This window comes from Elusimicrobiota bacterium (assembly GCA_016706425.1).
Lineage (GTDB): Bacteria > Elusimicrobiota > Elusimicrobia > FEN-1173 > FEN-1173 > JADJJR01.
In genome coordinates this window covers 1,440,108-1,497,778 of sequence record JADJJR010000001.1, presented here as the reverse complement: position 1 = coordinate 1,497,778, position 57,671 = coordinate 1,440,108, and the positions used below count along the sequence as shown (strand labels likewise).

51 protein-coding genes, 2 tRNA genes and 5 pseudogenes (2 of these 58 cut by a window edge) are annotated in these 57,671 nt (G+C 62.1%); 23 read left to right on the top strand and 35 right to left on the bottom strand.

Annotated elements, in window-relative coordinates:
- Both IPI56_06100 and IPI56_06095 read left to right on the top strand, forming a co-directional pair.
- Positions 1-526 carry the 3' portion of a hypothetical protein gene (locus tag IPI56_06100; protein ID MBK7545300.1) on the top strand. 140 nt of this gene lie to the left of the window's left edge, so the window shows 526 of its 666 coding nt (coding positions 141-666); its start codon lies off the left edge, out of view; the stop codon is at positions 524-526.
- A gap of 91 nt (positions 527-617) precedes the next feature.
- Positions 618-1,016, top strand: a complete 399-nt coding sequence (locus IPI56_06095; protein MBK7545299.1) for a DUF2721 domain-containing protein — start codon at positions 618-620, stop codon at positions 1,014-1,016.
- A 133-nt stretch (positions 1,017-1,149) separates the two neighbouring features.
- On the opposite strand, the gene IPI56_06090 is transcribed toward IPI56_06095, so the two are convergent.
- The 11 genes and pseudogenes from IPI56_06090 to IPI56_06040 all read right to left on the bottom strand — a co-directional run bounded on the left by IPI56_06090 (position 1,150) and on the right by IPI56_06040 (position 13,262).
- The gene (locus tag IPI56_06090) at positions 1,150-1,947 is read right to left on the bottom strand and encodes a hypothetical protein (GenBank protein ID MBK7545298.1); all 798 of its coding nucleotides are present in this window, start codon (positions 1,945-1,947) and stop codon (positions 1,150-1,152) included.
- 78 nt (positions 1,948-2,025) lie between these two features.
- Entirely contained in the window at positions 2,026-2,442 is a 417-nt protein-coding gene (locus IPI56_06085; protein MBK7545297.1) for a rhodanese-like domain-containing protein, read from the bottom strand.
- Entirely contained in the window at positions 2,439-4,031 is a 1,593-nt protein-coding gene (locus IPI56_06080; protein ID MBK7545296.1) for a hypothetical protein, read from the bottom strand. Before IPI56_06080 ends, IPI56_06085 begins: the two co-directional genes overlap by 4 nt.
- On the bottom strand, positions 4,028-4,471 hold the full coding sequence (locus IPI56_06075) for an NAD(P)/FAD-dependent oxidoreductase (protein ID MBK7545295.1): 444 nt from the start codon (positions 4,469-4,471) through the stop codon (positions 4,028-4,030). Before IPI56_06075 ends, IPI56_06080 begins: the two co-directional genes overlap by 4 nt.
- 153 nt (positions 4,472-4,624) lie before the next feature.
- On the bottom strand, positions 4,625-5,269 hold the full coding sequence (locus tag IPI56_06070) for an NAD(P)/FAD-dependent oxidoreductase (GenBank protein ID MBK7545294.1): 645 nt from the start codon (positions 5,267-5,269) through the stop codon (positions 4,625-4,627).
- Positions 5,270-5,818: 549 nt separating this feature from the next.
- On the bottom strand, positions 5,819-6,436 hold the full coding sequence (locus IPI56_06065; protein MBK7545293.1) for a hypothetical protein: 618 nt from the start codon (positions 6,434-6,436) through the stop codon (positions 5,819-5,821).
- Positions 6,433-7,828: pseudogene (locus IPI56_06060) on the bottom strand (radical SAM protein). The gene IPI56_06065 and the pseudogene IPI56_06060 overlap by 4 nt, the downstream one beginning before the upstream one ends.
- A pseudogene (locus IPI56_06055) lies at positions 7,821-8,539 on the bottom strand (prolipoprotein diacylglyceryl transferase). The pseudogenes IPI56_06060 and IPI56_06055 overlap by 8 nt, the downstream one beginning before the upstream one ends.
- A 677-nt stretch (positions 8,540-9,216) precedes the next feature.
- Positions 9,217-9,588, bottom strand: coding sequence for a hypothetical protein (locus IPI56_06050; protein MBK7545292.1), 372 nt, complete (start codon positions 9,586-9,588; stop codon positions 9,217-9,219).
- An 18-nt stretch (positions 9,589-9,606) separates the two neighbouring features.
- The gene (locus tag IPI56_06045) at positions 9,607-10,101 is read right to left on the bottom strand and encodes a MarC family protein (GenBank protein MBK7545291.1); all 495 of its coding nucleotides are present in this window, start codon (positions 10,099-10,101) and stop codon (positions 9,607-9,609) included.
- Between the two features lie 440 nt (positions 10,102-10,541).
- Positions 10,542-13,262, bottom strand: a pseudogene (locus IPI56_06040) (cation-translocating P-type ATPase).
- A gap of 410 nt (positions 13,263-13,672) precedes the next feature.
- Here IPI56_06040 and IPI56_06035 point away from each other — a divergent pair.
- Complete coding sequence (locus tag IPI56_06035) at positions 13,673-13,912, top strand: hypothetical protein (GenBank protein MBK7545290.1); 240 nt, start codon at positions 13,673-13,675, stop codon at positions 13,910-13,912.
- The gene (locus IPI56_06030) at positions 13,878-14,672 is read left to right on the top strand and encodes a metallophosphoesterase (GenBank protein MBK7545289.1); all 795 of its coding nucleotides are present in this window, start codon (positions 13,878-13,880) and stop codon (positions 14,670-14,672) included. Before IPI56_06035 ends, IPI56_06030 begins: the two co-directional genes overlap by 35 nt.
- A gap of 388 nt (positions 14,673-15,060) precedes the next feature.
- Here the strand turns inward: IPI56_06030 and IPI56_06025 are convergent, their stop codons facing one another.
- The 5 genes from IPI56_06025 to IPI56_06005 form a co-directional block, all read right to left on the bottom strand.
- Positions 15,061-15,510, bottom strand: a complete 450-nt coding sequence (locus tag IPI56_06025) for a GGDEF domain-containing protein (protein ID MBK7545288.1) — start codon at positions 15,508-15,510, stop codon at positions 15,061-15,063.
- The gene (locus tag IPI56_06020; GenBank protein ID MBK7545287.1) at positions 15,456-16,583 is read right to left on the bottom strand and encodes a hypothetical protein; all 1,128 of its coding nucleotides are present in this window, start codon (positions 16,581-16,583) and stop codon (positions 15,456-15,458) included. The genes IPI56_06025 and IPI56_06020 overlap by 55 nt, the downstream gene beginning before the upstream one ends.
- Before the next feature lie 147 nt (positions 16,584-16,730).
- Positions 16,731-17,000: a hypothetical protein gene (locus tag IPI56_06015; protein ID MBK7545286.1), complete on the bottom strand. Its 270-nt coding sequence runs from the start codon at positions 16,998-17,000 to the stop codon at positions 16,731-16,733.
- A 44-nt stretch (positions 17,001-17,044) separates the two neighbouring features.
- Positions 17,045-17,389 (bottom strand): hypothetical protein, encoded by a 345-nt coding sequence (locus tag IPI56_06010; GenBank protein MBK7545285.1) that lies wholly within the window; start codon positions 17,387-17,389, stop codon positions 17,045-17,047.
- Between the two features lie 90 nt (positions 17,390-17,479).
- Positions 17,480-18,214: a response regulator gene (locus tag IPI56_06005; GenBank protein MBK7545284.1), complete on the bottom strand. Its 735-nt coding sequence runs from the start codon at positions 18,212-18,214 to the stop codon at positions 17,480-17,482.
- 444 nt (positions 18,215-18,658) lie between these two features.
- Here IPI56_06005 and IPI56_06000 point away from each other — a divergent pair.
- Positions 18,659-19,626, top strand: a pseudogene (locus IPI56_06000) (L-lactate dehydrogenase).
- A 39-nt stretch (positions 19,627-19,665) separates the two neighbouring features.
- Positions 19,666-20,022: a 4a-hydroxytetrahydrobiopterin dehydratase gene (locus IPI56_05995; GenBank protein MBK7545283.1), complete on the top strand. Its 357-nt coding sequence runs from the start codon at positions 19,666-19,668 to the stop codon at positions 20,020-20,022.
- 135 nt (positions 20,023-20,157) lie between these two features.
- Here the strand turns inward: IPI56_05995 and rho are convergent.
- From rho to IPI56_05980, 3 genes and pseudogenes are all read right to left on the bottom strand, one after another.
- A pseudogene (gene rho / locus IPI56_05990) lies at positions 20,158-21,044 on the bottom strand (transcription termination factor Rho).
- A 127-nt stretch (positions 21,045-21,171) separates the two neighbouring features.
- Positions 21,172-21,249: transfer RNA gene (locus IPI56_05985), tRNA-Asp, on the bottom strand.
- 84 nt (positions 21,250-21,333) lie between these two features.
- A complete protein-coding gene (locus IPI56_05980) occupies positions 21,334-22,899 on the bottom strand; it encodes a hypothetical protein (GenBank protein ID MBK7545282.1) in 1,566 nt (521 codons plus the stop codon).
- Positions 22,900-22,929: 30 nt separating this feature from the next.
- Here IPI56_05980 and IPI56_05975 point away from each other — a divergent pair, with 30 nt between their 5' ends.
- Positions 22,930-23,628, top strand: a complete 699-nt coding sequence (locus tag IPI56_05975; protein MBK7545281.1) for a hypothetical protein — start codon at positions 22,930-22,932, stop codon at positions 23,626-23,628.
- On the opposite strand, the gene IPI56_05970 is transcribed toward IPI56_05975, so the two are convergent.
- The 5 genes from IPI56_05970 to crtI (IPI56_05950) are packed head-to-tail and all read right to left on the bottom strand — an operon-like array spanning position 23,620 to position 29,706.
- On the bottom strand, positions 23,620-24,102 hold the full coding sequence (locus IPI56_05970) for a hypothetical protein (protein MBK7545280.1): 483 nt from the start codon (positions 24,100-24,102) through the stop codon (positions 23,620-23,622). The genes IPI56_05975 and IPI56_05970 overlap by 9 nt on opposite strands.
- Positions 24,099-25,178 (bottom strand): glycosyltransferase, encoded by a 1,080-nt coding sequence (locus tag IPI56_05965; GenBank protein ID MBK7545279.1) that lies wholly within the window; start codon positions 25,176-25,178, stop codon positions 24,099-24,101. Before IPI56_05965 ends, IPI56_05970 begins: the two co-directional genes overlap by 4 nt.
- Before the next feature lie 3 nt (positions 25,179-25,181).
- A complete protein-coding gene (crtI, locus tag IPI56_05960; GenBank protein ID MBK7545278.1) occupies positions 25,182-26,672 on the bottom strand; it encodes a phytoene desaturase in 1,491 nt (496 codons plus the stop codon).
- On the bottom strand, positions 26,662-28,173 hold the full coding sequence (locus IPI56_05955; protein ID MBK7545277.1) for an aldehyde dehydrogenase family protein: 1,512 nt from the start codon (positions 28,171-28,173) through the stop codon (positions 26,662-26,664). Before IPI56_05955 ends, crtI (IPI56_05960) begins: the two co-directional genes overlap by 11 nt.
- Positions 28,174-29,706 carry a phytoene desaturase gene (gene crtI / locus IPI56_05950; protein MBK7545276.1) on the bottom strand — a complete coding sequence of 511 codons (1,533 nt, stop codon included), beginning with the start codon at positions 29,704-29,706 and terminating at the stop codon, positions 28,174-28,176.
- Between the two features lie 79 nt (positions 29,707-29,785).
- On the opposite strand from crtI (IPI56_05950), the gene IPI56_05945 reads away from it, so the two are divergent.
- The gene (locus IPI56_05945) at positions 29,786-30,028 is read left to right on the top strand and encodes a CDGSH iron-sulfur domain-containing protein (GenBank protein MBK7545275.1); all 243 of its coding nucleotides are present in this window, start codon (positions 29,786-29,788) and stop codon (positions 30,026-30,028) included.
- Between the two features lie 73 nt (positions 30,029-30,101).
- Positions 30,102-30,290, top strand: a complete 189-nt coding sequence (locus tag IPI56_05940) for a hypothetical protein (GenBank protein ID MBK7545274.1) — start codon at positions 30,102-30,104, stop codon at positions 30,288-30,290.
- A 536-nt stretch (positions 30,291-30,826) separates the two neighbouring features.
- On the opposite strand, the gene IPI56_05935 is transcribed toward IPI56_05940, so the two are convergent.
- From IPI56_05935 to IPI56_05925, 3 genes are all read right to left on the bottom strand, one after another.
- Positions 30,827-31,486: a hypothetical protein gene (locus tag IPI56_05935; protein ID MBK7545273.1), complete on the bottom strand. Its 660-nt coding sequence runs from the start codon at positions 31,484-31,486 to the stop codon at positions 30,827-30,829.
- 183 nt (positions 31,487-31,669) lie between these two features.
- A complete protein-coding gene (locus tag IPI56_05930; GenBank protein MBK7545272.1) occupies positions 31,670-32,371 on the bottom strand; it encodes an NAD(P)H-hydrate epimerase in 702 nt (233 codons plus the stop codon).
- A 64-nt stretch (positions 32,372-32,435) separates the two neighbouring features.
- Complete coding sequence (locus tag IPI56_05925) at positions 32,436-32,843, bottom strand: hypothetical protein (protein MBK7545271.1); 408 nt, start codon at positions 32,841-32,843, stop codon at positions 32,436-32,438.
- A gap of 121 nt (positions 32,844-32,964) precedes the next feature.
- Between IPI56_05925 and IPI56_05920 the strand changes: the two genes are divergently transcribed.
- Positions 32,965-34,026: a hypothetical protein gene (locus tag IPI56_05920; protein ID MBK7545270.1), complete on the top strand. Its 1,062-nt coding sequence runs from the start codon at positions 32,965-32,967 to the stop codon at positions 34,024-34,026.
- Here the strand turns inward: IPI56_05920 and IPI56_05915 are convergent.
- The 6 genes from IPI56_05915 to IPI56_05890 all read right to left on the bottom strand — a co-directional run bounded on the left by IPI56_05915 (position 34,023) and on the right by IPI56_05890 (position 38,345).
- Complete coding sequence (locus IPI56_05915) at positions 34,023-35,822, bottom strand: hypothetical protein (GenBank protein MBK7545269.1); 1,800 nt, start codon at positions 35,820-35,822, stop codon at positions 34,023-34,025. The genes IPI56_05920 and IPI56_05915 overlap by 4 nt on opposite strands.
- A complete protein-coding gene (locus IPI56_05910; protein MBK7545268.1) occupies positions 35,819-36,049 on the bottom strand; it encodes a hypothetical protein in 231 nt (76 codons plus the stop codon). Before IPI56_05910 ends, IPI56_05915 begins: the two co-directional genes overlap by 4 nt.
- Before the next feature lies 1 nt (position 36,050).
- Positions 36,051-36,215 carry a hypothetical protein gene (locus IPI56_05905; GenBank protein ID MBK7545267.1) on the bottom strand — a complete coding sequence of 55 codons (165 nt, stop codon included), beginning with the start codon at positions 36,213-36,215 and terminating at the stop codon, positions 36,051-36,053.
- A 148-nt stretch (positions 36,216-36,363) separates the two neighbouring features.
- Positions 36,364-36,435, bottom strand: a tRNA-Val gene (locus IPI56_05900).
- A 614-nt stretch (positions 36,436-37,049) separates the two neighbouring features.
- A complete protein-coding gene (locus IPI56_05895) occupies positions 37,050-37,718 on the bottom strand; it encodes an MBL fold metallo-hydrolase (GenBank protein MBK7545266.1) in 669 nt (222 codons plus the stop codon).
- Positions 37,719-37,730: 12 nt separating this feature from the next.
- Positions 37,731-38,345, bottom strand: a complete 615-nt coding sequence (locus tag IPI56_05890) for a hypothetical protein (GenBank protein MBK7545265.1) — start codon at positions 38,343-38,345, stop codon at positions 37,731-37,733.
- Positions 38,346-38,385: 40 nt separating this feature from the next.
- Between IPI56_05890 and IPI56_05885 the strand changes: the two genes are divergently transcribed.
- From IPI56_05885 to IPI56_05875, 3 genes are read left to right on the top strand one after another with little or no spacing between them, the layout of a single operon-like run.
- Complete coding sequence (locus IPI56_05885) at positions 38,386-39,270, top strand: UbiA family prenyltransferase (protein ID MBK7545264.1); 885 nt, start codon at positions 38,386-38,388, stop codon at positions 39,268-39,270.
- A gap of 9 nt (positions 39,271-39,279) precedes the next feature.
- Positions 39,280-39,834, top strand: coding sequence for a UbiX family flavin prenyltransferase (locus IPI56_05880; GenBank protein MBK7545263.1), 555 nt, complete (start codon positions 39,280-39,282; stop codon positions 39,832-39,834).
- 11 nt (positions 39,835-39,845) lie between these two features.
- Positions 39,846-41,630, top strand: a complete 1,785-nt coding sequence (locus IPI56_05875; GenBank protein MBK7545262.1) for a menaquinone biosynthesis decarboxylase — start codon at positions 39,846-39,848, stop codon at positions 41,628-41,630.
- Here IPI56_05875 and IPI56_05870 read toward each other — a convergent pair.
- A complete protein-coding gene (locus IPI56_05870; protein ID MBK7545261.1) occupies positions 41,627-46,402 on the bottom strand; it encodes a hypothetical protein in 4,776 nt (1,591 codons plus the stop codon). The genes IPI56_05875 and IPI56_05870 overlap by 4 nt on opposite strands.
- 111 nt (positions 46,403-46,513) lie before the next feature.
- Positions 46,514-47,833 (bottom strand): hypothetical protein, encoded by a 1,320-nt coding sequence (locus IPI56_05865; protein ID MBK7545260.1) that lies wholly within the window; start codon positions 47,831-47,833, stop codon positions 46,514-46,516.
- Positions 47,834-48,044: 211 nt separating this feature from the next.
- Between IPI56_05865 and mqnE the strand changes: the two genes are divergently transcribed.
- The 10 genes in view from mqnE to IPI56_05815 are tightly spaced (at most 60 nt apart) and all read left to right on the top strand, a layout consistent with a single transcriptional unit that may run on beyond the window.
- Positions 48,045-49,142 (top strand): aminofutalosine synthase MqnE, encoded by a 1,098-nt coding sequence (mqnE, locus tag IPI56_05860; protein MBK7545259.1) that lies wholly within the window; start codon positions 48,045-48,047, stop codon positions 49,140-49,142.
- A complete protein-coding gene (locus tag IPI56_05855; GenBank protein ID MBK7545258.1) occupies positions 49,139-49,915 on the top strand; it encodes a hypothetical protein in 777 nt (258 codons plus the stop codon). The genes mqnE and IPI56_05855 overlap by 4 nt, the downstream gene beginning before the upstream one ends.
- Positions 49,912-50,994: a dehypoxanthine futalosine cyclase gene (mqnC, locus tag IPI56_05850; protein MBK7545257.1), complete on the top strand. Its 1,083-nt coding sequence runs from the start codon at positions 49,912-49,914 to the stop codon at positions 50,992-50,994. Before IPI56_05855 ends, mqnC begins: the two co-directional genes overlap by 4 nt.
- Positions 50,991-51,311, top strand: a complete 321-nt coding sequence (locus IPI56_05845) for a (2Fe-2S) ferredoxin domain-containing protein (GenBank protein ID MBK7545256.1) — start codon at positions 50,991-50,993, stop codon at positions 51,309-51,311. The genes mqnC and IPI56_05845 overlap by 4 nt, the downstream gene beginning before the upstream one ends.
- Positions 51,312-51,348: 37 nt before the next feature.
- On the top strand, positions 51,349-52,338 hold the full coding sequence (locus IPI56_05840) for an AAA family ATPase (GenBank protein MBK7545255.1): 990 nt from the start codon (positions 51,349-51,351) through the stop codon (positions 52,336-52,338).
- A 17-nt stretch (positions 52,339-52,355) separates the two neighbouring features.
- The gene (locus tag IPI56_05835; GenBank protein MBK7545254.1) at positions 52,356-53,210 is read left to right on the top strand and encodes a DUF58 domain-containing protein; all 855 of its coding nucleotides are present in this window, start codon (positions 52,356-52,358) and stop codon (positions 53,208-53,210) included.
- A complete protein-coding gene (locus IPI56_05830) occupies positions 53,210-54,154 on the top strand; it encodes a hypothetical protein (protein MBK7545253.1) in 945 nt (314 codons plus the stop codon). The genes IPI56_05835 and IPI56_05830 overlap by 1 nt, the downstream gene beginning before the upstream one ends.
- Positions 54,151-55,140 carry a VWA domain-containing protein gene (locus tag IPI56_05825; GenBank protein MBK7545252.1) on the top strand — a complete coding sequence of 330 codons (990 nt, stop codon included), beginning with the start codon at positions 54,151-54,153 and terminating at the stop codon, positions 55,138-55,140. Before IPI56_05830 ends, IPI56_05825 begins: the two co-directional genes overlap by 4 nt.
- Entirely contained in the window at positions 55,137-56,720 is a 1,584-nt protein-coding gene (locus tag IPI56_05820; protein MBK7545251.1) for a VWA domain-containing protein, read from the top strand. Before IPI56_05825 ends, IPI56_05820 begins: the two co-directional genes overlap by 4 nt.
- Positions 56,721-56,780: 60 nt before the next feature.
- Positions 56,781-57,671 carry the beginning of a protein BatD gene (locus IPI56_05815; protein MBK7545250.1) on the top strand. It continues 903 nt past the right edge of the window, so the window shows 891 of its 1,794 coding nt (coding positions 1-891); the start codon lies at positions 56,781-56,783; the stop codon falls past the right edge of the window.

Below are 57,671 nucleotides of genomic sequence, written 5' to 3'. Positions count from 1 at the left end.
CAAAGTGCTGGAGATCATCGCGCGGGTGCCCTATCAAGCCTGGGAGCATGTGGCCTACATCGCCATGACCCACACCCACTCCCAACCCCACTTCGCCCGGCGGATTTTCGATTTTGTTCAAGAAAGCCGCCATCAACAGGACAACGAACAGTGGCATCTCCTGTTGTTGGAGGAATTGGTCCAGCGAAAGGGGATCCGGGAGTCGTATTTATTCGCGCGCGTCCTTCCCCAGTTCATGGCCTTCGCCTACTACCACATCAGTTGGCTTTTGTATGTGCTCCGGCCTTCCTGGAGCTACGCGCTCAACGCCGATTTCGAAGACCACGCGGAGCACGAATACATGGAATTCGTCCGTGAAAATCCGTCCCTGGAAACCGAGCCCTTCGTCAGCGATTTCACCGCCGATTATGGGAACTTCGCGAACCTGGCCGACCTGTTCCGCCAAATCGGCCTGGACGAACGGTTGCACAAAGAACAGAGCCTCGCCCGCATCGACAACCCGCGATTCCCCGGGCCGATGGCGTGAATTCCCCGCGCGAACAATCCCGATCCATTCCCTGTGGTTGCCCATCGGGTTTCTTCATGAACCCAGCGGCCTCAAGGAGGACCGCGTGGCGATGACGCTCAACGTTCCGGCCTTGTTGTTCCCGGCCGTTTCGCTGTTGATGCTGGCCTACACCAACAAATTCCTGGGCCTGGCGGCCGTTATACGGCGTTTGCACGCCGATTATCGCGCCGATCCGAAGCCCATTCATTTGGCGCAGATCAACCATTTGCGCCGCCGGATTCAACTGGTTCGCGCCATGCAGTTCCTTGGCATCGCCAGCCTTCTTTTCTGCACGCTCTGCATGTTCTTTCTTTTCAAGGGCCTCCAGGTCGCCGGTCAGTTTGTCTTTGCCCTGGCCCTGATTTTAATGATTGGCTCTCTGGTGATTTCCCTCATCGAAGTGTTTATCTCGGTCGGGACTCTGGACATGCTGTTGGAAGACATCGAGAAGGAAAATAGAAGCAAGTAGCGAAAAAAAGCTTTTAACCCGAATTCCCCCGTTGCGTCGAGGGAGTCGACGGAAAACCCGGGCGGCGGTTCGCGAGACGAATAAAAAAGGCCCGGCCGCGTTGGCGCGGCCGGGCCCCGGAAAACGGTTTCGCTTACGGCAGTTCTTTGTTGAGCGTGTCGCGGAAGTCCTCGGCCGATTTGCCGATGGCCTGCTTGTAAGACTGCCGCGCCGCCGGGCTGTCGGTGATGTTATCCAGCGTCATGCTCACCGGGGTCGGCGAGTCGAGCTTCGGCCCCATGGCCGCCACGGCCACGTTGCCGTCCTGGGTGACGATGGTGAGCGTCGTCGAAGCCACGGGGATCACGTTCCCCGCCGCGCCCGCCGTCGCGAAGGTCGAGCGTTGCGACAGCTCCAAGTTCACGATCGCCACCGAGTCCACCCCCAGCTTGCCGCACAGGTCGGACAGTTGGGCCAGTTTCTTTTTGTCCTTGTTGTTCAAGAACAGGTAGGCCACCATGCCCTCGGGTGTCGAGCGGAACTTCCCCGTCATTTCCAGCCCCTTGGGCCCGACTTCTTTTTTGTATTCCTCCACGAAGGCCTGATATTCCGCCGAGCCGACCACGGTCGCGGGGTCCTTCACGGTCCACCCCTTCACCTGGCCCAGTTCCTTGGCGAAGCTCTCCAAGGCGTGCTGCACCAAATCCTTGCCGCCGAAATGCCCGGCGTCGGGGTTGTTCTTCTCGTCTTTTTTCTTTTTCAAAAAGCCCAGCGCGGCCACCGCGCCGCCGGCGCGGGAGTCCGATTTAATGATCTCGGCGTTGCTGTACACGCTGATGAGGGCCAGGTTTTTCACCTTGCCCACGTGGTCTTTCTTGACGCCCACGTTCAAACCAAACGCCATCGCGGGCAATACGGCCACGACGGCCGCCACACGGATCGCTCTGTTCATGGAATATCCCCCAGGGTTCACATTCAAAAGGCCCCGCCGCTCCGGCGGCCGGGCCTTTCGCAAAAGCTTTCGTGGCCCTTATTTTACCACAGGCGAGGCCGTTTCCCGCGGGCCGCTTTCGATGGGCAGGCCGGCCTTTTGCCACCCGATCATCCCCCCCGCCAGGTTGTGGAGGTTCGTGCGACCGTGTTTGGCCAAGATCCGCGCGGCGGCCGCCGAGCGGTTGCCCGAGCGGCAATAGATCAACACCGGCCGGGTTTTGTCCTTGGGCAACAGGTTCAGCTGTTGTTCCAGCGTCTGCACGGGGGCCAGGGTGTCGCCGGCGATGCGCGCGGTCGCGTTCTCCGGCGGGGTGCGCACGTCCAAAAGGAACACGGCCGGGTCTTTCAACAGGGCCGCCGCCTCCGCCGGGCCCACGTCTTGAAACGGCTCCTGGGCTTTGGCGCAGCCCGTCAGCAGCGTGGCCAGCAAAACAGCAAGGCATGTTTTTTTCATTGGGCCTCCGATCCGACAGTAACCACTAAAGCTTCCGCGGCCCGCAGGCCGTCCACGGCCGAGGACATGATCCCGCCGGCGTGCCCGGCGCCCTCCCCGGCGGGGTAAAGGCCGCGAACGTTGGTTTGAAAGGTTTCGTCCCGGGGAATGCGCACCGGCGAGGAACTGCGCGTCTCCACCCCCGTCAACAGCGCGTCCGGGTGGGCGAAATCGCGGATCCGCCGTTGGAACTCCGCCAGGCCCTCGCGGATCCCTTCGCAGATGAATTCTGGCAGGGTGTCCCACAGGTTGGCCGGTGTCGCCCCCGGGAGGTACGACGGGACCACTTGGCCCCATTTCTTGGAGGGGCGCCTGGCCAAAAAGTCCTCCACCCTCTGCACGGGGGCGCGGTAGCCGCCGCCCGCCACGGCGTAGGCCCGTTCTTCCCACTTGCGTTGAAAGAGCATCCCCGCCAGGGGCCCCTCGAAGCCGAAATCCTTGGCCGCCACCCCGACCATGAGCGCGCTGTTGCTGTTGGTCATGTCCCGGGCGAATTCGCTCATGCCGTTGGTCACCACGCCGCCCTCTTCCGACGCGCCGGGCACCACGGCGCCGCCGGGGCACATGCAAAACGTGTAGGCGCTGTAACCGTCCCGCCCGTGGTGGGCCATTTTGTAATCGGCCGCGCCGAGGCGCGGGTTGCCCGCGTGGGGGCCGTAGAGGCAGCGGTCCATCATCGCCCGGGTGTGTTCGATGCGCGCGCCGATGGAAAAGGGTTTCGCCTCCAGGCGCACCCCCGCGCGGTGCAGCATTTCAAAGGTGTCCCGCGCCGCGTTCCCCACGGCCAGGACCGCCGACGAAGCGTCCAGGGTTTCCCCGCCGTTGACCTCCAGGCCCGTTAGGCGGCCGTCTTTCACCACCAGCCCCGTGACTTTCGTGCCGAAGCGGAATTCCGCGCCGTGGTCCAGGAGCGCGCGCCGCATTTTTTTGACGGTTTCGCGCACGCGGTCCGTGCCCACGTGGGGTTTGGCTTTGATCAAAATTTCTTCCGGCGCTCCGAACTCCACCAATTGTTCAAGGACCCACCGGCAACGGGGATCGCTGATGGAGGTGTTGAGCTTCCCGTCGGAAAAGGTGCCCGCGCCGCCCTCGCCGAACTGGATGTTGGATTCCGGGTTGAGACGCCCCGTGGTTTCGAGTGTTTTCACGTCCTGTTCGCGTTTCTCGATGGGCTGGCCCCGCTCCAAAAACAAGGGCCGCGCCCCGGCCCGCGCCAGGAGCCACCCGGCGAAAAGCCCCGCCGGGCCCGTGCCCACGATCACCGGCCGCTGGGGCCAGGAACGCTTTTCCGCGACGACGGTGTAGGGCACGTCCGCCGCCCGGGCCACGTTGGGGCGGGGTTTGGCGAGGGCGGCCTCTTCGTCGCGCACTTCGACGTCGACCGAATAGACGAACGTGAGACGGCGGGGGTGCCGCGCGTCGACGCCCTGGCGGTGAATCCGCACGGAGAGGATGTCCTTCCCCGGAAGGCCCAGGGCGGTCGCCACGGCGCGGCGCAGGTCGGCCTCGCTGTGGTTGACGGACAGACGGATTTGCTGGACGCGGATCACTTGGCTGAAGCGCGGCCCGCCAGGGCGCCCGAGGACCAAGCCCATTGCAGGTTGTAGCCGCCGCAGTCGCCGTCCACGTCCACGATCTCGCCGATCAAATAGAGGCCGGGCACGCGTTTTGATTCCATCGTCGCGGGGTTGATTTCCGAGGCGTCGACCCCGCCCGCCGTGACGTGGGCGCGGGTCCAGTCCTGGGTTCCGGTGATGGGAAACGCCCATTTGTGCAGGAGCGCTGCCAGGGCCCGGGCTTGGGGTTCGGGGGCCTGGCGACAGGGAATGTGCTGGTTTTTGAACCCCGCCGCCTTGATGAGCGGCGGGATCAGCTTCATGTGGACGATGCCCGTCAGGGCCCGTTCCAGGGTTTCGTCGGGTCGGCTGGCCAGGCGGTGGCGCACGTCCTCCCCAATCTGTGGGGCCGTCCGCCGAGGCAAAAGGCGCATTTCCAACTTGGCCTCGCGTTTGAAATAGACGCATTCCCCGCCGCGCGGCTCAGGTCCAGGGCGGGAATGCCCGAAATGCCGTAATCGGTGATTTGAATTTCTCCGCTTTCTTCCCGCATCACCTTGCCCTGGCAGATCACCGACGCCGACCCTTCAAACCGCACGCCGTCCATTTCTTTCAAATAGGGCGAATCCAAATTGATCATCACCAGCACGGGATAGACGGGGGTTGATGGTGTGCCCCAGCGCGCGCACCATCTCCAGGCCCGTGCCGATGGACCCGTACTGGGGCCCGGCTTTCCCCCCCGCGGCCATGATCACGCGGTCGGCCTCGTAAGTCGGGCCGTCTTTGGTCTCCACGGCGAAGCCCGCGCCCTTTTTCACGAGGCGCACGGCGTCCGCCCCGCACATCACGCGCACGTTGCGGCGGTCCATTTCGTACCGGAGCGCCGCCAGCACGGTGGCGGCCTGGCCGCTGGTGGGATAGACCCGACCCATTTCTTCTTCGACGCAGGGGAGCCCGATGGAATCAAAAAACGCGAGGGTTTGTTGAACGGTGAACGCCCGAAGGATCGCGTCGGTGAAAGCGGCCGGCGCGCCGTGGAAGCGGGCGGGGTCCTGGCTCATGTTGGTGATGTTGCAACGGCCGTTGCCGCAGACCAGGATTTTCTTGCCGGGTTTCTCCATGCGCTCCAGGAGGGTGACGGCGGCGCCGGATTCGGCGGCGATCAAAGCGGCCATGATCCCCGCCCCGCCCCCGCCCACCACGACCACGTTCATTTTTTTATGGTTGTTCATTGGCGGAATTTAATTGCCGCAGGGATTGGATGGAAACGAAGTTGGAGGAATAGCCTGTGGTTGTACTTCAAGAAATGAAAATTACCGCCATAACAGCGCCGCATGCGAGAAAAAAGAGAAGGTATAACAGAACAGGAACCGCAATCGCGATCAACAACCCCTTAAAAACGCCTAACCACAAACCCCGGGGCTTTTTCAGGGTATCGGCCGGCGTGGGCGATTTGTAAAAAATAAAGAGGTTTCCAATGACAGTAATAGGAGTAACAATGGCGAGGTATCCCAACATCCAAAACACAAATTGGTGGATCGATAACAAGTAACGTGAAAAAACGGCAGTCATCCAAAGGGCGATAAAAAGCGCCCCCGATGGGAATGGATGCCCAAAAATAGAAGGAGATGTCTTTCGCCGAACGCGTGTGGTCGAGATTTGAAATGGTTATGGTTTGGGAGCGCGACGGGGACTTTTCGGTTTCGAAGGATTGATAACACACCCAGCAATAGAGGCTGGACTCGTGGCGAGGTTCGCCGCAACGCGCGCAGGCGCTTTGATCAGACATTGGAAGATCCCGTTTGGGATTTTTTCATCAAATCCATCACACGACCGATTCCGTGAGAGAGGATCGCCCCTTGGAAAAGCAGACACAGTACCGTGATGGTGGCCCGCACGCTCAGTGGGGCGATATCCCCAATGGGTCGCGGGGAGGATCCCAAAACAGCAAGGTACCCCCACACGCACAAGCCGGTGGACACCAACACAAATTTTGGGTTTAAGCGAAGCGCCGATAGAGCCACGATTAAGAAGTAGACGCCCACAAGAGAGCTCCCGAGCCCCCCGCCCGCGAGAATCAATCGGGTGAGGAGGAACACATCACAGGCCACCATCAGCACCGAGCCGCTCCTGGGCAACCAGTGGTTTTTTAAAGCCATTTGATGCGCGACGGCGGCCCCGAACCAGATCGCGACCAGCAACAGGCTGGATCGATGAAAAGAAGCCGACACGCCCTTTAGGAAATAAAAGATGAACATCTCGTTCACGCCAAAAACAAAAAGGGCGCTCACTCGGATGAGATTCGCCTTCAGATCTCCGGCCCAGGTTTCTCGCCGCTGGAGCCAGACAAGCGGTTCCGATACGGGCTTCAGGCCCAGTGCCGATAGGATCCAATTCATGCGCGTGCCTCTTGAAGTTTTTTTAGTTTCATCTCGTTGTCGTCCCGGTAGAATATATTATACGTGTCAAAGGGGATGATGCGCCCGTCCGGGTGGACGATGTGCACACAGGATTTTTTCACGGACCGCACGTCGAGACTGTGGGCGTCCATGAATTGCATCACGATGACGCGAAAAACGTTGTCGTAAGTGATTTCCCCGGGGACGTCCACCTGGGGCAGACAGCAAAGCAACGTTTTGAGCGATTCGGCCGCGGAGGCGGGCGAATGCGCTGTTGAAAACAGGGAGAAAAATTTCCTCTGGAGGGCCGCGTCTTTTTCAAACACGATGGTGTTCGATGTCCCCTCCAGCAGATCGTTGGGGTCGACCCAGCGGGTCAGCGGGATGGGACCTTTGGCCGTTTTCAGGGCGTACGCCATCGCCAGCGACTCCGGGTGGCACGGAACGGGGATAACATCCTCCGCCGTGAAAAGGGACGATTGATCAATGATTCGCTGGCGAACTTCGGAAAGCGTCAATCGATTGTGCTCGTGGTTGTATCCTCTAAACGTCCGGCTTCTTGAATGGGTTGAAAAGTCACGCCCCGAACGCAGGGTTGCTCCAGCGCGTAGCGCAAAAGGTCCCCTATTTCATTGTCGTTGACTCCTTTTTTAGGGTGACGACCAAGGTGGTGGAGATGTTGTGTTTGTTGAGTTGCGCCAACGCCTTCTCGCGAACGTCCCTTAATTCTTTCCCGCGCAGACTCACCAGGGCGTCGGCTTTTCGGCTGTCGAACTGCAGGTATATTTCAAATCCGGGGGCATAGGTCTTAAGTTTTTTTGCGAAATCCGGGTCGTTGGCAATTCGGACGCCGTTGGTGTTCACCATGAGATGCCGGATCGGGCGCTTTTTGGCGGCGTCCAAAATGTCAAAAAATTGCGGGTGCAGCGTTGGTTCCCCCCCGCTGATTTGCACGATGTCCGGCTCTTTTTCATTGGCGACCACCGCGTCGAGCATACGACAAATCTGTTCAAGAGATCGGTGCGGTCCCCGGTCCGGTGAGGACGCGGCGTAACAGGTGGGGCACGTGAGGTTGCATTGGTCGGTGATCTCCAGGATTGTTAAACAGCTGTGCTGTTCGTGGTCCGGGCAGAGACCGCAATCGTAGGGGCACCCGTAGCGAATGGGCGTGTTCCAGCGGTGGGGCATTTCGGCCTGTTTGATGTACCGTCGGGTTTTTGCGTAATATTCGGGGTCGGTGGAAATCAACACGCGCTCCATCCCGTGGTCCCCGCACCGTTTTTGCAGGAAGACGTTGTCGTTTTCCAAAAGAACCTTCGCTTCGACCTTCTTAAGGCAAATGGAGCAAACGCTGTTGGTGAGTTCCAAAAAGAGATAGGGCCGGTTAGGCATGGGACGCCCTTGTCTTCCCCGCCAAACGCCGAACGTCTCCCGCGTAATAATAGAGTCCGGCCAGCGCGGCCAATTGCAGAGCTCCCAACCCCAAAAACGGTCGCGGGTAGGGTTTCAAAAGTCGATAAAAAGACGGAACACCAGATACGCAATCATGAATATCTTGAACAGATCGCCCGGCTCCCGGGGGATTCGTTTACTTCGAAAGAGGAACCCGCCTATGGCGATAAGAAAAGCGATTTCATAAATCGCCGTGGGATGGCGGGGAACACCGTCGCCGAGGTCAACACCCCAGGGCAACCCCGTGGCAATCCCGGTCGTGTTGTCCGCCAACCCCGATAAAAAACACCCCAAGCGACCCACCACCATGCCCGCTAAAAGCGGAAAAACAAACGTGTCGCCCGTTGATCGCCGATAGCGGACGGCTTTTTTAGTCAGTTCCACGCCCGCCACGCCACCCAACAAACCGCCAACAATGGTTTTTCCCAATTTCCAATGAAAAGGATCCATCAGCACGGCCAAAAGCACCGCTCCCAAAGCGGCCCCCGCCAAGGCCCCTCCCGCGATGGCCCAGCTTTGGCTTTTCGTCATGTCGGTTTTTGGGCGCATCCAAAAGTAGAGTCTTGCCCCGAGTGTGTAGGCGAGAAAATCAAAAAAGACATGGGGATGGACATGGGCAAATCCCAGGGGAACATAAACGGGTGTATCAATAACCATATAGGGGGATTCTACAATTTCCACCTGTCCGCACGATGGACACATGGAATCGAAAAAGACGACGTTGTCTCTGGCGGCAAAAACGATGGGTGGAAAGTTATGGTTTGTCCGCCGGGTTGCGGCGAAGGAGCCGACCCACCGCGATCCCCGCCCAGCCGCAGGCGAACATGACCACGAAACCCAGGAACCCCCGGCGACAAAAAAAGGCTTTCCCCCGCCCGGGCCCACCTTGGCCATCACGCGCATCAGGCTCATAAACACGATGACATACCCCACAAGCAACTTAACCACGGAGAAATTCCCGCGTTTGTCGTGGGCGTAAATAAAAATACCGCAGGACACCAGCGACGGAAAGATCGCCTGGGCATATCCCATCCCGGAGAACAGCCCCCAGAACACGGGAATACAAACGAGCCCGCCCAAGACCGAGACCCCAAGAACGAACGGGAAATAATCGCGTTCCTCAAACATTCCCTTCGCGGCCGCCTCCCCCGAAGGTTGGGGGACAGCCGGCGTGCTAAGAGCGGGTAAGCCGACGGGAGCCGATGCCCCCGCGTTCGGACGCCAACCAAAAAAAGCAACCATGAGGGTGATCGTGGACCCTAAACTCAATACGTATATCAGAGGGACCCACGGGGTCAGGCCCACCAAGCGATGAGCGAAAACAGTATTCACAAGGAGCACGGCCACCGACACACCCCCACCAGGCGGCGCGGCCATCGGGCCAGGTCGCCGGTATTTTCACGGCCGCGGAGGGCGCCGACGGCCAAGGCGGCGAAAGTTAGATAAAAAACGGCCATCCGAAAATAACCCCAGACCTTTAAATACGAACGCCAATCACCCGTCCCAAGACCGTGTTTAGAAGCCGAAATCACCGCGGCCACTTCGACCAGGCCGACGATGGATAAAGCAATCAATACGCCGTAACAAACGGCTCCCCAAAGAGCCAGTTCCCGGCTCATGTTTTTCCTTCGAAGAGTCAGGGCAACCCCGACCGAATAGAGGAGCAGGAACGGTAACCTTTGAAGGAGGAGGGGCATCATGGGGAGGGTTCGTTGGGATTATCGCGGAATTCCGGCCAGGCCCATAATCCCAAGGCGGATCATCATCACGCCGATGGCCGCCAGGAAAATGTGGACCACTTTGGATAGCGCTTTGAGTCCCCCCGGGCTCGCCCACCGCGTTAGCGGCGTGGCGTAGGTGAAGGCGAGCCAAACGATCAGAAGGTTCACCCCCAACGAAAGCATCGTCCAAAGCGTGCCGAAATGGTCCGAGAGCATCAAGATCGTCGTCAAGGCCGCGGGGCCGATGATGAGCGGCGTTCCCAGGGGCACCACCCCGGCGGTTTCGCTGCGGTCCCGCTGGGTCTTCTGGGAAAAAAGCAGGTCGGCGATGGCCAACACGAGCAGCACCAGCCCGCCCCCGATGCGGAAATCATCGGCCGTGATGCCCAAGAGACGGAAAATCGAATGCCCGGCCAATAAGAACAAGGCGGAAATGCCCATGGCCGTGAGCAGGGCCCGGAAGGTGACCTTCGCCCGGCGGGACTTTTCCATGCCCCCATCATGCTCAAGTAAATGAGCACCGCGCCGAACACGTCGATCGCCACGAACAGCGGAATGAAAACACCCCAAAAGGTCCCCATGGGTGTATGGTATCAAAATGTCTTTAATCCGGATTCCCCAGTTGATCGCGAGGACCGAGATGGAAAAGACCGCCCTTTTTTACGAACAAAAAAGCGCAGGTCGCAGCAGGGACCACGGACCAACTTTTATGTGAAGGAAAAAGGGCCGGATTTTCCGTCGAATCTCGCGTCGCAACCGGGGAATTCGGGTGAAGAGGGTCGGGTCGGCTTCGGGCGGGAATCACGCCCTATGGGTTTCTGAAAAGGCGGGACGTAAATTCCCGCCTAAATCGATCAAAGAATTCGGTCACAGCGCGTTTTGCCACTTGGAGAAACGAAAACCAACGCGCCCGGACCTGTCGGTTCGGCGGCCTACCCGGGCGTCCCGCAACGGGGGACGCCTTTTTTGGCCGCCACCCTTTTGACGAGCTTTTCGATCTCCACCGCGATGAAGACGACCGAAGACAGCGCCAGGGTGAACGCCAGTTCGCCGGCCGTCAAGGTTTCCGTTTTGAAGATCGGATGAAGGAAAGGAACGTAGATCGTCGCCATTTGAAGACCCAACGTCAGGAGGAAGGCGCCGACGAGCGGCTTGTTCGACAGGAGCCCCTGGGAAAAAACGGACTCGCTGTCGGATCGGATGGCCAGCACGTGCCCCATCTGACTCAAGCAAAGGACGGTGAAGGCCATGGTTTGCCAGTGGGCGTTCCCCGTGTGGAGGGACCAGGCCTGGGTGAAGATGGTCGCGAACCCCATGAGCAACCCGACCCAAAGGGTGTGCGCGCCAAGCCCTTGGGCGAAAATGCTCTCCTTGGGGTGGCGGGGGGGCCGGTTCATGACGCCCTTTTCGGCCGGCTCCGCCGACAACGCGAGACCGGGCAGGCCGTCGGTCACCAGATTGATCCACAGAATGTGGATGGGCAAAAGCGGAATCGGCAGACCCAGGAAGGGGGCGAGGAAGATGGCCCAAATTTCCCCCGAATTGCCGGCCATCGCGTATTTGATGAACTTGCGGATGTTGTCGAATATTCGGCGACCCTCTTTGACGGATTTCACGATGGTCGCGAAGTTATCGTCCAGGAGGATCATGTGACCGGCTTCTTTGGACACATCCGAGCCGGTGATGCCCATCGCCACGCCGATGTCGGCCCGCCGAAGGGCGGGGGCGTCGTTCACGCCGTCGCCGGTCATGGCGACGAAATGCCCCTTGTCCTGCAGCGCTTTGATGATATCCAGCTTCTGTTCCGGGGCCACCCGCGCGTAAACGCGGATGTGCTCCACCCGGTCCTCGAAGTCCTGAACGCTCAGTTTCGCCAGTTCGCGGCCGGTCACGATGGCGCCGTGATCGTCCCCGATCATGCCGAGCCGCCGGGCGATGGCCCGCGCGGTGATGGGGTGGTCGCCGGTGATCATCACCGGGGCAATCCCCGCGCTTCGGCAAAGGCGGATGGCCTCTTTCGCCTCCTCCCGCGGCGGGTCCATCATGCCGATCAGCCCGATAAACGTTAAGTCGGTTTCCAACGCCTGGGGGGAGAGGTCCTCCGGTTTCTCCGCCCACCGACGCCAAGCGACGGCCAAGACCCGAAGCCCCCGCGCGGCCATCGCGTCGTTGGCCCGGTGAATCGCGGCGGCGTCCACGGCAACCGGGCCCTGAGCCCCCAGGGCGTTTTGGGTTTTACTCAAGAGGATATCCGGGGCCCCTTTCGTGAACGCGACGTATTCCACGCCGCCGTTCCCGTGAGCCACCCGGTGAAGCGTGGTCATGCATTTCCGGTTGGAGTCAAAGGGAATTTCGGCCACGCGGGGAATTCTTTTCGAGATCGGTTTTATTGAACCCGGCGTTTTTGGCCGCGTCGTAAGGCGCGGTTTCGGTAGGGTCTCCCAGGCTCCGGCCGGAAGAGTCCTCGCGCACGTCGTTGTTCAACGCCAGCGCGGTCATCAGCAAGGCTTGGGGTTGATGGAAAAGCGCGGCGGTCGGGACGGGTTGGGCCGTCAGGGAAGCGGTCGGAACGTTGGAGCCGTCGACGTAAAACTCTTCCACTGTCATTTTATTGAGCGTGAGCGTGCCCGTCTTGTCGGAACAGATGTACGTGACGGACCCCAGGGTCTCCATCGCCGGGAGTTTGCGGATGAGGGCGTTTTGGCGGACCATTTTGCGGGCGCCGAACGCCAGCGAGATCGTCACGACCGCGGGCAGCGCCTCCGGGATCGCCGCGACGGCCAGGGAAATGGACGTCAGAAGCATACGCAAGGGGGACTCCCCCGGAGGATTCCCACGGCGAAAACGATGGCGCAAATGGCCAAAACGATCAAGGCGAGTTTCGTACTGAAAAGGGCGAGTCGCTTTTGGAGGGGCGTCTTTTCCTCTTCGCCTTCTTGCAACATCGTCGCGATCCGACCCAGTTCCGTCCCCATGCCGGTGGAAACGACGATCCCCGCGCCGCGTCCGTACGTGGCGAACGTTCCCTTGTAGGCCATGTTCTTCCTGTCCCCCAAGGGAGCGCCCGTGTCTTGGATCGGGGCGGTCAATTTTTCAACGGGCACGGATTCTCCCGTCAAGGCGGACTCGTCGACTTTCAGGTGGGCGGAGTTGAACAGGCGCATGTCGGCCGGGACCAGGTTGCCCGCTTCCAGGAAGACGACGTCCCCCGGCACGAGATCCCCCGCCGGGAGGGTCGCCGCTTTGCCGTCCCTGAGGCCCGTGGAGGAAGGCGCCGCCATCTTTTTGAGAGCGGCCATGGCCTTCTCCGCGCGGTATTCCTGGACAAACCCGATCACCGCGTTCAACACCACGATCACGGCGATGGCGATCGTGTCGGTCAAATCGCCGATGACGCCCGCGACAACCGCCGAGACCATCAACACGATGATCATGAAATCCTTGAATTGATCCAAGAACATCATGAAGACGGACTTTTTTTTCTTTTCCTTCAAAACGTTGGGCCCGTGTTCCGCCAGGCGTTTCGACGCTTCGGCGTACGTCAGGCCGGCGGACGTGTCGGTGCCCCACCGGCGCGCCACTTCCGCCGCGTCTTCGGCGTGCCAAAGAGAATGTGTCGCCGCCGTCCCGGCGGGCGGGGGGTGAGTTTTCATGGGAATCCTCCAAATCGGTTTTGGGCGGGGCGCCCCGCCGCTCCGGCGCCGCGGAGGGCGCCGTTCTCTGCCTATGTTGCCTTCTTAGGGACTTCCTGTAAAATAGATATTTTAGTTAAGACCTATCCTATCGGTAAAACGATGATCCCTGACGACCTGAACGGGCTCCTCGACTTGCTTCGCCAACAAAAGCTCGCGGAGTGGTTTAATTCTTCGTTCTAAACTACCCATTTCACTTTTTCCCCACACACAAGACGCGGCGTTGTTCAACCGCCGTAGCCGCCACCGTAATCACCCCGACAGGCCAGCCCTATTTTTTGGAATGATAGAATCCTTCCTATGTCGAACGCATTCCGGCAAGCCGATTTATTATGAGCTTTTCTTGGAACGCGTGGAGCTGGGTGAATGTGATGATTGACGGCGGCATTCTCCTAACCGCATTTTTCGCCACCGCTTTCTTTTCACGGCGGCTTCATCCCGCCTTGGCGGTTTTTCTCGCCCTTTCCTTTGCAACGATTTCTTGGGTTGGTATCGGCGCTTTTTCCCCGTTTGGTGTTTTCTTCATAGCGCGCTCTTGTGGACAGTGGGATCCGTCCTTTTGCCTGTTTCCCTTCTTTGGCTTTCCAAAAAGAGGAGGAGGCCTGGATTAATATTCCTGGCGGCTTTCTTGATCGGTTTCAAATTCTATGGGGAGGTCTGGGAACCTTCCCGCCTCCAGGTCTCCCGGATTCACATCACAAGCCACAAGGTCTCCCGTCCGATCCGGATCACCCACCTCTCCGATCTTCAGACGGACGGGATTTCAAAAACACTTCGGCGAGCGCGGCAAGCCTCAATGATTTCGATCCGCACTTGCTTTTATTTACGGGGGACGTTTTAAACCACCCGTCACTCATTCCTTCCGTTCGCGACTACTTCGCCGGGTTCACTCACCAAGCGGGGGCTTTCGGTGTGGGTGGAAACGTCGACGGCTTATTGGGCCTTCCTCGATTCGCCGAGTCCGCGGGTTGGGGTTTAATCGAGGCGAGCGCGAGAACTCTTCGGGTGGAAGGTTCATCCGTCAGTGTCATCGGCCTAGGCATTTCCGACACTTCCAATTCAACGCTTCTCCGTGATTCGCTCGCCAATCTGAACACGGCCGATTTCAAGATCCTTTTGGCCCATTATCCCGATGCCCTATTCATCGCCCACGACAAAGGAATTGACCTTCAGCTTTCAGGCCACACTCACGGCGGTCAAGTCTGCACGCCTTGGGGGCCGGTGGTCACCTTCAGTCGCGTCCCGAAATCAATCGCCGCCGGCGGGCTCCATAGGGTGGGCGATATGCTTGTTTTGGTGAGTCGAGGGCTCGGTTGGGAAGGCCATGTCGCCCCCGCGTCAGGACCTTCTGCCGACCGCAGATTGCGCTGATCGAGATTTCCCGGCACACCCAGGGGATGCTCCGGGTCCACCCACCGGATGAACTCCCGCGCGGCAGGGGTACCCCCGGGGGGATGGGGGACGTTCTCCGTTTGTCGGTTTGCGGTGTTCGTGTATAGCCCCGGTTGAATAAACGTTCGCCACAAGATTGTCCCTCGGATGCGGAATGGAACGTCGTGTCAGGGAAAACCGATTAACCGAGGACGTCCCCTCGATTCCCAAAAAAACCGCCCGGCTTTCCATGGGAACCCATTGGCGGTCCTCGCGGAAACCGGGCGGTGGGTTAAAGGTGGGATGGGTATGAAAGGCCGCCGAAAGGGACCCCGTTGAACTTTCCAACCCTGTCCCGCAACCACTGGGAATAAAATCCCTGACCGGATTATGTTCCTTCCGCCAAAACCACGCGGTTTCGTCCCGTTTCCTTGGCCTGGTAAAGAGACCGGTCGGCGCGGGCGATCAAAACGTCGAGTTTGATTTCTTCCTCGTTCGACCGCATGGCCAAGCCGAGGCTCAGGGTCACCGGGATGGCGTTTCCACCAATTTGGACCGGTGATATTTCAACAGTGCGTCGAAGACGTTCCGCAACCTCCAAGGCGTCTTTCCGTTCGGTGTCCAAAAGCATCAAGGAGAATTCCTCCCCCCCGTAGCGACCGAGAATGTCCATTTCCCGCAAACCGGTCTGGAGCCGACGGGCGACCTCGGACAACACGGCGTCGCCGGCCGGGTGACCCCACTTGTCATTGATCTTTTTAAAATGGTCGATGTCGGCCATGATCACGGCCAAGGAACGGAAGGAGCGGCCCCGTCGGTGAAGTTCCCGATCGGCCAAGAAGAAAAATTGGCGCCGGTTAAAAGCTGGGTCAAATCGTCCACCGTGGCCAACCGTTCCACCTGCTGGTGGAGCCCGATGGCGTCCAGAGCCTGTCGTGCGTAGACCGCGCAGGTCCCCGCGAACTGAATTTCGTGGATATTGAAGTGACGCCAACCCCGTCGTTCAAACCACACAACCGCCCGCAGTTCTTTTCCGTTCGACAACGGGATCCCCAACACGCCGCCCGTCCCCCGACGGCGCCAGCGTCCCCACACGCCGGCTTCGCCCGCCGGGTTCAGGGGGCTCAAATCGGTTGGATTCCCTCGCGCCCGCTCGAAGAGCTTTTCCATCCACGGTTTTCTCGGGTCCCAGGCGTCCATTTTCCCGTGTCCGCAACGGTAACTGAATTCCCCCGCCGTTGTGCCTGTCTGCAAAACCCACGACCGCGTTCCCAGCACCCCGGAGGCGTGTTGGACCAATCGCCGGGCGGTCTCCGCTTCATTGTGGGACCGGACCAACGCCAGCGCCAATTGCCGCAGGTGTTCGGAGCGGAACCAATAGGCGTAGCGGATGGAATGCAAAATCCACGCGCAGGAAATGAAACAAAAGACCGCCACGCCGCTCTGCACGACCGAGAACCATTCAATGATTTTAACGTAACAAGCGAGGAGCAAGAGGGCCGGCGGGATCACCGCCGCCAGGAACCACCGGCGCGACAGGATCGCGGCCCCCGCCCAAACGGCCGCCAACATAAAAAAAGTTTGTTGCTGAAGGTAATATTGGGGGAGTTGAACCGAAGCGTAAATGATCGTCGCCATGGCCAGCCACGTGAAAAGCGCCACGGATAAATTGGCGAACCGGGCGGGAATCCGTTTGCGGCGGGCGAGGCGGCCCCAAGCCCAGGCGCCGACGGCGATGGCCCCATCGATGAAGATAAGTGGAATGTGCAACGCGGCGTTCGTGTTCTTGAAACGAAGTGAGTGAAAGTACCCCAGAAAGTTAAGGAGGCTAAAGATGCCGAAAATGATGACGATGATCGGCGCTGACTTTAACACACTCTCCATGACGGCCGCGTTGCGGGATTCCAGCAACGTGCTGTCCGGAAGGGCCGGTGGACGGCGGGGACAAGGTCGGTTCGGTGTGGCTTTCCATGGTTCTCTCGTTCAGGATAACGCCTAATGCGTCACCTCTCAAGGGTATTCTTCCCGATCCCCGCGCGGTTTGCGGCGATTTTCGCGTTAGGCGATGTCCCCCACGCGGGCGAGGAGCTCTTTGTTGGACCGGGTGGCCTGGAGTTCGTTGACAAGCTGATGGGTCGCGTCCACGGCGGACATCCCGGACAGGACCGTGGCCAGGAGGGTCAACGACCCGCCGTCCTCCAGCCGAATGCGCGGGGACGGATCCACCGCGCGACCGAGGGCCCAAATCATCCAGCCCGTCAGGAACCCCACCGCCGTGCACGCGAGGAACCAACGGCGAAGGTCGGCCCATGTAAAAACTACGATCATTCCTGGATTTCCCACGGACTCCACGATAGGCTCTCTTCGTTCGATTATTTCGAGAGGTTGAGGAGGCCCCGAACGCCCGCCGCGGCCCGGTTCAGTCCGTCGCGAAGCAGTCCCCAACTGTCCTGGGCGTTGTGAACCCAATGGCGGACCTTTTTCTCTGCGTCGCTCGGGGGGTGGGTCATCCTGCGGGCCACGACAACACCGGCCAACGCGCCGCCGAAGGCGGCCAGTCCCAAGGCCCATCCGGGGTGCTTTTTCATCAAGCTCACGGCGTTGTCCCAGTATGGCTTCAATTCCTGTTGGACCGGTTCGGCGGTGCGGGAAACGCCTTCCCGAAAATCTTCCCCCAAAGTCGCGGTCGTTTCCTTCCCATCTTCGCTTCTATTCATAATGCCTCCATGGGCTCAATGAGTCCTTGCTGAGATGAGACGCCGGGAAAGGCGAAAAGGTAACGAAACGAGAGGAAGGACCGGAGCGAATTAAGCTTTTTTAAAAACGATCAAGACGCGGTCCAACTCGCCGTCTTTGCCCAACCGGTCGGCGCGGGTGTACATCACGGAGACGCTGTCCCCCTCCTTGGTCCGGAGAGTGCCGGGCCTATCCAAGACCGAGGTTTCGTGCGCCGAATTCCCCTTCCGAGGAAGCGGCCCCTCGCTTCCCGTATCGAGAATCGTGGCCAAGGGCATTCCAAAAAAACCGTCCAAGGTCCACCCCGTCAGGGCCTCGGCCGCTTTGTTCATGAAAGTGACACCCCCGCGAGCACCCGCCGCGATCACGGCGTCGGTCAACCTGTTAAGGGCGCGGGCGTGCCAACCGTCCATCTCGCCCATCAAGACTTCCATTCTATGTCGGTGGATGGCCAGTTCGATGACCCCTTGAAGCGACCGCTCTTCCAGCGGCTTCAGAATGTACCCGAAGGGCATGGTCGCCTTGGCTCGCTCCAGGGTGCGTACGTCCCCGTGGGCGGTGAGGTAGCTGACGGGAACGTTGAATTCGGCGTAGAGGTGTTCCGCCGTCTCGATGCCGTCCAGGGGCCCATCGATGCGGATGTCCATCAACACAAGGTCGGGCCGGGAAGCGTGAACGCTCCGAACGGCTTCCTCTCCGCTGGCGGCAATGCCCGTGACGGCGTATCCCATTTTCGTCAGCAGTCTTTTCAATTCGTCTGCCACGGTGCGCTCGTTTTCCACGATCATAATCCGTTTTTCCGTCATGGCCTTCCTCCCTCAACTCCCAGAAGTGTTCCACACGTTTATTGGATGCCTCACATCCGCACGAGTCGACAGTTTTCTGAATTAACCGAGTACGACACGCCTTTCCCGCTGAGGGTTACAATGTTTGGGGGGTTCGTGTTGTTCCCCAGTCCCCGGAGGTCCCGTTAAAACGAAGCGGGACTTTTCGTTGTTTCAGGAGAAAGAAGGCCCCGAATGGGCCGAGGGACAAGCAAACCGCCCGCCTTGTAAGTTCAGGCACTAAAATCCTCGGGGGGTCACGCTCGGGGGGGGCGCCGGGCGGCGGGGGCGCCGGGCGGCGGGGGCGGTGTAACCTTCCCCCGGGTTCAAGTGCCTAATTAAAAGAGGACAACGGGGGGATCTCCCGGCCTTTCAAAATAAGGAGTCATCCACGATGCCAGGCACACCGTTGAGAACAGAGCACAAATGAAAGTTGGGATTATTGGATGTGGATTTGTTGGAAGCACGGCCGCTTATGCCATGGTTCTTCAAGGGTCCGTCAGTGAAATCGTCATGGTGGACGTCGCCCCGGACCTCGCTCAAGCTCAAGCCGATGACATCTCCCATGCTGTTCCTTTTTCCAATGCCGTTCAAATACGCGATGGAACCTTCCAGGACTTATCCAACGCACGGGTGGTCATTTTGGCCTGTGGGGTGGGACAGAAACCCGGAGAGGACCGGCTTCAGTTGTTGGAGAAAAATGTCAGCATTTTTCAGGAGGTGGTTCCTCGGGTGCTTTCCCACGCGCCCGATTCCGTGTTGCTCGTCGCAACCAATCCGGTTGACATTTTGACTCAAATGACGACCCGCATTTCCGGATTAGCCCCCAACGGGTGATTGGATCCGGGACCGTTCTGGACACGGCGCGCTTTCGAACGCTCTTGGGCGAACATTTGGGCGTGTCCTCCCATTCCGTTCACGCGTATGTGCTGGGCGAGCACGGCGAGTCCGAAGTTTTGGCCTGGTCAAGCGCCGTGGTGGGCGGTATTCCGCTCAATGATTTTGCTAAGCAGGTGGGGCGTCGCATTTCCCACGAGGTCCAAACGGCCATCGAAGAAGGCGTGCGGCGCGCGGCCGATCGGATTATTAAAGGGAAAAAAGCCACGTATTTTGGAATCGGCGCGGGTTTGTCGCGCATCGTGAGCGCAATACGAGATAATGAGCGCGCGGTCTTGACGGTTTCTTCTTTAGCGGGGACCAATGAATTTGGAGATGTCAGTTTCTCCTTGTTGCGGGTCGTGGGGTCCGCCGGGATTGTTTCCACCCTCTTGCCCAACCTCTCTGACGGGGAGCGAGGCGCCCTTCACCGAAGCGCCCGGCTCCTTAAGGAAGTTATCGCCGGGCGGTCGGTCCAGCCGCCGAGCGGCGGGGATTTGAAGTCGGGCGGGAAATAATTAACGCGAGCCACTTCCTAAAAGGACGCCGAAGAATTTATGAATCCAGAAAAGCCGGAAAAAACAAGGTGCAGACCCTGTCCCAAGGGGACATCTCCTCTCCCCAGGAGTCAGGCACGAAAATGGCTGGCGCGGCTTGCGGGGTGGAAGTTAAACGAGAAAAGCAAAAGCATTTCAAAGTTGTACATCATGCGCGATTTTTCCGCGGCCATCGCGTTTATGAAAACGATTCATCCCGTTGCTCAAGCGGAGGATCATCATCCGGACCTGCACCTCACGAATTACCGAAGATTGCGGATTGTTCTCTCGACACACAAGGTGGGTGGGCTCTCCGATAAGGACTTTATTCTTGCGGCCAAAATCGAGGCCCTTCCGAAAGCGTTGAAAGCCCGGTGATGTGAGAAGCCCGCACGACTCAAAACAAAACCGCCCCGCATTCCGTCGGGGAATTGTTTTCGGTTCTTGCGGAAGCCGGGCGGCATGAAAACGGGCGGCGCGCTTTTGCGCGCGCGGCTTGCGGCGATTCCCGCGTTAGGCGATGTCCCCGACGCGGGCGAGGAGCTCTTTGTTGGACCGGGTGGCCTGAAGTTCGTTGACAAGCTGTTGGGCGGCGTCCACGGGGGACATCCCGGACAGGGCCCGCCGCAGCGTTCGAACGGCCTTCAGTTCGGCGGGATCCAGCAACAGTTCCTCTTTGCGGGTGCCGCTTTTAGCGATGTCGACCGCGGGGAAAATCCGCCGGCTCGAGATTTCCCGGGACAACACCAGCTCCATGTTCCCCGTTCCCTTGAATTCCTCGAAAATCACGTCGTCCATGCGGCTGCCGGTTTCGACGAGGACGGTGGCCAGGATGGTCAACGACCCGCCGTTTTCGATTTTTCGCGCCGCCCCGAATATACGCCGGGGGATTTCCAGCCCCCGGGCGTCCACCCCGCCCGAGAGGGTGCGCCCGCTGGACCGGCGTTCGACATTGTGCACCCGGGCCAGCCGGGTTAAGGAATCGATCACCACCATGACGTTTTTCCCCTCCACCACTTCCCCCAGGACCTGGCGCATCAGCTCGTCGGCCACTTGAACGTGCTTTTCTTGGGAGTTGTCCGACGACGACGCCCGCACCTCCGCCTTCACGGTGCGCTTGAAATCCGTGACTTCCTCCGGCCGCTCGTTGACCAACAGGCAATAGAGTTTGATGGCGGGCTGACCGTTGATCACGGCGTTGCAGATTTCTTTTAAGAACGTGGTTTTGCCGGATCCGGGCGGCGCCACGATGTACCCCCGCTGGCCCATGCCGATGGGACTCAGCAAGTCCAGGGCGCGAACGGTGAGGGCCGACCCCCGTCCTCCAGCCGAATGCGCGGGGACGGATCCACCGCGCGACCGGCGTAAAAGCGTTCTTCGTTGGCGTTTTTGGGTTTCATGGGTCCTTTTCGAAAGTACCGGCGTTTTTTTCCTGCCCGAGGGCCGCGCTTGGGTCGGCTTCAAGCCCCGTCCGGCAACCCCTGAAAACAAAACCCCCCGCCGATGGCGGAGGGTTTGTGTTCAAAGTGGCGGGGTCGACGGGATTTGAACCCGCGGTCTCCGCCTTGACAGGGCGGCGTGTTAACCGAGCTACACCACGACCCCAGAATGGGTTAAAAAACAAACACGCGGCGTGGGCCGCGTGGTCGGGTGGATGATACAAAAATTGGGCTTTTAAATCAAAAAAGCCTACCGCACGACGGCAAATTTAAGGGTTTTGCGACCTCCCCGGCTTTCGGCGCGCACCAAGTACACCCCGGTGGGCGCCGGGCGGCCATCGCGGTCGCGGCCGTCCCAAAGGGCCTGCCCGGTGAAATCGGCGTAGACGGTTTGGACCCATTCGCCGCTCACAGTGAAAATCTTGAGCGTCGCGTCGCCGGGTAAATCGGTGAAGGTGGCGGTCCCCCCTTCGCGCAGAGGATTGGGAAAGCCTTTGAAGTGGGTAAACCCGGCGGTGGTCGCCAGCGGCCGCCGAAAGGTTTGAACCCACAATTCGTGGGCCGATCGGGGCGACCCGTCGAAGCGCCGCAGCCCCATGTTGCCGAACCGGCGCAACAACAACTCTCCCCATTGCCCCCCCACGGCGTAAAACGTGTCCAACACCGCGCAGGTGTCGCTGGGGCGCGGGCAAGGGCAGGCGTCGGCGTCGGCCCCCTTCAAAAGATCGCGCATTTCCCACCAGACCACGGCCTCGAACTTTTTGTCCTGGGCCTGGCTGAGCAAAACCTCCAGGTAATTTCGGAGGTTTGCCTCCCCCCCCACCACCGTGTCGTCAATGAGCACCGCGCCACAGCCGGAAGGCGGGCTCGGGTGCTGGTAGCTCGTCAACACTTTCACCGCCGACCAGCCGGTTTCCGCCACCCAAATCTTGCGCGCCGTTTTCTGCTGGACGATCGTGAAGGCCTCGTTGAGCCGGGAAAAGCCCGTGGCGTAACTGTCGGGCGGGATGGGTGGAAAAAGGAATTGCAGCGGGTACATGGAAAAGGCGATCCGGTCTCCCGGAACGGTGAGCGCTGTAACCAAATGTCTTTCAAAACAGGCGCGAAGCGACGCGTCCGTCCGCGGCCCGCCGCACCAGGGGGTGGAAGGGTCGGTGGGCCCCAGGGCCACGCCGTAAAGGTATTCAAATTGAAATGTCGGGAAAATTGTCAGCGACGGGTGCCTGGCTTTGAGCGACCGATGCACCTCGCCGTACCAGGCGATAAAGGCGTCTTTTTGCGCCGGGCAGTTGAAAAATTGAATGTCCATCTCGATCACGGGACTGAAGTAACGGGGCTGAACCAAATCGATCAGGTAACTGGCGTAGGCCACATAGGCGCGGCGGTGGGTGTCCGCGTTTACATCGGTCGAGAACGGGTAACAGCCGTCCGCGTCCACCGGCGCCCAAGTTTCGTCGTAGGTCCCGGCCGCGGTCACATTTTTCGTTAAGGTTTTGCGGCCGCCCAGGGGCGAAAGGGCCAGGTAACGCACTTTGCCGGTGTCCCTTGCGTTTTTCGCGATGGTCGCCCATTGTTGGGCCCAGGGGGCCGGGAGGGGCTTGTTGTTGGCGAATTGATCCCAGGGAACACCCAAAAAGTCGTCGCCGTGGATGGAGATCAAATCTTGATCCTGGGTGTCGGCGAAGGTCCAAAAAGGGAAGGACACGCTGGAGATATGGATCGGCGTTGTCCCCATCAAAAAATGTCGGGGTTCCCCGGCGGCACAGAAAGCCGCCAGGGCGAATGTAAAAACGCCGAAAGAAATTTTGAATTTCATCGTCTTTGGGGTTATTATAGTAAGGAAACCATGAAACCGAGATGGATCGTTCCCGCCTTGGCCGTGCTCCTGGGCTTTTCGGGCCCGGGGCGCGCGAGCCCCATGGACCCGGCCTTGGCCGTCGGGCAGGCCATCGACCATTGGGACGCCCCCACTCTCTCGCTCGTGAGCCAATGGGTCGGCGAACTTTCCAAAAACAACCCCAAGGACGCGGGGTTCGCCTATTGGCGCGCCGTGGCGGCCTTTCACACGGTCTTGATGGGCGACGGCGGGGACGACGCCCTGCCGCCCGCGATCGAGGCCGCCCGCGCCGCCCTCCGGCTCAACCCCGACGCCCGGGACGTCCACGCCATGCTCTGCGCGCTCTACGGCATGCGCATTAAGAACTCTTCGATACGGGCGGTGTGGTTGGGCCCGCGGCTCATGCGCCACGGAAAACAGGCCCTGCTCGCCCCGGAAAACCCCCGCGCGCTTTATTTGGTGGCCACGTGCCGTTATCACGGGGGGCGGGAATACGAAGAGGCCCTCCGTTTGTTGAACCGCGCCGAAACGCTTTTCGCCGCCGAAAAACCCGCCCCCACGGAGCCCCATTGGGGCCGCCCCGAAGCGTTGCTGTACAAGGCCTACACCCTTGAAAAATTGGGGCGCGGCGGGGAAGCGAAATTGATTTTCAAACAGTTGTTGGAGTTGCGCCCCGGCCACGGCGTGGCCACCGAGCGATTAAAGTAATTCTTTGCCCAAGAGCCGCGCCAGCCGCGCGCGGTTGTAGCGCTGGGCGATGACGCAGGGCAGGTTGCCCGCCAGGGCGTAGGCCGCCATCAATCCCCCCACCCAGGGCCGGTTCCACAAAAAAAAGAACGGCGCCGCCGTCATGGCCAACCAGTGGGCCAATTCTCCCCGGCGGGTTTCCAGCGAAAAACGGCTCAAATAATCCCCGGTCCGCGACGACAGATCCCGTTTGGCGAAACCCCCCGCGAACCAGGGGCCCGCGTCGGGCAGGCGGTCTTTCCAACGTTTCACGCCCAGAAATTCGTACAACGCGCCCCCGCGTTCCCAGGGGCGCGCGCGGTAGAGCCAGCCATCGGCCCCCAACCGTTCGGCCGGGAGTCCGGTGACGAACTTGGCCGCGGCGAACTGCACCGCCAACCACACCGCGATGTCGACCGCCACGGTCACCGGAACGGGGAAATAAAAAACCCTCATTGGTTGGTTCGCCCTTTCCAGACCAGGGGCCGTCCCACCGCGAGGGCGAAGAGCGAACGGAGAAAGACGAAAACAAAAAACACCGCCGGAACCGGGTAGGCCAGCGCGGTGGCCCATCGAAAGGAGCCCAACCGACGGAGCCAAAGGCCGGTTTGCAACGCGAAGAGCGCGTAGACCGCGCCGGAAAGGAGGACAGGGGCGTCCACGGAACACGCGGCCGCGGCGAGCGCGCGCGCCGCTCCCAGGGCCCCGGTCAACCACAGGCTGAAGGCGATCCAAATGGAAAGGGGCGTGCCCTTGCCGCCCAGGACGAAGGATTTTCCCCACCCCGCCGCGATCCCCGCGATTCCGCTGTCGTACATGCGAAACTCCACGGCGCCTTTCCCGGCGTAACAAGCCAAGGGCTCGCCCCGACCTTCAAGCACCGCCGACAGGTCGAAATTCTCCACCCACCGGTCCTTGACCGGCTCGTAACCGCCCACCGACCAAAAAGTTTCCCGGGAAACGGCCAACAGCGGGCCGAAAAGCCGTTGGGGAGCGGCCCTGTTCCCGCGGGGGGTGAAGGCGTTGGACGCCGCCGCTTGAACGAGGTTGAAGACCCCCGAGAAATCCTCCACCCATCGGACCGTGCGATGGTAGGGCAAGACCGAAACGGCCCCCCGGTTCGCCCGCGCGGCGGCGGCGATACGCGCCAGGGCCCCCGGCAAGAGCCGGAGGTCCGCGTCCAAAAACAAAAGCCACGGGCCCCGGGCCTCCCGCGCGCCCTGCTGGCAAGCCCAGGTTTTCCCCCGCCACCCGGCCGGGAGCGGCGCGGAGGCGATCACCCGCGCCCCGACCCGCCGGGCGACATCGGTGGTGCCGTCGGTGGAATGGTCGTCGACCACCAGGATTTCCAAGGGCCGAAGGGATTGGTTTTGCAGGGATTCCAACAGGGCGGGCAGGCGACGGGCTTCGTCCCGGGCGGGGATGATGACGGAAAAATCAACCGCGGCGTCGCCTTTCGGAAGGGCGGCGAGGCGCCAAAGCATCCAAAACCCCGCGAGCCAGCAAAGCCCGTGGAGCGTCGCCTCGAGCATGGGTTATTTCAGGTCGGCGAGGATTTTGTCCCGCGCCAGTTGGCCCGAGAGCACCACCATGGGCATGCCGCCGCCCGGGTTCACGCTGCCGCCGACAAAGTAGAGGTTTTTGTAGTGGGCGCTGCGCTGGGGGGCCTTGAAGCCCAGGTTCAACCGCCGGTCCGACACGACGCCGTAAATGGCGCCCTTGTTGGAGTAATACCGTTTTTGGATGTCCTCGGGCGTCCAGCGGTCTTCGGTCACGATGTGCTTGCGCAGGTCCGTCAGGCCCATGCGCTCCAGTTTCTCCAGCAGCCGTTCGCGCAGGGCGTCGTAGTCCTCCGGCCCGAACGGGTCTTTGTCGCGCAGGTGCGGGATGTGCGGCAGCACCTTGATCACTTCGCAACCGGCCGGGGCCTGGGCGGGGTCGGTTTTGCAGGGAGCGACGAGGTAGATGGTCGGGTCGTTGGACAGCCCCTGCCCGACGAAGAGGGTGTTGAAATGCTTGCGCGCGTTCTCTGAATAGAAAAAGTTGTGGTGGGCCAGTTGGGGGTATTGCCGGTCCACACCCAGGTGCAGCACGAGCCCCGAGCAGGCGGGCTTGAACTTCTTCAGCCTGCGCAGGCGGCCCGCCGGTTCTTTAAACAGATCGCGGTAGAGCGGAATGACCTCCATGTTCGAAACACAGACGTCCGCGCTGATTTTCTCCCCGCCGTCCAGCGTCAGCGCGGCCACCCGGCCGTCAACGCGCTCGGCGCCGACAACCTCGCGCCGGTAATGGAGCCGCCCGCCCAAATCGAGGAGCAATTTCTCCAACCCCCGCGCCAGGCCGTAGAGCCCGCCCTTCACATACCACAGGCCGTAACCGAATTGGATGTGCGGCATGAGGTTCAACAGCGCCGGCGCGTCGTAGGGCGACGACCCCACGTACTTGATGAAATAATTGAGCGCGTCGACGAGCTTTTTGTTTTTCACGAACCGGCGCACGCCCTGGTCCAGGGTGCGGAAGGTGTCGAAGCCCACGAGGCTCCGCCAGGGACCGTAGAAGCGGAGCAGTTCCCAAAAGGAGTCGAGCCCTTTGGCGAAATAGCCTTCCTCGGTGATGCGGGTGAGCTTTTCAGAATACTTCATAAAGTCCCAGAACCCCTCGGTCTTGCCGCCGGGGATCTTGGCCAGTTCCGCCTCCTGTTGGCGCTTGTCGGGGGTGAAGTCGAACACCGTGCCGTCCTCGAAAAAATTCCGCCAATGGGGCGTGACCGGCTGGAACTCGACGTAATCCTCCATGCGTTTGCCGGCGCGGTCGAAGAGCGCGCGGAAAATGTGCGGCATGGTCAAAATCGAGGGGCCCAGGTCGAAAGTGAACCCGTCCTTCTCCAAAATGTTCAGTTTCCCGCCGGCGCGCTCGTTTTTCTCGTAGACGTCCACCGAAAAGCCTTCGGTCGCGAGGGAAATGGCCGCCGACAGGCCGCCCAACCCCGCGCCGATCACCGCGACGTTCTTTGTTTTATCGCCCATGGGTTTTCTTTTTCTCCTTCTGAATGCGACGAAAGGCCCGCACAAAACCCCACAGCCCCTTGATCTTGGCCGGCCAGGGTTTGTCCAAAAAAGACATGTGCAGATAAATCCTCAAATTCTCGTAAACGCCCCGGCTGTAGGGGAACCAATTGAGCTCCCGCCGGGCGGCGCCCTTGTTGACCATCACGGCCAGGCCCCGCGTGAAGGCCTTGAGGCCTTCGGGGCCGTGGTAACGGCCGAAACCGCTTTGTTTAACGCCCCCGAAGGGCAGATGGGGGTTCCCGATGTTCTTGATCACATCGTTCACCGCGCCGTTGCCGACCTCCAGGCGGGACAACACGCGCCGCCCCTTGGCCAAATCCCGGGTCCAGACCGACGCGTTGAGCCCGAAGGGCGATTCGTTGGCCAGGGACACCGCCTCCTCCTCGGTTCGAAAGCGCATCACCGGCAAAACGGGTCCGAAGGTTTCTTCGGTCATCACGGCCATGCCGTGGTGGGTTCCGGTCAGGAGCACGGGACCCATGAAGTCCCCCTTGTTCCAGCGTTCCGAGCGGAGGGTCGCGCCCTTCTTGAGAGCGTCGTCGATGTGGCGGTCGATGACGACCTTTTGCCTCGGGTCGGTGATGCCGCCGATGTCGTCGTCCATGCCGACCCCCACCCGGAGGGTTTTGACGCGCGCGGCCAAGGCCGCGACGAAGGCGTCATGAATTCCTTCCTGCACATACAGACGCTCGACAGAGACGCACACCTGCCCCGCGTTGGCGAAGGCGCCGTACACCGCCCCCTCCACGGCGCGCTCCAGGGGCGCGTCGTCGAACACGATCATGGGGTCCTTGCCGCCCAGCTCGAGGAGCAACGGGGTCAGCCGTTCGGCGGCGGCGGCCATGACGCGCCGCCCGGTCTCGGCGCCGCCGGTCAGGAAAATAAGGTCCGGTCCCGATCGCACGAGCCGCTCGCCCACGGCGCCGTCGCCCGTCACACCGGTGACCGTCGCGGCGGGAAACCCCGCGCGGTGGAAAAGGTCCACGATCATTTTCCCCACCTGGGTGGAGAGCTCCGAGGGTTTCAAAACCACCGCGTTCCCCGCGACCAGGGCCGTGGCCATGGGGACCACCGACAATTGAAAAGGAAAGTTCCACGGCGAGAGCACCAACACCCAGCCCCAGGGGTGTCGCTCGACGCGGGAGGCGCTGTGCCGGAAGGAAAAGGGCGTGGGGCGCTTCTCCGGGGCCAGAACCCGCGCGGCGTTCTTTTCCAAATAACGGATGTTTTCCACGGCGGGGATGATCTCCGTCATCACCGCCTCGACGGGCGTTTTGCCCGTGAGCGCCGTCAGGCGGCCGGCGATGGCGTCCATTTCATCGATGATGAGGTTGCGCAGGCGGGCCAGGCACGCGGTGCGCTCGCGCACCGAGGTGCGCCGCCAGCAGTCAAAGGCCTTGCGCGCGTTCTCGCCCAGCTCGTCGATGGGCACGGTCGACAAATCGGCCGTGGGGACCAATCAGGCCTCCACCGGCAGGGCGGGCACGGGGGGCACGGTCACGCCGTGCCTCCGGCAAATGAGGTTCGAAGAAATCCGCGCCGATTCGTAGATGGTCGGCAGGCCGCTGCCCGGGTGGGTGCCGCCCCCCACGAGGTAGCATCGGTCGAGCTCTTCGAATTTGTTGCGGGGGCGGAGGTAAAGGAGCTGGGAAAAAGTGTGCGCCAGGTTGAAGGTGGCGCCCAGGTAAATGCGGCCGTCCTCCTGCCAGTCCAGCGGGGTGATCACACGCTCCGCGCGGATCCGCCGCCGCAAATCGGGCAGGCCCGCCCGTTTTTCGATCAAGTCCAGCACGTGGTTTTTGAAGGCCTCGCGCTCCTCCCCCCAGGCCACTGAACTCGATTGGTTGGGGGTGGGCACCAAGACGTACAACGCCGAATGGCCCGCCGGGGCGAGGGACGGGTCCGTCACCGAGGCGTTTTGAATGTAAAAAGAGATGTCCTTGGACAGAACCTTGCGCGTGGATATGTCGTGGAGGTTGGCTTTGTAGTCCTTGGCGAAAAAAATGGTGTGGTGGTCGAGGGGCACCGCGCCTTCGACGCCGAGGTACATCATAAAGGTCGAGCAGGAATATTTTTTCTTGGCCAAGCGGGCCGGGGCGTACTTTTTAAGCGTTCCGGCCGGCAGCAGGCGGGACATGGCGTGGGCGAAATCCGCGTTGATGATGACCTCGTCGGCGGTCGCCCGTTCGCCGTTTTCCAGCTCCACGCCGGTCACGCGGCGGCCCTCCAGGGTCAATTGGCGCACCGGGGTCGACAGGCGGATTTTTCCGCCCTCCTCCGCCACCACGCGCGCCATGGCCTGGGAGATTTGGTTCAGCCCCCCCACCACGTGTTCGATGCCGTGGGCGTGTTCGATGTAGGGCAGCATGGTGAATAAGCCCGGACACTCCCAGGGCGACATGCCCAGGTACTTGGCCTGAAAAGTGAACGACAGTTTGAGTTTTGCGGGTTGAAAGTAACGCCCCAAATTTTGAAACAGCGATCGGCCGATCGAAAGGGCGGGAACGGCCATCATCAAATCCTTGGAAAGGAAAGAGCCCAGGGTCGAGTAGTCCCGTTGAATGCAGGGGTAGAGTTTTTCGTAGCGCCGTTTTTCCTCTTTGAGAAACCGGTCGAAACCTTCCTCGCTGCCGGGGAAATGCTGGCCGATCTCGCGGCGCATGGCGGCGTGGTCCGAGGTGATGACGACGTCCCGGTCTTCAAACTTCAAACGGTAAAGGGGGTCCAGTTTTTTGAAGGAAAGGTACTTTTCCACGTCCCGCCCCGCTTCCTGGAACATTTCGGCGAGGATGAAACGCATCATGAGGAAGGTGGGGCCGGTGTCGAAAGTGTACCCGTCGAGGCGAATCGGGGCGTTGCGGCCCCCCACGACGTCCTTGGCTTCGAACACCGTCACGTCGAACCCGCGGTGCGCCAGGATCATGGCGCTGGTCAAACCGCCGGGTCCGGCGCCGACAATGATGATCTTTTTACGGGCGGGGTTGAGGGGCATGGCTTGCCAACTCCCTGAAAAGGATAAAACTGTTACGATCTCACAAGAGAACGCCAATTATTTCATTTTCGGAGGATCTGTGACCGAACCCAAGATCGCCCAAAAGGCGCCCATCGTGTTGGACGAAACCCCCGGCGACAAATGGTGGTGCGCCTGCGGCCATTCCCAAACCCAGCCTTTTTGCGACGGCAGCCACAAAACCTCCGGCACCGGCCTCACGCCCGTCAAGGTGACCGTTGAAACAGCGGGCAAAGTGGCCTGGTGCGCCTGCAAGCACTCACAAAAAGGCGCGTTTTGCGACGGCGGGCACAAAAGAATTTGAACCCAAAGGGCCGACGGCTTGGTAGAATAAGGGCACGGGGTTCGCAACTCAAAACCCCCATCAAGGAGAAATCATGTCTACATTCCATAAGCTGATGTTGACGTTGGTGGTGATGGCCTCTTTCTTTGTCGGAGGCTGCCAAAAATCGGAACCCGTGACGGAACAGCCCGCTGTGGCCCCGGTGGAAGCGCCGGCGACCACGGAAGCCCCGGCGATGGAAGTCCCCGCCGTGGAGCAACCGGCCGCTGAGACCCCCAAATAAAAACGCATTAATTAAATGGAAGTTCGCGCGCGGGCGCGCGTTGTCGCCGAAAGGGCGATGGCGCGCGCCCGGCGTTTTACATCAACACTTCGGCGAATAGGCCGAGCTTTATGGCCTGGGCGTCCAGCGAGCGTATGCGCTCGCTCGTGACGGCGCGCAACCGGGACGGGGGCAGCAATTCCATAAATCCTTAACCCGAATTCCCCAGTTGCGTCGCGGGATTCGACGGGAAATCTGGTCCTTTTTCCTTCACAAAAAAGTTCGACCGTCGTCCCCGCTACGCCCTCACTTTTTTGTTTCGTAAAAAGGGCCGTATTTTCCGTTTCGGTCCTCGCGATCAACTGGGGAATCCGGGTTAATTCGAAAAATGGAGGCCGGGAAGGGCGGACATCCTGAAGGTTTTATAACAAGAAGCCAATTGTGAAAACTTTTTCCCCTGAATCCTTTTGCGTGAGCTGCCGACCCGGGAAAGCCCTGGAACCGAGCTGGGTCGGGATCAGAACCAACCCGATTGCGCGACCCCCGGATTCCAAGGGTTACTCCGCGTCTAAATAAACCCCCAGGTGAGGGACATTCTGGGAGGCTGCACCGGTTTCGGGATCCAAGATCTGTGGGCCGCCGGGGAAGAAATCCCGCACATAGTGGAAGTAAGACCAGCCGGTCTTGGCTTCCAGCTCATTGAACCGTTTCGCAAAGGCCTCCCATTCCGGCGCGACAAGATGAAACACGCCCGCTTTGACTTTCGGGAATTTTTCGGGCTCACAGAAATTGGAATTGAGCGCCGGTCCGATCAATTTCTTTTGTGCGGTCCGATGTAAGTCATAAAGAGACCCGCTTTCACCCTGGAACCTCATCAGCAGATAGTAGCCGGCCGCAAACAGGCAAAACAGGAAAGAGAATAACAGCAAAAGGACTATCATGCCGTGCCGGCGATCGAAGCCGGTGTGGGAAGAGAGCATCATCAGGGCCAAGAGAACCGCGGCGGACGCCCCGAAGATCATGAGTTTGCGAGGCGCCGTGCGCTTGACCTCCCGCAGGTGCCGCATGACGCAGGCGTCGCACACAGCGGTGTGAATCAAACGGCTTTGCTTAAGCTTCCATCCGTGCACGGTGTGCGTTTCGCCGGAGGGAAAGCCCAAATGCCGGGAAACCTTGACCTTGTAGTCGACGACGAGATACTCCCCGACCTTTTTCACATCACAAGGTTTGACGGGGATCCTTTCACACAGGGAACAGGCCGAAACTTTTGGGTTCGTGTTCTCATTCTCCATAACGGTCTCCTGTTTTCTAAAATCCCGAGGACACCCATTGAATGAGGCCTCCCCCGCTCGGTCAATTCGTTTGGCTTGAACCTATTTTGAAGGTCGCCGGGAAACCCGTCAAAGTGCCGGTGCGATTTTCCTTTGTCCGCGCCCCGCCCGGTTAAATCGCAAAAGACGCGGCGGAAAACCCAGATCACCCACCACCAACTTCCCCACGTAGGGCCGCGCCCGGGACAAAACAAGCCCTTTCTTGGGAAGCCCCAGGGTCACGGTCAATCGGGCCCGCACGGCCTCCGGGAGGGGGCGGCCCCTGTCGGCGTCCAAGCCGGAGGGCACGTCGGCGGCGATTTTGGGGCCCCGCCGCGCGTTCATCCATCGGATCAGCGTCCGGGCCTCCTCGGACAGGGGCGGGCGGACACCGAGGCCCAAAAAAGCGTCGACCACGGGTTCTCCCCGGTCCGGCAAACGAAGCCGGGGCGACCAAATCCGCACGGTCGGCCGGCAGGCCGAAAGCGCCCGCCAATGGGCGCGCGCCGCGTTTTGATAGTTTTCGGGTTTCCGCCACAGCAAGACGGTCACCCGCCGGCCCGCCTTGATCAGCCACCGGGCCGCCACGAGCCCGTCGCCGCCGTTGTTCCCCCCGCCGCAGACCACCAGAGCGCCCCGATGCGGGAACAACAGAGTCCCCTCCGCCAGGGCGTGCCCGGCGTTTTCCATCAAAACCTCTTCGGAAAGACCGCGTTCCATGGCGGCGGCGTCCCGTCTACGCATTTCGGCGGCGGTCACCGGTTTGAAATGAAAGGCGGGAAGGAGCGTCACGGTCTCATCATGCCAAAAAAAAGGCCCCCGGCGCGCAAGGCGCCGGGGGCCTTTGGAATGACAATCAATGTCCCCGGTTTTTCATGCGCTTGGCGCGTTTTTGTTTGTGTTCGCCGCGCTTCTGTCGCCGCTCGCCTTGATTTTGAAGGCGTTCGCCCTTGTTCTCCAGGTGTTCTCCCCGGTTTTCAAGTTTCTCGGCGGCTTTTTCGTGGCCGTCCGCCGCCACCTCTTCCGCCTTTTCCTGCATTTTCTCGCCGCGCTCTTCCATGCGTTCCCCGCGCTCTTCGCGGCGTTCGCCCTGGCGCTCCATGCGTTCGCCCCGGTTTTGTTTAACGTCGGACCGTTTGATCGTTTCCGGGGTCGTCGTCCCCTCGGTCGCAACGGGCGCGGGGGTCGTCTCGTCGGCGCGCGCCGAAAGTCCCAACACGGCGAGCAAGCCCGCCGCCAAAAACACAGTGGTGGATTTCTTCATGGTTCCTCCTGGAATTTAAAATCGGGCGATGGGTGCCGGTCGCCTTTGGACTTTTAGACGACCCCAAAACCGCCAAAGTGTCGCTCCGGGCGGCCTTTTGACAATGTGGTACCATGGGCCCATGAAAGCCCTTCCCGACCGTCGCGGACCCCGGTTGATCGCCCTTGGGACTCTGACATTTTTTTCCATCCTTTTCTTGATCCACGCGGTGGAGTTCGGACTGTGGTTGCGGGACCCGCGGCGCCGCTTGCCGGTCGACGGTGAAAAAGACGGGGTGTATTACACCTGGGGCCATCCCTGGCGGGCGGACCATCGCGTCGTTTGGAACGGGTGGCATTTCCGTCAAAAACGTTTCGAGGTGCCAAAACCCCGGGGCGTCCGGCGGGTGATGGTGGTGGGCGATTCTTTGACGTTCGGGGTCGGACTCGCTCCCGCCCAACGCTACACCGAGTTGATGGAAGACCGGTTGAACGAACTCTCTCCCCGGCAAGGCTGGGAGGTCATCAATTTGGGCCTCATGGGCGCGCCCACCGTGTTCGAGCGCGATGTGGTCGTCGGGTTCGGCCCGATGGTGGCCCCGGACCGGATTGTGGTCGGTTTTTCACTCAACGATGTGGATCCGGCGAAAAAATACCCCACCGAAGAACACCGTCGGTTTGAAGAGCGGCACGGTCGCTGGATGGGGCGCGTCGAAAAAATCCTCGCCGGGGTGGCCTTGCCGCGTTTGGCCGGGCAATTTCGGAAAGCCCTCAACCGCTGGGCGGAATTGTCGGGTCGCGTTCCCGATTACGAGGAACAGTTGCGGCGGGCCTACGCCGAGGACGCCCCGACGTGGATCGCTTTCCGGGAGGCGTTGCGGGACATCAAAAAGTTTTCCGACGGCCGGCGCCTACCGGCCCCTCTCTTCGCCGCGCTGTTGAGCCCGGGGTCGAGCGCGGAGGTCGCGCGCCCGACCCCCGAACAACGGTTTGTCGCGGACCGGGTGGACCAGGCCGCCCGCGCGGCGGAGGACTTGGGCTTCGCGGTGGTCCGTTTTGAGGAGGCGGTGGGCCGCTTGCCTCCGGAATCCCCCCTGCACGTGAACCCCGCGGACGGACACCCCGGGCCCGAATTGAACCGCCTCTTCGCCGATGGACTCGCCCGCGCCGTGGGCGACCGCCACCCGCCGCGCGCCTCCGATTAATCGATCCCGGGTTTCGGGACCCAATGGGGTCCGACCACGAGGGCGTCCATGCCGCAGGCCGAAAACGTCCGATGGGCGTTTTCGTGGTCGTTGACGATGGGCTCCCCCCGCAAATTGAACGAGGTGTTGAGCAACACCGGCGCCCCCGCTCGCTCGCCGAAACGCGTCAACAACCGGTGGTAAAGCGGGTCGACGTCGGGGGAGACCGTCTGCAGGCGGCAGGATCCGTCCACGTGGGTCACGGCGGGGATGACCGCGCGTTTTTCGGGGCGCACCGGGGCCACCATCAGCATGAAGCGCGGGGGCAGGAGACGCTCCACGTCGGGAAAAGCGACGAAGTCCGCGGCGCGTTCCACCGGGACCGAGGGGGCGAAGGGGCGGAAAGGTTCCCGGTATTTGATTTTAATATTCACGGTGTCTTTCATGCCCGCGCGTCCGGGATCGGCCAGGATGGAACGGTGGCCCAGGGCGCGCGGACCCCACTCCGCCGCCCCCTGGGCCCAACCGATCACCCGCCCCTTGCCGAGCCAATCGACAACGCGTTCGATCAAACGCTCTTCGTTCTCCAGCGTCTCGTGGGCGATGCCCCCCGAACGGAAAAAGTCCGCGGCGCGCGCGGGGTCGACGGCCAACCCCCAGTCCGCGCGGTCCATGACGAACCGCCGGGGGCGGCCGAGGGCCGCGTGTTCCACATAAAGAGCCGCCCCCAGGGCCCCGCCGGCGTCGCCCGCCGCGGGTTGGATGTAGATGTCTTCGAAAGGGGTTTCCCGCCGCAGGCGGTGGTTGGCCACGGAGTTGAGCGCCACGCCGCCGGCCACGCACAGGTTTTTCAAGCCCGTCCGGGCGTGAAGGTGGCGGGCCATTTTCAAAAGGATCTCCTCGGTGGCCCGTTGGACGCTGGCGGCGATGTCGGCGTAATGTTGGTTGGCGTTCATCTCCCCTTCCGTGGCGGGCGGCCCCTCGCCCGCCGGGCCGGAGCGGCGGGTGACGAAACGCGCGCGCGGATCCCGGGGCGGTCCGAAAAGCGCCGTGAACTTCGGTGAAAAGGTGTCGCGCCGGTGGTAGGGAAACCGAAAATAAGACAAATCCATTTCAAAACTTCCATCGGCGTGAAGCCGCATCAGTTTTTCCACGCGATCGACGTAACGCGGTTCCCCGTAGGGCGCCATGCCCATCACTTTGTACTCGCCTTCGTTGACTTCGAAACCGAGAAACGCCGTGAAAGCCGAGTACAACAATCCCAGCGAATGCGGAAACCGGATTTCGGAAAAAAGGTCGATTTTGTTTTCCCCGGCGTCGCCCCACCGCGCGGTCCCGCGGCCCAGGGTGGCGGTGCTCCATTCCCCCACGCCGTCCACCGTCAAGATGGCGGCTTCGGCGAAGGGCGAACAAAAAAAAGCGCTGGCGGCGTGGGAGAGATGGTGCTCCGAGAAAAGGATCCGGTCCTCCGGAACGCCCAGCTTTTCGCGCACCAGGGGCTTGATCCAAAGCTTTTCCCCCAACCAACTCACCATCGCGTCGCGGAAGACCAGGCCGGTCCGGGGCGCGTAATCGGCCAGGGTTTGGATCAAACGGTGAAACTTGAGAAAGGGTTTTTCGTAAAAAACGACACAATCCAAATCGGCGGCGGTCAGCCCCGCCTTGGCCAGGCAAAAGGCGATGGCCCGCTCGGGGTAGGCCGAATCGTGTTTGACCCGGGAAAAACGTTCCTCCTCCGAGGCGGCCACCAGGCGCCCGTCGACCAAAAGGGCCGCCGCGGCGTCGTGATAGAAAAAGCTCAAGCCCAGGATGTTCACGAGTGCTGCCGTCTCAAATCGTCGATGGATCGGTCCCGCGTGGTCCGGGGCGTCCAGGACGTTCCTTCGTCGGTCGGACGGGGACGACGCCAGGGGCGTCCGGCCGCGATGGCCACCGGCAGGAAAACGATGTAATAGAACACCGTGAGAATCAGCCGGGTTTGAAAAGCGCCGAAGGCGTGGGCTTTGGGTTTCCACCAGGCCCAAAGGGCCGCGAGAAATCTCATTTCAGAACAGGGTGTAGATGAAGGGGGCCAGGGCGGATCCTTGGGCGAGGAAGAGGAGGACGCCCAAGCCGACCAGGACCACGACCAAGGGGATCAACCAAAAAGCCTTTTCTTTCCAAAGGAAGGAAAGCAATTCACGGAAAACATTCCACTTGTCTTTGAACAACGGACCCTCCTTGATCCTGGGCGTTGGACGGCCAACGGAAAAAATTGGGCGGTGAGTGGTTTTCGGCCTATCGGCCTCCAACCATTTCTTCGGCTCCCACGCCTCAGTCAGGATTTGTGGCCTTTAAATCACGCCTCGATGAAAAGTTTGGGCGGTGAGGGATTTGAACCCCCGACCCTTCGCGTGTAAGGCGAACGCTCTGCCGCTGAGCTAACCGCCCGTGCGCAAAAACCGCGCACGAATTCTTGGCTTTCGGTTTCCGCTGCCCCGCCAGACCCCCGCGGGGCGTACGTCCTCGGTCGGTCCAGTGGGTCCGACCTCCGGGCGTCGAGCTAACCGCCCGTGCGCAAAAACCGCGCACGAATTCTTGGCTTTCGGTTTCCGCTGTCCCACCAAACACCGGTGGGGCGAACGTCCTCGGTCGGTCCAGTGGGTCTGACCTCCGGGCGTCGAGCTAACCGCCCGTGCGCAAAAACCGCGCACGAATTCTTGGCTTTCGGTTCCCGCTGTCCCACCAAACACCGGTGGGGCGTACGTCCTCGGTCGGTCCAGTGGGTCCGACCTCCGGGCGTCGAGCTAACCGCCCGTGCGCAAAAACCGCGCACGAATTCTTGGCTTTCGGTTTCCGCTGCCCCGCCAGACCCCCGCGGGGCGTACGTCCTCGGTCGGTCCAGTGGGTCTGACCTCCGGGCGTCGAGCTAACCGCCCGTGCGCAAAAACCGCGCACGAATTCTTGGCTTTCGGTTCCCGCTGTCCCACCAAACACCGGTGGGGCGAACGTCCTCGGTCGGTCCAGTGGGTCCGACCTCCGGGCGTCGAGCTAACCGCCCGAAATCAGAACCCGGCCAAACGGAGAAATTCATCGAGCCGGTGCGCGCTGAAAAAGCGGTTGTGTTTCTTTTCTTCCCCCAGGGGGCCGCTCACGCCCCGGCGGGAGTAGTCGTGCCCCGGGTAGAGGATCGTTTCGTCGGGAAGTTTGCCGATGACCCCGTTGAGGCTCTCAAAGAGGTCCTTGGGGCTCGAGCCGGGCAGGTCGCAGCGCCCGCAGGTGCCCAGGAACAGGGTGTCCCCGGCGATCAATCGGTCGTTCACCAAGAAACATTGCGATCCCGGCGTGTGGCCCGGCGTGTGCAAAAAGGTGATTTTGGTGGCGCCCAGGGTCAGCACCGTGCCCGCGTTGGAGCGTTTGACGTGGTCCCGCGGCACGTCCAAAAACAGCCCGCGCGGCGCGCCTTTGTCCAGGTAATCGAGCTCGTTGGGGTGGACGTAGACGGGCACGTTCTTTTTGGCCAGCAGGTTTTCCACGCCGTTGCAGTGGTCGAAGTGCCCGTGCGTGATGAGCGCGCCCTCCACCTTGTAGCCCTCGGACTCGGCCTCCGCCCAGGCGCGGTCGATGTCCCAGGCCGGGTCGACGATCACGCAGGTTTTGGCGTCGGTGTCCCCCACCAGGTAAACGAAATTCTCCATGGGGCCCAACTTCAATTGCCGAAGATAAACGCTCACGCGGCTATGATATCAAACGTCGATTCCCGCGCGGGCCAGCATTTGGCGCAACGGGGTCTTTCCATCGAAACACAGGGCGCGCACGCCCAACCGCCGCGCCGCCGCCACAAAGGCGGGGTGGTCGTCGATGTACACCATTTTCGTCAGCGGGAACCCCGTGCGGCGCGCCAGACGGCGGTACACCACGGGGGCGGGCTTCATTTCCTTTAAAAGGTGGGAAGCCATGGGATACCGCGCGCGGCCCAGGTCGGGGAACGCGCGGCATATATGAGCCCAATGGATCGGGTTGGTGTTGGAGAGAAGGGCGGTCGGGTACCGGCGCGCGAGGCGGCGCAGGAGCGACAAATGGGCGCGCATCGGCGTGAAGATACCGCAGAAGGCCCGGCGAAAGTCTTGGTAGGACATCCGCACCCCTGCGCGCCGCAGGCATTCCCGGTGAAAGGCCGCGCCGGACAGGCGGCCGCGCTCGAAATCCAGTCCGAGCCGGGTTTTCCAAATCAGGCGGATCAATTTCCCGCCCGCCCCGGGGACGAGCCGATCGAAATTCCGTTTGGCGCGCGCCGGACTGAAGCGCAAAAGCACGTTCCCGATGTCAAAGACGATGAGGGGCTTTTTTTCTTTATTCATCGGAGCGAATTATAGCCGTTTTTTGGTAGAATCTCCGTCCATGAGCGACGCCGTTGCCTTGCCGTCCATCCCCACCGGTCGCGCGCGTTTGGCCGCCTACGCCCGGTTCGTCAAACTGGAACACGCGCTCTTTTCATTGCCCATCACGTTCTCCGGGGCGTTGTTGGCCCAGGGCGGGTGGCCTCCCTGGCGGCTGTCGATGTTGGTGATCCTGGCGGGGGTGGCCGCGCGCACCTTCGCCATGGCGGTCAACCGCATCATCGACGTCCAAGTCGACGCCAAAAACCCCCGCACCAAAAATCGCGAATTGGTCACCGGCGCCTTGAGCGTGTGGGACGCCCTGCTCGTGGCAATCGCCGGGCTTGTCGTTTACATTTGGTGCGCCCAATCCATCAACAGCTTTTGCCTGATTTGGAGCTGGGTCCCCCTTCTCTTCTTCGTTATTTACCCGACCTTGAAACGCTTCACCTGGCTGTGCCATTTCGGCCTGGGCCTCACCTGGGCGCTTGCCCCCCTGGGCGGCTGGTTCGCGGTGCGGCCGGGGTTCGAGGGCAGCTGGCCGGCGTGGATCCTCGGGGCCTTCAGTTTTTTCTGGCTGTCCGGGTTCGACATCATTTACGGCACATTGGACGAGGAGTTCGACCGTCGGGAGGGCTTGTTTTCCCTGCCCGCGCGGTTCGGCCGCCGACGGGCCCTGCGGGTGTCCATGACGGCCCACTTTATCGCTTTTCTCTGTCTGGCCCTGCTCTTTTTCACTTCCCTGCAGGGCGCCAACGCGGCTTTCATGTGCTTGGGGGCGGGGGCCCTGTTGTTCGTGGAGCAGTTGGTGGTGGACCACGTGGACCTGGCGTTTTTTAAAATCAACGTGATCACGGGTTTCGTCGTTTTGGTGATGGTGGTGTTGGGGCTTCGGCCGGAGTTTTAGGAGAAAACCATGCGCATTGTTTTGGGTGTGACGGGAGCGTCGGGATCGATTTTCGCGGTGGAATTCCTGCGCCGCGTTTCCGGGGAGGAAATTTACCTCGTTTTGTCCCGGTGGGGGCGTTCGGTCCTGCATCAGGAAACCGGATTGACCTCCGAAAACCTGACCACGTTCACTAAAAAAGTGTTTTCCAACGACGACATGAACGCGCCCCTGGCATCGGGCTCGAACCCCTTCGACGTCATGCTGGTTCTGCCTTGTTCCATGACGACCCTGGGCAAAATCGCCCACGGCATCGGGGACAACCTCATCACCCGCTGCGCCGAGGTGGCGCTCAAAGAGCGCCGCAAACTGGTCCTTTGCCTGCGCGAATCCCCCCTTTCGACCATCGATTTGGAAAACGCCCACAAGCTCTCCCAGGCCGGGGCGATCATCATGCCCGTCTCGCCGGGGTTTTACCAAAAACCCGCTTCCCTGCCGGACCTCATCAACGGGTTCGTCGATAAGGTGCGCGGGGTCATCGGGCTGCCCACCGAAGCCGGTTGGCGCGCCAAAGAATTGGAATAAAAGTTCCCCGCATGGTCCCCGCCGATCTCCCGGCGCAACTTCGCCTCCTGGAAGAGAACGGCGAACTGCGGCGGATCCGCCGCGAAGTCGACCCCCGTCTCGAAATAACGGAAATCACCGTCCGTGTCGTCAAAGAGGGCGGCCCGGCCCTGCTGTTCGAAAACGTCAAAGGGTCCCCCTATCCCGTGGCGATCAACTTGTTCGGCACCGCCCGGCGTGTGGAGCTGGCCTTGGGGCGGTCCCCTCAAGCCATCGGCGAACGCCTGGCGGCCGCCGCCGAGGATCTCATGCCGCCCCGGCCCGCGGCCCTCTGGAAGCATCGGGGCTTGTTTTGGGACGCGGCCCACATGCCGCCGCGCTTTGTTCGGAATGGGCCCGTCAATCAAGTCACCGAAGTCCCGAACCTCGACCCCTGGCCCATCCTCACCTGCTGGCCCGAGGACGGCGGCCGGTTTTTCACCCTGCCGCTCGTCATCACCCAAAGTCCCCGGGGCCGTCGCAACGTCGGCATGTACCGCCTCCACGTTTATGACGAAAAAACCACCGGCATGCACATGCAGATCGAGCGGGGGGGCGGGGCTCATTACGCCGAATGGATGGCCCTGGACAAGCCCATGCCCGTGGCCGTGGCCCTCGGCGGCGACCCGGCCACCGTCTTGGGTTCGGTTCTGCCCCTGCCGGAGGACATGGACGAAATCGCCTTCGCCGGATTTTTGCGGGGGCGGCGCGTGCCCCTGGTGCGGCTCTCCAACGGGGTGGCCGCGCCCGCCGACGCGGAATTCATTTTGGAAGGCCACATCCCCCCCCGCGAACGGCGGACGGAGGGCCCCTTCGGCGACCATTTCGGACACTACAGCCACGCGGCGCCCTACCCGGTGTTCCACATCGACAAAGTTCACCGTCGTAGAAACCCCATCTACCCGGCCACCGTCGTTGGCAAACCGCCCCAGGAAGACAAATACATGGGCAACGCGGTTCAGGAGATGTTGTTGCCGTTGTTGAAATTCATGCGGCCGGAACTCGTGGACCTGTGGGCTTATCAAGAAGCGGGGTTTCACAACTTCGCCGTGGCGGCGGTTAAACAACGCTACGCCAAAGAGGCCGTCAAAACCGCTCTGGGCCTCATGGGCCAGGGGCAGATGTCGCTTACCAAGTGCGTGGTACTCGTCGATCCGGACGTGAAGGTGCGGGATTTCACGGCGGTGTTGGACGCCCTGCGCGACCACTTTGACCCGGCCGAAGATTTCATCCTCATCCCCGGCACGGCCCAGGACACCCTCGATTTCACGAGTTTCAAGATGAACCTGGGGAGCAAAATGATTTTGGACGCCACGCGGAAAAACCGGGCCGTGCCGCGGCCGACGGCCGGATTCCCCCCGCGCGGGACGGGCGCCCCGGGCGACGGCGCGCCCCTGACCCACGCCACGGCCTGGCGCAACCTGCGGGATGTTTTTCTGGTGGTGCGGAGCGACACCAAAGACCCTGTTCAAAACCGCGCGTTGGCCGAAAACCTGGCGCGGCGGCCCTCTCTGGGCGGATTCAAGTTCATCGCCGTGGTCAGCGACGACGTGCCGCTGGACGACGAGGAACTTTTAATTTGGGGGATATTCACGCGGTTCGACGCCGCCCGGGACATCCGCCCCGCGCGGGTGGAGACGGACGGGGCGTGGACACGCGTTTCCCCCCCGTTGGCCGTCGACGCCAGCTGGAAGCCGGGCTATCCGGATCCGTTGGTGATGGACCCGTCGGTGGTGGAACGCGTTTCAGCCCATGGGGCGGCGGACATTAAAAACTAGGCGGCTGTTTCCACCGCGCGGGCGATCCGCTCAATCAAATCCCAGTTCGTTCGCAGGACCGGCATCGCCGCCACCGCCCGCAGCAGCGTTTCCCGCAGTTTCACCGCGTCGCCCCAGGCGGGCGCCGCTCCGGCGGAATCCAAAACAAGATCGGCGGGGGCGTAAAGACGCAGGGCCGGTCCATCGCGCAGCGTGGTCGCGAGCGCCGGGTTCGCCGCCAAAGCCGCCAAAGAAACACGACCGTTCCTGAAAGATTCTTCAGCCACTCCCCGAGAACCCATCCCCAGGGCCGCGAGTCGCGCCTGAACGCGCGGGCCTTCCCCGCCGGACGGGACGATGAATAGGACTTCCCCGGTTTTGAATTTGCTTCCCACCGAACGCGCCAAGGCGCTCCATTGATCGTCGGTCAAATCCGATTCTTGAGCCACAAAGAAGAGCCGCGCCGTGGGCGCCATCCATTCCGTCAACGCCGCCCGCAGAGCCGCGGGGTCGGCCACGTCCACCCCGCGACGGATCATCGCGTCGCGCAGGGCCCGCGCGGCCTCGGGCCGGCGGACGTCCCGCTCCAGCGATTCGCCCACCCGCCGACGGCCTTCGGCCAGGGACTCGAACCGTTCCCCCAATCCCAGGGACTCCACGGGTCGAGCTTCCAAATCGGCCCAAAGAGCCGCCGCGTCGTCGACCGACGCCCCGCGGCGCTGAATCGCCGCGCCCGCCGACAACGCTTGGATGTGGCGTTCCGCGCGGGCGTTCCAGTAGAGGGTGCTGTTCCAAAAAGCGTGCAGGCGTTGCGGCAGGAGCCCCGCCAGGGCGGAGCCGACCATGGCCGCACCGGGTTGAAGGTCGAACAGATCCAAGCCCAGAGCCAGCAAGGCCGTCCAAATCGTTCCCACGGCCGTTAAGGCCAGGGCGTGGCCGAGGGCTCGACGACCGGCGACGGGACGCAAGGCCCCGTCAACGGTTCCGCCCAGGTGGGCCAGGCCCCACGCCGCGCCCCAGGCCGTCGACCACAGGGGCGAAAGGCCGAGGGCTTGGAGCGCCGGGACCGTGGCCCCCACGGCCAACGCCACCAACCAGGATTCCCAAGGCGCCAGGCGGAGCACGGCCGCTTCCGTTTCCCAAGCCGACCAAACCCAGCGGAGGGTGCCGGGCGCGGCGCCGTCGTGGGCGCGGATCACGCGGTCGAACATGGGCTGGAGTTTTTTGCGCGCGAGGGCTTCGGAGGATTTGCTGTGGATCCACACCAGCGCCGGATCGTCGCTGTGGACGGCCAGGGTTTTTAGGTTGGTGGACGGTTGGTCGGCGACAAAAGTGCGGGCCACATCGACCATGGCGTTTTTAAAAGCCGGGTCGTCGTCGGCCCGAAAAGCCAACCGAAGGTCGTTGCCCCGGATGATAATGCTCTCTTCGTCTTCCGGATCGGTCTTGTAGCGGATGATGTTATAGACCACGGCGCGGACGCCGGGCGTCAATTCCGCCCGGGCGCGAAGGGCGAAATAATCCAATGTCGTTGAAAAAGCCGGCGAGGGAATCCCGTTCGGCAAATATTTGTCCAGCACTTGAATGTTCGCCCAGACGAGCCCCGGAAACGGCTTTTTGTCCCGCTCGAAGAGCGCCTTCGGGTTGTCCTCGGCGAGGAAGACGCGCATGATCTCGTTGTAGAAGTCGTCCTGCAGGCGGCGGAGCCGGTTGGCCGGATCTTCCCCCTCGCGCGCCGCTTGCGGACCGAAATAAACCGACCCGGCGAACCGGAGGAACGTGCGGTTCAAGACGTGATCGTTCATTTTGCTCTCGGTGGCGTTCTCCGTGTCCATCAGCGTCGCGCCGTAGAGCGCGCGCAAAATCCGCCGCGGCAGGCGCACCCCCATGCCCCAATAGGCCAAGGTCACCAGGCTGGCGGTGGAGGGCGTTTGCGGGATGGCGCCGATCGACCGGCCTTTTCGGTTCAACGCGGCGCACAGCGGGCAAAGGACGTGGTGGTCCACCACGCCGTAGACGGGGTAGTCGGTGTGGTTTTCGTTGTGGTCCATCAATAAGACCGACGCGCTGGCGGGACCCACGCCGAGGGCGCGCACGTCTTTGAGAAACAGGAAATCGTCGGCCAGGGCGTTGCCCAACAAATGACGCGCCTCGGCGGGGATAAAATCGCCGTTGATCACGGGAACGAAGACGGCGTGCGGATTCAACAGGCGGCGTCGCCGGACCTCCATGGCGGTGCTGATCATGGTGTCGGTGTCGAGCGCCACGTCGGTGAGCACCATCACGATCGGCCTTCGCAGCGTGAGGGCATTGATCAGTTGATCGAGACTGCTCGTTTCATGTTCTGGAAAATGAAACTTACCGAAAAGTGCCCGGCTGATATTGAAAAGGACACCCGCCGTGGGTGAATGTTCGCGCCCTTCCGCGTCGCGGGCGAACACCTGCAGATAACCGAGCATGGTGATGAGTCGGTCCCGCAGCGTCACGCTGTCCGCAAGGCCCGCTTCGGCCTCGGCGTTCAACGCCTCGCCAAGCCCCGGCAATTCTTTGATGCGTTCGTTGAAATAGTCGAGGAACGCCGCGCGTTGATTGTAAAACGCGTTGGGCACGTCGACGTCGTGGATGGTTTTCCCGGCGAACTTGTTCACCACCTCGGTTTCAAAGAGGTCATAAAATTCGCGCACGCGCGATTTGAAATCCTCAAGCGCCTCGGCTCCCCCGACGTGGTCGGGCGCGTGGGGCCGGGTCGTCTGGGGCGGGGTTTCAAAGCGGGGTGCCGAGGGAAGAAACGCGTCCGTCGTCCGCCGCGCGACCGCGGGGGGCCCGAAGGGGCGCTCCGGCGAAAAATAAGTGAGGAGCGCGGCCGCGCCCACGCCGGGGAGCCCGTAGGCGGCCCCCAAGACGAGGCCCGTCGCGATGAAGAGTTTCTCCCGCGCTTTGATCTTCCAAGAAGACCCCAATCCGCGTTTCCCGGGGGAAAGGGTCGTCGCGACGAATTTCTTTTGCAGCGCGTCATAAACCACCCGCGCGCCGAAGCCTTCCTTGAACCACACCGTGAGGCGAGGCCGCCCCTCGGTCCTGTCCCGGTCCACGCGGTCGATCTCGGCCGTTGCTTCGGGGGCCAAGGCGGCGAGGGTTTCCCGGGGATTGTCGTGCAGCGTCCCCACCCGGAGGGCCACGTCGAAGGCGGTCCGCGCCGGGTTGATTTCCCGCGCCAGAAACAGGCGCTGGCCTTCAAAGAGTCGGTCCAAGGGCGTCTTCTCGCGGGCGAAGGCCGTGAGATAGCGGGCGCCGGCGGCCGGATCGATGCGCGTGACCCGGGGCGCGGCGGTGATGACGTGCGTTCCGTTCGCCGTCAGGAGTTTTTCAAGACCCGGTGTGTGAAACCCGCCCGCGACCAGGAGGGCGTTTTTGACCCCGTTTTGGTCCATGAGGGCGATCAGGTTGTTCGCCATGGCGCCGTCCCGCTTTTCAGCCGCGGCGTAAAATTCCCGAAACGCCTTGAAATCCGGTCCGGCCAGGGCGGGATCGCTTTTCACCCGTTTCCATTCGTCGGGCGTGAGGGCGAATTCCAACAGCTTTCGAGCGGCGCTCAACGTTCGACCCCCCCGCGCCCATTCTTTTTCCCAGGCCGACGCTTTCCACCGGTCGAGAGCCTCGTCCTCCATCCGCGAAAGGTCGTCGAACAGCGCCTCGGCGTCCACCTCGCCGGCCCCCCGCACGTACGTCAGGTATTTCCGGAATTCATTGTTCGGGGGAGGCGCGCCCACGCGGCGGCCCCAGTCTTCGATAAACGCGTAAAAATCGAGGGAAGCCCCCCCCGCGCGGAAAACGGCCGCGGCGTCGGTCAACGCCTGCCGTTGGGACACCGACGCTATCGCCAGCGATGTTTCAAGCCATTGCCGGCGCTGCGCGTCGGCCCGTTGAAAATCCAGGGCGCGTTCCAACCGCAGGGCGTCCAAATACCGGCGGGTGTTGGGGGAGGGATCGACCACCGAGGCCAAGGTTTCGATGTGGCGGCCGAGCGGTCGCCGCCCCGCGTCCCATTCGGCCAGGTGTTCGCAAAACCCCCGCAAAGCCGGGGCGACTTCGGCGCTTTCCGTGCGCCACGCGCGGATTTTGGTTTCCCAATCCGCGAGGGCCTCCGCCCGACGGGTTTGGGCGACCCGGTACCCCTCGGCGTTTCGCCCGTGCAACTCCCGGTCGTCGATCCCCCAAAAGGGAACGGCTTTCAATGCGCCATCGGTCATCATCCGATGCAAGGGACCGCCGATCTCGCCGGCCGCCAGGAGGTCGTCGGCCGCGGCCGCCAAGAGATCCCGCCGGGGGAACTGCCGGTAACGGCCCGTTTCGATGGGTTGAAAAGCCCCTTCCACGCCCACGGCGCCGATTTCCCCCTCTTTCGCCAGAGCGGCCAACACCGCGCCGATGTGTTTTTGAGCCTCGGCGTGGTCGTGAATGTCCTGAAGAAGGATCACCACCCGGCCCTGATCCCGGGAGGGGGCGCTGAGGCGGCGCACGGAGGCCGACGCGGGGAGGATTTTCAATATTTTCCGGACAGCGTCGGATCTCGACCGGTCGATCCAGGTCCGAGGGGCGGGGAGCGGAGCCGACGACAAGTCGTCGAAGCGGGCCAACGGGGCGACCGGGGCGAGGCGAGCCGCGGGGGCGTGGGACCGGCGTCGGTCGGACCAAAATTCCGGTTCCCGTTGGGCGGCCAAGGCCGACTGCGACGTCATGACCAAGGCGGTCAATGCCGCCAAGAATTTCCGCCCGATGCGGTAATGAATCATCGTCTTCCCCCCCCCCCGATTTGTGGGCGGGGGTAGGATAGCTTAGCGAAATTAGAAAAGGTTTAAGGATTTGTAAATTAATTGAAACAGACGCGGCGGGGGGTGGAAGAGCTACGAACCGACGCGCCGCCAGGAGGCCAGCACGGCTTTTTCGGGAACGCCGGGAGACGGAAAGATTTGGAGGTTGGGGTCGAAATTAAAAACGGGGGCGAGGTTGCTGACCGGAAGATCCTCGCAGAGGCCCATGCGGTTCCAGGACCCGTTGAACACAAACCGGTCGGCCGCGTTACCCCCCGCCGCCGGGACGCGTCGCGCCCACACGCCGTATCCGGCCCCGCACGGGGTCGTGAAGGACGGGGCCTCGGCGTAAAACGCCCCGTCCACCACCAAATCGATGGGTCCCGGCTGGGTTTGGGTGAAGATATACCCCCGGCTCGAAAGGGCGAAGATGGATTGGCTGGCGTTGGCCAGATCCCCCACCGTGTAACCGAAACGCGGCCCGATGACTTCGATGACCCCCCGGTTGATTTCCGTCAACGGGTCGGTGTTCGGACTGGTGCAAACGATGGTGATCCGCCCCCGGACCGTCCCCGACACATAGGTCTTGGCTTGGTCGACGAAAAAGATGCCTCCGCCGACGGGAATGGCCGTCCAAGGGCCGGCGGCCGGGTCGGCGGCGGTGAAGGCGTGGTCGGCGTTGGCGTCCCAACGGCTGCGGTATTCGCCCGTCCCGAAATTGTCCCGGAATTCCCACCAAACGCTGGTGCCGATGGAGAAGGTGGTGCTGTTGATTTGATAAAAAGCCCGATCGATGCTGAACGAGGACCCGGGGGGAACGTCGTGAATGGGCACCCCGGCCGGAACGACGGCTTGGAGCGTGTTGGTGGAAACCCGGAAAAAAGTGTCGTAGTAGTCCCCGTCGCCGTTGAAATCCCTGTAGCGCACGTTGATGTCGTAATCGTCGATCCCGTCCCCGGTCGTGTACGCCGCCAGGGACGCCGGCGGCGCCACGGTGACCACGGTGTCCGTGAAGGGGATGACGTTGCTCGTGACGCCGGCCGCCCGCACCGCCGAGCGGTCCCGTCGGATATAAGAGACCCGAAGATCGAAATGGTGGAAGCCCGCCTCGCGCACTTGTTGCTGAATATTCAAAAGGGTGCGGGAACTCGGGTAATTGGTGAAAGGGTAATCGGCGGCGTGAAGCCCCCCCGCCCCGGTGGCGCGAAGGCCGTACCCTTCCCGGGCCGAATCGCAGGCGACGATGTCAAAAAAGTTCATGGATTGGAGTTGGGTTTGAATCGTCCGGGCCAATCGGCTGGCCCGCATGTGTTGGCGCCCTCTGACCAAGGACATCTGCGCGACGCGCATCGCCGCTCCGATCGCCAGCAAGATCACCAGCATCATGGCCGAGGCGATGACCACTTCCGTCAAGGTGAACCCCCCCTTGGGAAGAGGTTCGACGCCCCCGGGAAAAGGTCCGTTTTCGATTGTCGCTGGTGAAACTCTGTTGAAACATGCCCGCCCCCCGCCAACCCATATGCGCCATTTATGCAACATCGGGGCCAATCTCCGCGGACGGTTGGCGGCCGCCGTCTTGCGCGACGTTTAACCCCGACTCCGACTTAAGTATAATCCTTACAAGATGATTTTCAAGGACGCGATTCTGCCCCCCCTCTGGGAAAAAATACGCGGGGGCCAACGTTTGACGCATGAAGACGGGCTTTCCCTTTTTGCCAGCCCCGATCTCTTGGGCGTGGGATGGATGGCGGATCAAATTCGCCGACAGCGCCACGGCGACCGCGCCACCTTCGTGTTCAACCGGCAGATCAACCCGACCAACATCTGCCTCCTGAGCTGCAAATTTTGCGACTACGCTTCCAAAGAAGGGTGGGACAACGCCTACGTCCTCTCCGACAAGGAGATCCTGGACCGGCTGTCCCCGGAATTGCGGGAGGTCCACATCGTCGGCGGTCTTTACCGCAAATGGTCCTTCGACGACTATCTCAACGTCTTGCGCGTCGTTCGCCGGGCCTATCCGCACATCCAAATCAAGGCCTACACCGCGGTGGAAATCGACTACTTTTCCCGCATCGAGAAAATTTCCCTCCGCCAGGTTTTGGAGCGTCTCCAGGCCGAGGGCCTGGTGGCCCTGCCCGGCGGCGGCGCCGAGGTGTTCAGCGAGCGCGTCCGCAAAGCGCTTTTTCCTTTCAAAATCGGTTGGGCCAAATGGTCGGAAGTCCATCGCACGGCGCACGGGCTGGGCCTCCGGTCCAACGCCACGATGCTTTACGGCCACATCGAAACCATCGACGAGCGGCTCGACCACATGCTGAAGCTGCGCGCCATGCAGGACGACACCAAAGGCTTCATGTCGTTCATCCCCCTCGCGTTCCAGTCCGGCAAGACGGGGATCACGCACCGGCCCACCTCCGCCGTGGACGACCTGAAGACCATCGCCGTCTCGCGCCTCCTGCTGGACAATTTTGACCACATCAAATCCTACTGGGTGACGGTGGGCGAAGAGACCACCTCCATGGCCCTGCGCTTCGGCGCCGACGACATCGACGGGACCATCCTGGAGGAGCGCATCATGCACGCGGCCCAGGCCGGCACCCCCGTGGGCATGGCCCGCGACCGGTTGGTGCGGCTCATCCGTGAAGCCGGCTGCACCCCGGTCGAACGCGACGCCCTCTACAACGAGGTGAAGGTTTACGGCGAGCCCGAGGCGGTGCCGGCGTGAAAATCCGAATCAACTACCCCGTCCGCGTGGGCGAGCTTTCCTACATCAACACGGTGCCCTTTCGATTGGATTCCCGCTGGAACATCACGCCCTGCCCTTCCCCCCGCCTTTTGACCCGGTGGGCGGAGGAAGGCCGGGTGGACGCGGGGGTCCTTTCCGCCGTGGACGGATGGCGATTGGATAACGAGTTTGAGCCGCTCCCCTACGGGATCGCGGCGCGGCGGCAAGTCCGCAGCGTGATCCTTTTTTCCCGACGCCCCTGGTCCCAATTGGGCGGGGCGGTTATCGGGCTGACGGACCAAAGCGCGACGTCGGTGCGGTTGTTGAGACTTTTGCTGGAAACCCGGGACGGACAACGCCCCGTCTTCCGCGAGGGACTGGCCGAGGACGACGAAGCCCGGTTGCTCATCGGCGACCAGGCGCTCACCCCCACGCCGGGCTTGGTGGCGGAATTCCCCCACCAGACCGACCTGGCCGCCGAGTGGAACCGATGGCAAGGCCAACCCTTTGTTTTCGCCCGCTGGCGGGTGCGCCGGACGGTGGCGGATTTTTGGCGTCGGGAGTTGGGCGAGGCCCTGGGGTCCGCTTTGGACCATTTCGAACGCAACCGGGCCAACGTGGTCCGCCAATCGGCCCGGAGCCTGCGGCTGTCGTCGATGGAGCTCTCGGCCTATTTCGACGGCTTGACCTACCGCTTGACCGACGAGGAGACGGCCGCCGAAGAGCGGTTCCGGACGCTTCTGCGCGCGTCGACCTCGGAGGTGGCGCGGTGACCCCGCGTTGGGAAGATCTCGAGGAAAAAGCCCGAAACGGCGGGCGGTTTTCGACCGAAGAGGGGCTCTTCCTGCTTTCCGAGAACGCGCCTCTTCTGGAACTGGCCGCGCTGGCCCACCGGATCCGTGAACAAAAAAACCCGGGCCACGAAGTCAGTTTCATCGTCGACACCAACCCCAATTACACGAACATTTGCGACACCGACTGCCTCTTTTGCGCCTTTTACCGGCGGCCCAAGGACCCCGACGCCTACGTGTTGACGGTGGACCAGGTGATGGAGAAAATCGCCGCCGCCGCGGACCGCGGGGCCACCACGGTTCTCCTTCAGGGCGGGCACAACCGCGCGCTTCCGTTCGATTATTACCTGTCGTTGATTCGGGAAACGCGACGGCGGTTCCCCGGCGTCACCCCGCATTTCTTTTCAGCCTCCGAGGTCCAAACCATGGCGGCGGTCGAAAGCCGCCCCATCGAAGACATCCTTCGCGCGCTTTGGGACGCGGGCCAGCGCACGCTCCCGGGCGGCGGCGCCGAGGTCCTTACGGAACGGGTGCGTCAAAAGCTCGCCCACAAAAAAGGCGGCCCCGACAAATGGCTGGAGGTGCACCGGGCCGCGCACAAGATCGGATTTCGGTCCACCGCCACCATGATGTACGGCCACGTGGAAACCCCGGAAGACATCGTGGAGCACTGGGAGCGGATCCGCGCCCTGCAGGACGAAACCGGCGGGTTCACGGCGTTCATCCCCTGGAGCTTTAAGCCCGAGCACACGGTGTTGGAACGCAAGCACCCCGAACGCAGGGGCCCCGTGACCTATTTGCGGATGTTGGCGGCTTCCCGGGTCTTTTTGGACAATTTCGACCACATCCAGGCGTCCTGGTTTTCCGAAGGGAAAAAGGCGGGGCAGGCCTCCCTCCACTTCGGGGCGGACGATTTCGGCGGAACCCTGTTGGATGAAAACGTCCACGCCGCGGCCGGCTTCATCAACAAAGCGGGCGTCGAAGAAGTCAAAACCCTGATCCGGGAGGCGGGTTTCACCCCCATCCAACGGACCACCCTTTACGAGACCGTGCCCGCGTGATCGAGGACACCCTCCCGTTCGACACGGTGGTTTTTGTCTGCGCGCACCAACGCGCCCCGGGCGAGCGCGTCGCCTGCGCCAACGCGGGACGTGAGGGTATGGCCCTTCTGGAAGGGTTGAAGGCCGCGGTCAAAGCGCGGGGGTGGGAGACCCGGGTGCGGGTGTCCAAATCCGGCTGCGTCGACCGCTGCGAAGAGGGCCCCAACGTGGTGGTCGTTCCTCGCGGTCAAAAACCGGTTTGGTTCCACGGGGTTTCCCTGGACGACGCCCCCCAAATCCTTGCCCGAGCGGTCCCCCCCGAACTTTTGAATTCTTGAGGCGTACTTTTTCCATCACCCGAACGAGGAGGACCCCATGAGCACCGATATCCGGGCCATCAGCGACCAAGTCAAACAGGAAAGCGTGTTTGTGGAGGAAGTGTTGGCCGAACTGGGACGCGTCATCGTTGGCCAGCGCGGCCTGTTGGAACGTCTGCTCGTGGGTTTGTTGGGGCATGGGCACATCCTGCTGGAGGGCGTGCCCGGATTGGCGAAGACCCTGGCCGTGCGCACTTTGGCGGCGGCGATCGAGGCGCGTTTCCAACGCATTCAGTTCACCCCGGACCTGTTGCCGGCGGACGTCATCGGCACCTTGATCTACAGCCCCAAGGACGGGCAGTTCAGCGTTAAAAAGGGCCCGGTGTTCACGAACCTTCTTCTCGCCGACGAAATCAACCGGGCGCCGGCCAAGGTGCAGAGCGCCCTCCTCGAAGCCATGCAGGAACGGCAGGTCACCATCGGAGAGGCCACCTATCCCTTGCCGGAGCCTTTCCTGGTTTTGGCCACCCAAAACCCCATCGAGCAGGAAGGCACCTACCCCCTCCCGGAGGCGCAGGTCGACCGCTTTATGCTCAAAATCAAAGTGACCTATCCTTCCCGCGAAGAGGAAAAGGCGGTCATGGAACGCATGAACCAGCCCGCGCCACCCACGGTGCGGCGCATCATCAGCCTGGACCAAATCGCCCGGGCGCGGCGCGTGGTCGACGATATTTACGTCGATGAAAAAGTGAAGAATTACATTTTGGACATCGTGACCGCCACGCGCGCGCCCGCGGGCGGGCCCTTGGCGTCCCTAAAAAACCTGATCCGGTTCGGCGCGTCGCCCCGGGCGACCCTCGCCCTCCACAAGGCGGCGCAGGCTTTCGCTTTCCTGCGCGGCCGCGGTTACGTCACCCCGGAGGACATCAAGTCCATCGGTCCCGACGTGCTCCGCCACCGGATCGTCCTGACCTACGAGGCCGAAGCCGAGGAAAAGACCGCCGACGACGTCGTGCAAAGGATCTTCAACGAGATCGAAGTCCCTTAAACGGAGGGGCGAGTCGCTTGAACACCGCCGACGTCCTTAAAAAAGTCCGCTCCCTCGAAATCACCGCCCGCCGGCTCGTGAACGAAACCTTCGGCGGGCAGTATTCCAGCACGTTCAAGGGCCGCGGCATGGAATTCGCCGAAGTCCGCGAGTATCTCCCCGGCGACGACATCCGCTCCATCGACTGGAACGTCACGGCCCGGGCCGGGCACCCCTTCGTCAAAAAATACGTCGAAGAACGGGAGCTCACGGTGTTGTTCCTGGTGGACGTGAGCGGGTCGCAAAAATTCGGCACGCGGGAACAGTGGAAATCCGAGCGGGCGGCCGAAATGACGGCCGTTTTGGCTTTTTCGGCCCTGGCCAACAACGACAAGACGGGCTTGATCCTTTTTTCCGACCGGGTGGAAAAATACATCCCCCCCCGGAAAACCCGCGGGCACACGCTCCGTTTGATCCGGGACGTTTTGGCCCACGACCCCCAGCGTCCCGGGACCTCCCTGGGCGCGGCGCTCGACTTCCTCAATCGTGTCCAGCGGCGGCGGGCGGTGGTTTTTCTGTTGTCCGATTTCATCGACGCCGGGTTTGAGCGCTCGCTGCGCATCGCCCAACGCAAACACGACTTGGTCGCCGTCCCCATCCGCGACCCCTGGGAAAGGAATCCCCCGAAAGGACTTCGCCTTTTGGTGGAGGACAATGAAACGGGGAATTCCGCGGTGTTGGAACCCGGTTTCTCGACGACGGGTTGGGACGATTCCGCCCTGGAGCGGTTGCTGAAATCCGCCCAAGTGGACGCCGTCTTCACGCGGACCGATCTTCCCTACACCCCGGCTTTCCTGCGGTTCTTCCGCGCCCGCGCCCGGAGAACCCACTGATGCGCCGTTTTTCCGGGCCGGACGCGCTCCTCCTGGTTCTCCCCCTCCTGTTCACGGCGCTCCCCGGCCGGGCCCGGGTTCGGTTGGAGACGTCCCTGGAACCGAAGGAAGTGACCGTCGGTCAACCCTTCCAACTGAAAGTCACCGCGGTGGCGGACGAGGGCGTTCGGTTTCAACCCTTCGTCCCCGCTCCGTCGGCCCCCTTCGAGGTGATCGCCTTTTCGTCCGGCCCCGCGCAAAAAACCGGCGCCGAACCGCGGCAAGAATGGACCGTGACCCTGCGCCTTTTCGAGGTGGGCCTTTCCACCCTCCCGGCCCTGTCGGTCCCTTACCGAACGGCCGGGGGCGTCGCCCGGTCGGTCGAGACGCCGGCGATCCCGGTGAGGGTTCGAACCGTCTTAACGGACAAGGACCGGCAATTCCACGGGATGAAGGGAGGCCTCAAGAAAGTCTTGGACCGGCGGCGGTTGGCGGCCCTCTTGGGCGCCCTGCTTTTGGCGGTGTTGGTCGGATTTTTGTTGCGTTGGAGAAGACCCCGGATCCCGCAACCCGTCGGACCGCCGCCCCGGCCCGCCCACGAAGTGGCGCTGGAAGCCTTGGACCGTCTGGGGACGGATTCGGAACTCCCGGACAAGCCCTATTACAGCCGGCTCACCGAAATATTGCGGCAGTATTTGGAGGGCCGCTACGCCGTGCCCGCCATGGACCAAACGACCGCGGAAACATCCGCCGCCCTCAAAACCCTCCACCTCACGGCGGAAACGCGTTCGTCCTTGCGCGCGGTTTTGGACAACAGCGACTTGGCCAAATTTGCCAAGGGGGTCCTGTCGCCGGGGGAACGGACCGCGGATTTGGAGCGGGTGCGGACCTTCGTGTCGGCCACGCGGCTTTCCTCCACCGCCGACTTCGGCCGCGGGGGCCGGGGAGTGGAGGAACGCCCATGACCTTCGCCCGCCCCGCCGCCCTGTGGTTGTTGCTTCTCCTGCCCCTGCTGGCGGCCTACGAGCGCCGCTGGGGGCTTTGGGCCCGGGCCCGTCTCAATTTCCCCTCCTTCAAAATCCTGTCCGGGGGGCTTCGTCCGCCGACAAAAGAACATTTTCTCGCCGCGCTGCGCTTGGCCGCCCTGGGCCTCGTGGTGATCGCCCTCGCCCGGCCGCAAAGGGGCCAAACACGCGAGGAGGTGACGACGCCCGCCACGGACATTATGTTGGTTTTGGATCTGTCGGACAGCATGCGGAGTCTGGATTTTAAGCCCCGCAACCGGTTTCAAGCGGCCATGGAGGTCCTGCGGCAATTCATTAAAGACCGTCCCCGGGATCGGCTGGGGTTGGTGGTGTTCGCCCGCGAGGCCTTTACCCAATGCCCGCTGACCTTGGATCACGGCGCCCTGCTCGGGTTTCTCGACAACCTGCGGATCGGCCTCGTGGATCCGGACCGCACGGCCATCGGATCGGCCCTGGCGACGGCCACGGCGCGATTGAAAGGCAGCGCGGCCAAATCAAAAATCATCGTGCTGTTGACCGACGGGCGCAGCAACTTCGGCGAGGTGGACCCGGTGACCGCCGCCAAGGCGGCCGCGGCCCTGGGACTGCGGGTCCACACGGTGGGGGCGGGGGCTCCCGGCGGCGGAACCATTGAAGTCGACCATCCTTTTTTCGGAAAACAAACCGTGCCCGCCCCGGAAAACGAATTGGACGAAGGGACCCTCCGTCAGGTGGCCGAGATCACGGGCGGGCGCTATTTCCGCGCGACGGATTTCCAATCCCTCGAAAAAACCTACAAGGAGATCGACGCGCTGGAAAAGACCGACGTCAAAACGGAAACTTTTTCCGATTACCGAGACGCGCACGGGCCCTTCCTGTGGGCGGCCTTGGCGCTGGTTTTCATCGAGCTTTTTCTTCGGTACGGGTTCTGGAGGCGGTTTCCATGAGTTGGACCCGGGCCTGGGCTCTGGCGTTGTTGGGGGTTCCCGCGCTGTTGCTCGTGCTCGCCGTGGCGACTTTCCGGTGGAAAAGCCGCGTCGCCGCGGCTCTGGGGGGCCCCGGGGTCATGGCGCGTCTGCACGACCCTTTCACCGGGCGGCTTCAGCGGGTGAAGGCCCTTTTGAGCTTGCTCGGTATGTCTTTCTTGATTCTGTCCTTGGCGGGGCCCCGCTGGGGCCAGGAATTCCAGGATGTCCGCCGACGGGGCGTTGACGTCCTCATCGCCATCGACGTTTCCGCCAGCATGTTGGCCGAAGACATCCCACCCAACCGGTTGACCCAAGCGAAACGGGAACTGGGGCTTTTGATCGACGGTCTCCAGGGGGACCGGGTCGGGGTGGTGGCTTTCGCGGGGAGGGCTTTTCTGCAATGCCCCTTGACGCTGGATTACGGCGCGGCCCGATCCCTCTTGGAACTCGTGGGGCCGGACCTCATTCCCAAAGCCGGAACCTCCCTGGCCGACGCCCTGGATGTGGCCGTGGGCGCTTTCCCGCCGGGATCGAAAAAGCACCGGGCCTTGGTTTTGCTCACGGACGGCGAGGACCACAGCGGTCGGTTGGACGACGCCCGGGGGCGGGCGGTCGAGGCGGGGGTCGCTGTTTTCGCCATCGGGTTCGGCAGTCCGACGGGGGAGATCATCCCCCTGCGGGACGAATCCGGCGCTCTCAAGGGCTACAAAAAAGACAAGGACGGCCGGACGGTGGCGTCCAAAATGAACGCGGCGGCTTTGGAGAAAATGGCGCGGGAGACCCGGGGCGCTTTTTTCCCCGCCAGCCAAGGCGAAGTGGAAGTCGACCGCGTGCTGGCCGCGATTCAAGGCATGGAGAAAAAAGACCTCGAAAGCCGTGTGCACGGCCAGGGCGAAAACCACTATCTTTGGCCGTTGGCCATCGCTTTCCTTCTCTTGCTTCTGGAATTCCTCTGGCCGGAAACCTCCGGGCACTTCCGCCGGGTCGCGGGCGACCTGCGGGCGCGTCGTTGGGCGCGGACGGCGACGCTCCTGGTGTTGTGGGGCGCGTTTCCGCCGCCGTCCCACGCGCTGGGGCGTTACCCCGAATCCCGGGAGCTGGCGGACCGGGCCCTCGCGAACCCCCAGGACTTCGCGGCTCAATTCGAACTCGCCCACGGGTTGCACAACGAAAAGCGGTTCGCCTCCGCGGCCGAGGCCTTCGAGAAAGCCGCCGCGCTCGCCGCCGACCCGGTCCTCAAAGGCGCCGCCCTCTACAACGCCGGGAACGCCCATTGGGGCGACCAGAGGATCGACGACGCGATAGAGAAATACAAGGCGGCTCTGCGCGAAAACCCGGCCGATCCGGACGCCAAACACAACTTGGAACTGGCCCAACAAAAAAAGAAGGAACGGGAAAAACCCCAGGACGGGGACAGGAAACCGGAACCCCGCGAGGGTCGGATGTCTCCGGAAGACGCCGAGCGACTGCTGCAGGCGTTGACCCAGCGGGAAAACGAAGCGCGCCATAAAGCCAACGCCCGCCGGCCCCAAGAACCGCCGGCGGGAAATGATTGGTAAAATGACAACTCTCTTCCGGCGCGCGGCCGTCGGGTTCAGAGACCCGGGAGTGAACACACAGTGAAACGGTTTGTGTTTATATGGGCGTTGATGACGGCGGGCGGGTCGGCCCGCGCGGGGGACGTGTCGTTCACCGCCCGGGTCGACCGCGCCGAAATCACGATGAACGACAACCTGACCCTACAACTCACCCTCTCCGGCGAGGGGGCGCCGGAGGCGCGGCCGCGGCTCCCGGCGATTCCGGGGTTTCAAACCGCCTTCGCGGGACAATCGCAAAATTTCAGTTTCATCAACGGCGCCGTGTCCCGGGAAACCACGTACACCTACGCTCTGTCCCCCCAATCCCCGGGCGAACACACCCTCCCCCCCTTCGCCCTCGACGTGAAAGGGCGGCGTTTGACCACGGACCCCATCGTCGTCAAAGTCCGTTCGGGGGGAGTCCTCTCGGACCCGGCGCCGAACGCGCCGGGCCCGCCCCCCGCGGCGGATGTTCACGACGGGCGGGACCTGTTCGTGACCACAGCGGTCGACAAAAAAGACGTGGTGGTCGGTGAAGCCGTGACCTTGAAGTTCCGGTTTTACACGCGGGTTCCCTTGGTCAACCAGCCCCAATACCGGCCGGCGGAAACCACGGGGTTCCTGACCGAGGATCTGCCGCCGCAAAAACAATACACCACCCTTATCGGGGGAAGGCAGTACCAGGTGATTGAACTCGCAACGGCCCTTTTCCCCATCGCTCCCGGGAGGGCCACCGTCGGAGCGGCGGCCCTGGAGTGCGGCGTGCGTGATTCCTCCCGGGGGAGCGGCGGGTTCCCCTCTTTTTTTGATGATTTCTTCGCTTCCGGTCGGCGGGTCGTTTTGCGCAGCGACCCCCTGGAGGTGAACGTTCGGCCCCTGCCGCCTGAAAACCGGCCTCCCGGTTTTAAAGGCGACGTGGGCCGGTACAGGATT

Excerpts from the sequence above, each read along its gene's own strand:
- IPI56_06095 (MBK7545299.1), top strand. The coding sequence starts at position 618 with ATGACGCTCAACGTTCCGGCCTTGTTGTTCCCGGCCGTTTCGCTGTTG.
- IPI56_06090 (MBK7545298.1), bottom strand. The coding sequence starts at position 1,947 with ATGAACAGAGCGATCCGTGTGGCGGCCGTCGTGGCCGTATTGCCCGCG.
- IPI56_06085 (MBK7545297.1), bottom strand. The coding sequence starts at position 2,442 with ATGAAAAAAACATGCCTTGCTGTTTTGCTGGCCACGCTGCTGACGGGC.
- IPI56_06075 (MBK7545295.1), bottom strand. The coding sequence starts at position 4,471 with ATGCGCCTTTTGCCTCGGCGGACGGCCCCACAGATTGGGGAGGACGTG.
- IPI56_06070 (MBK7545294.1), bottom strand. The coding sequence starts at position 5,269 with ATGAACAACCATAAAAAAATGAACGTGGTCGTGGTGGGCGGGGGCGGG.
- IPI56_06065 (MBK7545293.1), bottom strand. The coding sequence starts at position 6,436 with ATGAATTGGATCCTATCGGCACTGGGCCTGAAGCCCGTATCGGAACCG.
- IPI56_06050 (MBK7545292.1), bottom strand. The coding sequence starts at position 9,588 with ATGATGCCCCTCCTCCTTCAAAGGTTACCGTTCCTGCTCCTCTATTCG.
- IPI56_06045 (MBK7545291.1), bottom strand. The coding sequence starts at position 10,101 with ATGGAAAAGTCCCGCCGGGCGAAGGTCACCTTCCGGGCCCTGCTCACG.
- IPI56_06035 (MBK7545290.1), top strand. The coding sequence starts at position 13,673 with ATGATTGACGGCGGCATTCTCCTAACCGCATTTTTCGCCACCGCTTTC.
- IPI56_06015 (MBK7545286.1), bottom strand. The coding sequence starts at position 17,000 with ATGATCGTAGTTTTTACATGGGCCGACCTTCGCCGTTGGTTCCTCGCG.
- IPI56_06010 (MBK7545285.1), bottom strand. The coding sequence starts at position 17,389 with ATGAATAGAAGCGAAGATGGGAAGGAAACGACCGCGACTTTGGGGGAA.
- IPI56_06005 (MBK7545284.1), bottom strand. The coding sequence starts at position 18,214 with ATGACGGAAAAACGGATTATGATCGTGGAAAACGAGCGCACCGTGGCA.
- IPI56_05995 (MBK7545283.1), top strand. The coding sequence starts at position 19,666 with ATGAATCCAGAAAAGCCGGAAAAAACAAGGTGCAGACCCTGTCCCAAG.
- IPI56_05980 (MBK7545282.1), bottom strand. The coding sequence starts at position 22,899 with ATGAAATTCAAAATTTCTTTCGGCGTTTTTACATTCGCCCTGGCGGCT.
- IPI56_05975 (MBK7545281.1), top strand. The coding sequence starts at position 22,930 with ATGAAACCGAGATGGATCGTTCCCGCCTTGGCCGTGCTCCTGGGCTTT.
- IPI56_05970 (MBK7545280.1), bottom strand. The coding sequence starts at position 24,102 with ATGAGGGTTTTTTATTTCCCCGTTCCGGTGACCGTGGCGGTCGACATC.
- IPI56_05965 (MBK7545279.1), bottom strand. The coding sequence starts at position 25,178 with ATGCTCGAGGCGACGCTCCACGGGCTTTGCTGGCTCGCGGGGTTTTGG.
- crtI (MBK7545278.1), bottom strand. The coding sequence starts at position 26,672 with ATGGGCGATAAAACAAAGAACGTCGCGGTGATCGGCGCGGGGTTGGGC.
- crtI (MBK7545276.1), bottom strand. The coding sequence starts at position 29,706 with ATGCCCCTCAACCCCGCCCGTAAAAAGATCATCATTGTCGGCGCCGGA.
- IPI56_05940 (MBK7545274.1), top strand. The coding sequence starts at position 30,102 with ATGTCTACATTCCATAAGCTGATGTTGACGTTGGTGGTGATGGCCTCT.
- IPI56_05925 (MBK7545271.1), bottom strand. The coding sequence starts at position 32,843 with ATGAAGAAATCCACCACTGTGTTTTTGGCGGCGGGCTTGCTCGCCGTG.
- IPI56_05920 (MBK7545270.1), top strand. The coding sequence starts at position 32,965 with ATGAAAGCCCTTCCCGACCGTCGCGGACCCCGGTTGATCGCCCTTGGG.
- IPI56_05910 (MBK7545268.1), bottom strand. The coding sequence starts at position 36,049 with ATGAGATTTCTCGCGGCCCTTTGGGCCTGGTGGAAACCCAAAGCCCAC.
- IPI56_05890 (MBK7545265.1), bottom strand. The coding sequence starts at position 38,345 with ATGAATAAAGAAAAAAAGCCCCTCATCGTCTTTGACATCGGGAACGTG.
- IPI56_05885 (MBK7545264.1), top strand. The coding sequence starts at position 38,386 with ATGAGCGACGCCGTTGCCTTGCCGTCCATCCCCACCGGTCGCGCGCGT.
- IPI56_05880 (MBK7545263.1), top strand. The coding sequence starts at position 39,280 with ATGCGCATTGTTTTGGGTGTGACGGGAGCGTCGGGATCGATTTTCGCG.
- IPI56_05875 (MBK7545262.1), top strand. The coding sequence starts at position 39,846 with ATGGTCCCCGCCGATCTCCCGGCGCAACTTCGCCTCCTGGAAGAGAAC.
- IPI56_05870 (MBK7545261.1), bottom strand. The coding sequence starts at position 46,402 with ATGATTCATTACCGCATCGGGCGGAAATTCTTGGCGGCATTGACCGCC.
- mqnE (MBK7545259.1), top strand. The coding sequence starts at position 48,045 with ATGATTTTCAAGGACGCGATTCTGCCCCCCCTCTGGGAAAAAATACGC.
- IPI56_05840 (MBK7545255.1), top strand. The coding sequence starts at position 51,349 with ATGAGCACCGATATCCGGGCCATCAGCGACCAAGTCAAACAGGAAAGC.
- IPI56_05830 (MBK7545253.1), top strand. The coding sequence starts at position 53,210 with ATGCGCCGTTTTTCCGGGCCGGACGCGCTCCTCCTGGTTCTCCCCCTC.
- IPI56_05825 (MBK7545252.1), top strand. The coding sequence starts at position 54,151 with ATGACCTTCGCCCGCCCCGCCGCCCTGTGGTTGTTGCTTCTCCTGCCC.
- IPI56_05820 (MBK7545251.1), top strand. The coding sequence starts at position 55,137 with ATGAGTTGGACCCGGGCCTGGGCTCTGGCGTTGTTGGGGGTTCCCGCG.